50 protein-coding genes and 2 pseudogenes (2 of these 52 running past the window's edge) are annotated in these 57,671 nt (G+C 70.9%); 30 read left to right on the plus strand and 22 right to left on the minus strand.

The window, feature by feature from the left end; all coding sequences use genetic code 11:
- Both IG74_RS0121465 and IG74_RS0121470 read left to right on the plus strand, forming a co-directional pair.
- Positions 1-692 carry the 3' portion of a class I SAM-dependent methyltransferase gene (locus IG74_RS0121465; RefSeq protein ID WP_030679572.1) on the plus strand. The gene continues 1 nt to the left of window position 1, outside the view, so only the last 692 of its 693 coding nucleotides appear in the window; the start codon is cut by the window's left edge — 2 of its three bases fall inside, at positions 1-2; it ends in the stop codon at positions 690-692.
- Between the two features lie 77 nt (positions 693-769).
- A complete protein-coding gene (locus IG74_RS0121470) occupies positions 770-1,822 on the plus strand; it encodes a S1C family serine protease (RefSeq protein WP_030679575.1) in 1,053 nt (350 codons plus the stop codon).
- 103 nt (positions 1,823-1,925) lie between these two features.
- On the opposite strand, the gene IG74_RS0121475 is transcribed toward IG74_RS0121470, so the two are convergent.
- Positions 1,926-2,147: a hypothetical protein gene (locus IG74_RS0121475; RefSeq protein WP_030679578.1), complete on the minus strand. Its 222-nt coding sequence runs from the start codon at positions 2,145-2,147 to the stop codon at positions 1,926-1,928.
- A gap of 89 nt (positions 2,148-2,236) precedes the next feature.
- On the opposite strand from IG74_RS0121475, the gene IG74_RS0121480 reads away from it, so the two are divergent.
- Positions 2,237-3,448, plus strand: coding sequence for a bifunctional adenosylcobinamide kinase/adenosylcobinamide-phosphate guanylyltransferase (locus IG74_RS0121480; protein WP_030679581.1), 1,212 nt, complete (start codon positions 2,237-2,239; stop codon positions 3,446-3,448).
- A gap of 17 nt (positions 3,449-3,465) precedes the next feature.
- Here the strand turns inward: IG74_RS0121480 and IG74_RS0121485 are convergent, their stop codons facing one another.
- Positions 3,466-4,257, minus strand: a complete 792-nt coding sequence (locus IG74_RS0121485) for a class I SAM-dependent methyltransferase (protein ID WP_051855105.1) — start codon at positions 4,255-4,257, stop codon at positions 3,466-3,468.
- A gap of 121 nt (positions 4,258-4,378) precedes the next feature.
- Here IG74_RS0121485 and cobT point away from each other — a divergent pair, with 121 nt between their 5' ends.
- From cobT to IG74_RS52175, 3 genes are all read left to right on the plus strand, one after another.
- Positions 4,379-5,425: a nicotinate-nucleotide--dimethylbenzimidazole phosphoribosyltransferase gene (gene cobT / locus IG74_RS0121490; RefSeq protein WP_030679587.1), complete on the plus strand. Its 1,047-nt coding sequence runs from the start codon at positions 4,379-4,381 to the stop codon at positions 5,423-5,425.
- 111 nt (positions 5,426-5,536) lie between these two features.
- On the plus strand, positions 5,537-7,303 hold the full coding sequence (locus tag IG74_RS0121495; protein ID WP_030679589.1) for a phosphatidylglycerol lysyltransferase domain-containing protein: 1,767 nt from the start codon (positions 5,537-5,539) through the stop codon (positions 7,301-7,303).
- Entirely contained in the window at positions 7,300-8,004 is a 705-nt protein-coding gene (locus IG74_RS52175) for a hypothetical protein (RefSeq protein WP_037825836.1), read from the plus strand. Before IG74_RS0121495 ends, IG74_RS52175 begins: the two co-directional genes overlap by 4 nt.
- Here IG74_RS52175 and IG74_RS0121505 read toward each other — a convergent pair.
- Positions 7,941-8,708 (minus strand): membrane protein, encoded by a 768-nt coding sequence (locus IG74_RS0121505; RefSeq protein ID WP_030679595.1) that lies wholly within the window; start codon positions 8,706-8,708, stop codon positions 7,941-7,943. The genes IG74_RS52175 and IG74_RS0121505 overlap by 64 nt on opposite strands.
- 99 nt (positions 8,709-8,807) lie before the next feature.
- Between IG74_RS0121505 and IG74_RS0121510 the strand changes: the two genes are divergently transcribed.
- From IG74_RS0121510 to IG74_RS0121540, 7 genes are all read left to right on the plus strand, one after another.
- A complete protein-coding gene (locus tag IG74_RS0121510; protein WP_030679598.1) occupies positions 8,808-9,611 on the plus strand; it encodes an adenosylcobinamide-GDP ribazoletransferase in 804 nt (267 codons plus the stop codon).
- 103 nt (positions 9,612-9,714) lie between these two features.
- A complete protein-coding gene (locus IG74_RS0121515) occupies positions 9,715-11,280 on the plus strand; it encodes a leucyl aminopeptidase (RefSeq protein WP_030679599.1) in 1,566 nt (521 codons plus the stop codon).
- A gap of 331 nt (positions 11,281-11,611) precedes the next feature.
- Positions 11,612-13,000, plus strand: a complete 1,389-nt coding sequence (lpdA, locus tag IG74_RS0121520; RefSeq protein ID WP_030679602.1) for a dihydrolipoyl dehydrogenase — start codon at positions 11,612-11,614, stop codon at positions 12,998-13,000.
- Positions 13,001-13,061: 61 nt separating this feature from the next.
- On the plus strand, positions 13,062-14,870 hold the full coding sequence (gene sucB, locus IG74_RS0121525; RefSeq protein ID WP_030679605.1) for a 2-oxoglutarate dehydrogenase, E2 component, dihydrolipoamide succinyltransferase: 1,809 nt from the start codon (positions 13,062-13,064) through the stop codon (positions 14,868-14,870).
- Positions 14,871-14,995: 125 nt separating this feature from the next.
- Entirely contained in the window at positions 14,996-15,640 is a 645-nt protein-coding gene (locus IG74_RS0121530; protein WP_030679608.1) for a GntR family transcriptional regulator, read from the plus strand.
- A gap of 277 nt (positions 15,641-15,917) precedes the next feature.
- Positions 15,918-18,614: a pyruvate dehydrogenase (acetyl-transferring), homodimeric type gene (gene aceE, locus IG74_RS0121535; RefSeq protein WP_030679611.1), complete on the plus strand. Its 2,697-nt coding sequence runs from the start codon at positions 15,918-15,920 to the stop codon at positions 18,612-18,614.
- An 87-nt stretch (positions 18,615-18,701) separates the two neighbouring features.
- A complete protein-coding gene (locus IG74_RS0121540) occupies positions 18,702-19,679 on the plus strand; it encodes a helix-turn-helix transcriptional regulator (protein WP_030679614.1) in 978 nt (325 codons plus the stop codon).
- A 31-nt stretch (positions 19,680-19,710) separates the two neighbouring features.
- Here IG74_RS0121540 and IG74_RS0121545 read toward each other — a convergent pair whose 3' ends face one another.
- The gene (locus IG74_RS0121545; RefSeq protein ID WP_030679617.1) at positions 19,711-20,646 is read right to left on the minus strand and encodes an SDR family oxidoreductase; all 936 of its coding nucleotides are present in this window, start codon (positions 20,644-20,646) and stop codon (positions 19,711-19,713) included.
- 133 nt (positions 20,647-20,779) lie between these two features.
- Here IG74_RS0121545 and IG74_RS0121550 point away from each other — a divergent pair, with 133 nt between their 5' ends.
- Positions 20,780-21,301 carry a DUF4240 domain-containing protein gene (locus IG74_RS0121550; RefSeq protein WP_030679619.1) on the plus strand — a complete coding sequence of 174 codons (522 nt, stop codon included), beginning with the start codon at positions 20,780-20,782 and terminating at the stop codon, positions 21,299-21,301.
- A gap of 93 nt (positions 21,302-21,394) precedes the next feature.
- On the opposite strand, the gene IG74_RS0121555 is transcribed toward IG74_RS0121550, so the two are convergent.
- Positions 21,395-22,513 carry a PP2C family protein-serine/threonine phosphatase gene (locus IG74_RS0121555; protein WP_030679620.1) on the minus strand — a complete coding sequence of 373 codons (1,119 nt, stop codon included), beginning with the start codon at positions 22,511-22,513 and terminating at the stop codon, positions 21,395-21,397.
- A gap of 116 nt (positions 22,514-22,629) precedes the next feature.
- On the minus strand, positions 22,630-23,118 hold the full coding sequence (locus IG74_RS0121560) for a GNAT family N-acetyltransferase (protein ID WP_030679623.1): 489 nt from the start codon (positions 23,116-23,118) through the stop codon (positions 22,630-22,632).
- 54 nt (positions 23,119-23,172) lie between these two features.
- On the opposite strand from IG74_RS0121560, the gene IG74_RS0121565 reads away from it, so the two are divergent.
- Together IG74_RS0121565 and IG74_RS0121570 are read left to right on the plus strand one after the other, a co-directional pair.
- Positions 23,173-24,120 (plus strand): TIGR01777 family oxidoreductase, encoded by a 948-nt coding sequence (locus IG74_RS0121565; protein WP_078868931.1) that lies wholly within the window; start codon positions 23,173-23,175, stop codon positions 24,118-24,120.
- A gap of 245 nt (positions 24,121-24,365) precedes the next feature.
- Positions 24,366-25,778: an NAD(P)/FAD-dependent oxidoreductase gene (locus tag IG74_RS0121570; protein WP_030679629.1), complete on the plus strand. Its 1,413-nt coding sequence runs from the start codon at positions 24,366-24,368 to the stop codon at positions 25,776-25,778.
- Between the two features lie 69 nt (positions 25,779-25,847).
- Here the strand turns inward: IG74_RS0121570 and IG74_RS0121575 are convergent, their stop codons facing one another.
- A complete protein-coding gene (locus IG74_RS0121575; protein ID WP_030679632.1) occupies positions 25,848-27,293 on the minus strand; it encodes a hypothetical protein in 1,446 nt (481 codons plus the stop codon).
- 252 nt (positions 27,294-27,545) lie between these two features.
- Here IG74_RS0121575 and IG74_RS46045 point away from each other — a divergent pair.
- From IG74_RS46045 to IG74_RS53460, 5 genes and pseudogenes are all read left to right on the plus strand, one after another.
- Positions 27,546-28,303, plus strand: a pseudogene (locus tag IG74_RS46045) (lipoyl protein ligase domain-containing protein).
- Positions 28,304-28,441: 138 nt separating this feature from the next.
- Entirely contained in the window at positions 28,442-29,407 is a 966-nt protein-coding gene (gene lipA / locus IG74_RS0121585; RefSeq protein ID WP_030679635.1) for a lipoyl synthase, read from the plus strand.
- A 494-nt stretch (positions 29,408-29,901) separates the two neighbouring features.
- Complete coding sequence (locus IG74_RS0121590; RefSeq protein WP_030679638.1) at positions 29,902-30,105, plus strand: hypothetical protein; 204 nt, start codon at positions 29,902-29,904, stop codon at positions 30,103-30,105.
- Between the two features lie 29 nt (positions 30,106-30,134).
- Entirely contained in the window at positions 30,135-30,845 is a 711-nt protein-coding gene (locus IG74_RS0121595; protein WP_030679641.1) for a DUF4191 domain-containing protein, read from the plus strand.
- 334 nt (positions 30,846-31,179) lie between these two features.
- Entirely contained in the window at positions 31,180-31,410 is a 231-nt protein-coding gene (locus tag IG74_RS53460) for a hypothetical protein (protein WP_234334398.1), read from the plus strand.
- Positions 31,411-32,331: 921 nt separating this feature from the next.
- Here IG74_RS53460 and IG74_RS54710 read toward each other — a convergent pair.
- From IG74_RS54710 to IG74_RS0121635, 7 genes and pseudogenes are all read right to left on the minus strand, one after another.
- Positions 32,332-32,832 (minus strand): annotated as a pseudogene (locus tag IG74_RS54710) (recombinase family protein); the annotation flags it as partial.
- A gap of 296 nt (positions 32,833-33,128) precedes the next feature.
- A complete protein-coding gene (locus IG74_RS0121610) occupies positions 33,129-34,529 on the minus strand; it encodes a replication initiator (protein WP_051855107.1) in 1,401 nt (466 codons plus the stop codon).
- A 109-nt stretch (positions 34,530-34,638) separates the two neighbouring features.
- Entirely contained in the window at positions 34,639-35,010 is a 372-nt protein-coding gene (locus tag IG74_RS0121615) for a hypothetical protein (protein WP_030679649.1), read from the minus strand.
- A gap of 100 nt (positions 35,011-35,110) precedes the next feature.
- Complete coding sequence (locus IG74_RS46050) at positions 35,111-35,281, minus strand: hypothetical protein (protein WP_158857715.1); 171 nt, start codon at positions 35,279-35,281, stop codon at positions 35,111-35,113.
- 17 nt (positions 35,282-35,298) lie between these two features.
- On the minus strand, positions 35,299-36,609 hold the full coding sequence (locus tag IG74_RS0121625; protein ID WP_420709928.1) for an FtsK/SpoIIIE domain-containing protein: 1,311 nt from the start codon (positions 36,607-36,609) through the stop codon (positions 35,299-35,301).
- Positions 36,610-36,629: 20 nt separating this feature from the next.
- Entirely contained in the window at positions 36,630-37,079 is a 450-nt protein-coding gene (locus tag IG74_RS0121630) for a hypothetical protein (protein WP_030679652.1), read from the minus strand.
- Positions 37,079-37,459, minus strand: a complete 381-nt coding sequence (locus IG74_RS0121635; protein WP_030679654.1) for a hypothetical protein — start codon at positions 37,457-37,459, stop codon at positions 37,079-37,081. The genes IG74_RS0121630 and IG74_RS0121635 overlap by 1 nt, the downstream gene beginning before the upstream one ends.
- Before the next feature lie 157 nt (positions 37,460-37,616).
- On the opposite strand from IG74_RS0121635, the gene IG74_RS0121640 reads away from it, so the two are divergent.
- Complete coding sequence (locus IG74_RS0121640) at positions 37,617-38,411, plus strand: GntR family transcriptional regulator (protein WP_030679656.1); 795 nt, start codon at positions 37,617-37,619, stop codon at positions 38,409-38,411.
- Positions 38,412-39,126: 715 nt separating this feature from the next.
- Here IG74_RS0121640 and IG74_RS46055 read toward each other — a convergent pair.
- From IG74_RS46055 to IG74_RS0121670, 4 genes are all read right to left on the minus strand, one after another.
- Positions 39,127-39,405 carry a hypothetical protein gene (locus IG74_RS46055; protein WP_063761278.1) on the minus strand — a complete coding sequence of 93 codons (279 nt, stop codon included), beginning with the start codon at positions 39,403-39,405 and terminating at the stop codon, positions 39,127-39,129.
- A 285-nt stretch (positions 39,406-39,690) separates the two neighbouring features.
- A complete protein-coding gene (locus IG74_RS48065; protein ID WP_051855111.1) occupies positions 39,691-40,122 on the minus strand; it encodes an SH3 domain-containing protein in 432 nt (143 codons plus the stop codon).
- 933 nt (positions 40,123-41,055) lie between these two features.
- Positions 41,056-41,907, minus strand: a complete 852-nt coding sequence (locus IG74_RS0121665) for a protein kinase domain-containing protein (RefSeq protein ID WP_078868936.1) — start codon at positions 41,905-41,907, stop codon at positions 41,056-41,058.
- 83 nt (positions 41,908-41,990) lie between these two features.
- A complete protein-coding gene (locus tag IG74_RS0121670; RefSeq protein ID WP_030679670.1) occupies positions 41,991-42,428 on the minus strand; it encodes a glycine-rich domain-containing protein in 438 nt (145 codons plus the stop codon).
- Positions 42,429-42,983: 555 nt separating this feature from the next.
- Here IG74_RS0121670 and IG74_RS49550 point away from each other — a divergent pair.
- Entirely contained in the window at positions 42,984-44,342 is a 1,359-nt protein-coding gene (locus IG74_RS49550; protein ID WP_078868937.1) for a transcriptional regulator, read from the plus strand.
- Positions 44,343-44,788: 446 nt separating this feature from the next.
- Here IG74_RS49550 and IG74_RS0121675 read toward each other — a convergent pair whose 3' ends face one another.
- Complete coding sequence (locus IG74_RS0121675) at positions 44,789-45,256, minus strand: RDD family protein (RefSeq protein WP_030679674.1); 468 nt, start codon at positions 45,254-45,256, stop codon at positions 44,789-44,791.
- Positions 45,257-45,513: 257 nt separating this feature from the next.
- On the opposite strand from IG74_RS0121675, the gene glnA reads away from it, so the two are divergent.
- Positions 45,514-46,923: a type I glutamate--ammonia ligase gene (gene glnA, locus IG74_RS0121680; protein ID WP_030679677.1), complete on the plus strand. Its 1,410-nt coding sequence runs from the start codon at positions 45,514-45,516 to the stop codon at positions 46,921-46,923.
- Here the strand turns inward: glnA and IG74_RS0121685 are convergent.
- Both IG74_RS0121685 and IG74_RS0121690 read right to left on the minus strand, forming a co-directional pair.
- Positions 46,826-50,809 (minus strand): SGNH/GDSL hydrolase family protein, encoded by a 3,984-nt coding sequence (locus tag IG74_RS0121685; protein WP_051855113.1) that lies wholly within the window; start codon positions 50,807-50,809, stop codon positions 46,826-46,828. The genes glnA and IG74_RS0121685 overlap by 98 nt on opposite strands.
- Before the next feature lie 402 nt (positions 50,810-51,211).
- A complete protein-coding gene (locus IG74_RS0121690; RefSeq protein ID WP_030679685.1) occupies positions 51,212-51,511 on the minus strand; it encodes a hypothetical protein in 300 nt (99 codons plus the stop codon).
- Between the two features lie 274 nt (positions 51,512-51,785).
- Between IG74_RS0121690 and IG74_RS0121695 the strand changes: the two genes are divergently transcribed.
- Positions 51,786-52,763, plus strand: coding sequence for a LysR family transcriptional regulator (locus IG74_RS0121695; RefSeq protein WP_063761279.1), 978 nt, complete (start codon positions 51,786-51,788; stop codon positions 52,761-52,763).
- Between the two features lie 188 nt (positions 52,764-52,951).
- Here IG74_RS0121695 and IG74_RS0121700 read toward each other — a convergent pair whose 3' ends face one another.
- A complete protein-coding gene (locus IG74_RS0121700; RefSeq protein WP_051855115.1) occupies positions 52,952-53,908 on the minus strand; it encodes a LysR family transcriptional regulator in 957 nt (318 codons plus the stop codon).
- 187 nt (positions 53,909-54,095) lie between these two features.
- Between IG74_RS0121700 and IG74_RS0121705 the strand changes: the two genes are divergently transcribed.
- The 5 genes from IG74_RS0121705 to IG74_RS0121725 all read left to right on the plus strand — a co-directional run.
- Positions 54,096-54,641: a dihydrofolate reductase family protein gene (locus IG74_RS0121705; RefSeq protein ID WP_030679692.1), complete on the plus strand. Its 546-nt coding sequence runs from the start codon at positions 54,096-54,098 to the stop codon at positions 54,639-54,641.
- A gap of 152 nt (positions 54,642-54,793) precedes the next feature.
- Complete coding sequence (locus IG74_RS52180) at positions 54,794-54,940, plus strand: hypothetical protein (RefSeq protein WP_158857717.1); 147 nt, start codon at positions 54,794-54,796, stop codon at positions 54,938-54,940.
- Positions 54,941-55,008: 68 nt separating this feature from the next.
- Positions 55,009-55,620 carry a dihydrofolate reductase family protein gene (locus IG74_RS0121715; RefSeq protein ID WP_030679693.1) on the plus strand — a complete coding sequence of 204 codons (612 nt, stop codon included), beginning with the start codon at positions 55,009-55,011 and terminating at the stop codon, positions 55,618-55,620.
- Positions 55,621-55,763: 143 nt separating this feature from the next.
- Positions 55,764-57,185, plus strand: coding sequence for a DUF6351 family protein (locus tag IG74_RS0121720; RefSeq protein ID WP_158857719.1), 1,422 nt, complete (start codon positions 55,764-55,766; stop codon positions 57,183-57,185).
- Between the two features lie 105 nt (positions 57,186-57,290).
- Positions 57,291-57,671: the start of a cation:proton antiporter gene (locus tag IG74_RS0121725; RefSeq protein WP_030679700.1), read on the plus strand. 831 nt of this gene lie beyond the right edge of the window; 381 of the gene's 1,212 nt are visible here — the first part of the coding sequence; the start codon lies at positions 57,291-57,293; the stop codon falls past the right edge of the window.

Raw genomic sequence — 57,671 nt, forward strand, 5'->3', positions numbered from 1 at the left:
TGGCGCGGCAGCTGGACGAGCAGATCGCGGCGCGGTTCCCGGTGGGACAGCGGCTGCGGGTGCTCGACGTCGGCATGGGGCACGGGGCGCAGGCGCTCCGGCTCGCCCGTGCCGGACACCAGGTGACGGGCGTCGAGCGCGAGGCCGACGGCCTCGCCGCCGCGCGGGCCGCGGCGGCGGCCGAGCCCGAGGGCATCCGGTCGCGGATGCGGATCGTCGAGGGCGACGGGCGGGACACGGGGGTGCACTTCCTGCCCGGGAGCTTCGACGTCGTGCTGTGCCACGGCGTACTGATGTACGTCGACGAGCCCGACGCGCTGCTCGCCGGGCTCGGCCGGGTCCTCGCCCCCGGAGGGCTGCTCTCCCTGGTCGTACGGAACGCGGACGCGCTGGCCATGGCGCCGGCGCTGCGGGGCGACTGGGGCGGGGCGCTCGCCGCCTTCGGTGCCGACACCTACGAGGACCCCTCCGGGGGGCGTGCGCGGGCGCATCGGCTCGACGCGGTCGCCGGGGCGCTCGCGGGGATCGCCGCGCCGTTGCGGGCCTGGTACGGGGTGCGGGTCTTCTCCGAAGCGGTGCCCGACGCCGGGGCGGCGCTCGACGGGCTGCTCGCCGCCGAGGAGCGGGCCGGGCGCACCGACCCCTACCGCACGGTGGCGGCCCTCCTCCACGTCTGCGGCACCCGCGACTGATACCCCTCGGGGAGGCGCCCCCTGTTCGGCCCCGTAGCGGAGGACGGTCGGGGCGGTGGCGGTGAGACTCGGGGGGTATGAGAGCTTCGCGTGGGTTCGTGGTGGTGGGGGTGTTGGTCTCGGCCGGGCTCGTGGCCGGGTGTGCCGGGGAGGGCGGGGGCTCCCGGGAGAAGGGGTCGACCACTCAGGCGGCCGCTCCCGCCGCGGCAAGTGACCTCCAGGACGACTACTTGAGGGTCATCAAGGACGTGCTCCCCTCCGTCGTGCAGATCGACGCCTCCGACAGCCTCGGCTCCGGCGTGGTCTACGACGACAAGGGGCACATCGTCACCAACGCCCATGTGGTGGGCCGGGAGAAGACGTTCAAGGTGACCACGGCCACCGGCGAGCAGCCCCTCGCGGCCACGCTCGTGTCGGCGTATCCGGAGCAGGACCTCGCCGTCATCAAGCTCGACGAGGTGCCGCGCGGCCTGAAGGCCGCGGACTTCGGCGACTCCGGGAAGGTCGAGGTCGGCCAGATCGTGCTCGCGATGGGCTCGCCGCTCGGCCTGTCGTCCAGCGTCACGCAGGGCATCGTCTCGGCGACCGGGCGCACGGTCAGCGAGGGCCGGTCCGGCGGCGGCACCGGCGCCACCATCGGGAACATGGTGCAGACGTCCGCCGCGATCAACCCGGGCAACAGCGGCGGCGCCCTGGTGAACCTCGACGGCGACGTCATCGGCATCCCGACGCTCGCCGCGACCGACCCGGACATGGGCGACAGCGCGGCGCCGGGCATCGGCTTCGCGATCCCCGCCTCGATGGTGCGCACGGTGGCCGGCCAGATCGTGAAGAGCGGCAAGGTCACCGACTCGGGCCGGGCCGCGCTCGGCATCAGCGGGCGCACGGTCCTCGGGGACGACTACCGGCCCGCGGGCGTCGCCGTGGCCGAGGTGAAGAGCGGCGGCGGCGCCGACGAGGCGGGCATCAGGCCCGGCGACATCATCACCGGGCTCGGGGACGACGAGGTCACCACGGTCACCTCCCTCTCGGAGGCGCTCGCCGCGGAGAAGCCGGGCGACAAGGCGCGGGTGACGTACGTACGGGACGGCGCCGAACGGACCGCGGAGGTCACCCTCGGCGAGATGTGAGGCGCAACGACACCGCGCGGCGCGCAGAGAGCACCGCGCGGCGCACAGAGAGGGGCGCGGCCAGTGGCCCCGCCCCTCCTCGTGCGCATGGGATCCGCGGGCGTCAGCCCTGGGCCGCGTCCTGCGCGTGCAGGCTCATCGGGCCGTAGATCTCCGAGGTGTCCTCGAAGAGCGTCACCTGGTCCGCGCCGCCCTCGGCGAGGTCCTTCCAGTGTTCGCCGATCCAGGTCTCCGCGTCTCCCTGAGTGGTGAACTCCTCCGGCTGCACGGCGGGCTGGACCTCCGTCCCGTCCGCCTTCTCGAACCGCCACGTCCATGCCGCCATGTCAGCCTCCCGAGGTCCAGTGGTGTCCCGAAGCCGCTTGAAGCCTAGCCGGGCGCGCGGCGCGCGGGGCGACGCGGGAGGATCTTCCTGTGGAACTGACTCTGCTCGGCACCGGAGCCCCCGAGGGGCTGCCCCGCCCCGGCTGTCCCTGCGCCGCGTGCGCGACCGCGCTCGGCGACCAGGCGCGGGCGGCGACGGCGCTGCTCGTGGACGGTGTGCTGCTGCTCGACCTGACGCCGGGTGCCGCGTTCGCCGCCGCCCGCGCCGGGCACTCGCTCGGCGGGGTGCGCCAGGTGCTGCTCTCGCATCCGCACGACGGGCCCGCCGTGGAGGTGCCGGCCGGGCTTCCGCAGCCGGGCCGGGTGCCGGACGGCCGGGAGCTGGCGCTGCTCACCGGGCACCGGGTGCGGGCCGTCGCGATGGACGCGCCGGGCACGGGCTACGAGGTGACGGGGACCGACGGCGAGCGGCTGCTGTACCTGCCGCCGGGCTGCGCGCCCGCGGGAGTGGGCCCGGAGAACGGCGGCGGGCAGGTCGTGTACGACATGGTCGTGGCCGACGTGGCGGCCCGCCCGGACGGGCTCGCGCGGCTGCGGGCGGCCGGGGCGGCGGGCCCGACCACGGACGTGATCGCGGTGCACATCGGCCACGAGGTGCCGCCGGGCCCCGAGCTGGCCCGGCGGCTCGCGGCGGCCGGTGCGCGCGCGGTGCCGGACGGCACGACCCTGGAGGTCGGCGCGTACGAGGACGTACCGGACGTGCCGCGGCGCACCCTGGTCCTCGGCGGCGCCCGCTCCGGCAAGTCGGTGGAGGCCGAGCGGCGCCTGGAGGCCTTCCCCGACGTGCTGTACGTGGCCACCGGCGGGCTGCGCGGCGGGGATCCGGAGTGGGCGGACCGGGTGCGGACGCACCGCGAGCGGCGGCCGGGCTCCTGGCGCACCACGGAGACCTGCGACCTCGTGCCGCTGCTCGCCGAGCCGGGGCCGCCGCTGCTCATCGACTGTCTTTCGCTGTGGCTGACGCAGGCGATGGACGAGGTGAACGCGTGGGACGACGCCGAGTGGGCGGGCGGCGGCGAGCGGGCGCTGCGCAAGCGGGTCGCGGAGCTCACGGACGCGGTGCGGGCCGCGCGGCGCACGGTGGTCACGGTGTCGAACGAGGTCGGCTCCGGCATCGTCCCCGCGACCGCGTCGGGGCGCCGCTACCGCGACGAACTGGGCCGGCTGAACGCCGCGTTCGCCGCCGAGTGCGAGCACGTGCTGCTCGTGGTGGCGGGGCAGGCGCTGCCGCTGCGCGGCTGAGGCGGGCCGGGGCGCGCTCAGCCGTCGCTGTCGCGGCGGGCGATGACGCGGTAGGTGTTGCCGAAGCCGGTGCGGGTGAGCAGGGGCGCGAGCAGCTGGTCGAGGGCGTAGGCGAGCACGACCAGGGGCGCTGTCGCCCAGCCGCACGCCCGGCGCGGCCCCGCGGCCTTCGGCAGCAAGCGGTCGGCGACGAGGACGGCCGCTCCGGTCAGGTCGAGCGGCAGGTGCGGGGCGCGGCGTTCGACGTCGACGAGGGTGAAGCCGAGCTCGTCCAGGGCGTGGCGGAGCCGGCCGATGGGCAGCAGGCGCTCCCGCGGTGTGCGCGCGTGGGCCGGCCACCACGGGCCGAGGAGCCAGGCGGAGCGGGACTCGGGGTCGGCCGCCTCGATCAGCAGGTGTCCGCCGGGGCGCAGGACGGTGCGGGCCGCGGCGAGCTCCGCGTCCGGGTCGGGGACGTGCTCCAGGTGGTGGACCATGCTCACCGCGTCGTACCGGTCCGCGAGGCGGTCCGCGAGGTCCGGCAGGAGCCCTTGGTGGGCCTCTTCGATGTGCCCGGCCTCGCGGGCGCTCTCGACGGCGTCGCCCGGGTCCGTCCCGTCGTACGCGGTGTACGGCAGGACGTCCTTGGCGGCGGCCGGGAGGCGGCCGTGGCCGGTGCCGACGTCGAGCCAGCTCTCGGGTTCGAGGTGCCGGGCGAGGGCGTGGGCGGTGGCGTGGTGGCGCCGGGTGGAGTGCCGGGCGCGGAGGACGCGCGCGACGGGGTCGTCGGTGGCCTGCTGACGGACGTACGAGACAGGGCGATTCGGCACAAACGGAACGTAAGGGATCAGTGGTGGCAGGGCAACGACGTCGCGGGGCCGGTGTCACCGGTGGCGGACCGGTGCGGGGCCGTTCGCGCGCCTGTCACCCCCCGCCGGTACTGTTCGCCGAATGAGCTCGCTGATTCTCGACGACTTCACCGACCTGATCGAGCGGCCCGACGGCGGGGTGCGCCGCGACGCCGAGGAGCGCAGAGAGCGGCAGAGCGTGCCGCCCGGCGCCCTCGGCCGCCTGGACGAGCTCGCCGAGTGGCTGTCGGCGGCCCAGGCGTCCGTGCCGGTCAAGCCGATCGAGCGGCCGCGGGCGCTGCTCTTCGCGGGCGACCACGGCGTCGCCGAGCTCGGCGTGTCGGCGCGGCCCGCGGGCGGCGCCGCGGACCTCGTGCGCGCCGTGCTCTCCGGCGAGGCGCCCGTGGCGGTGCTCGCGCGGCGGCTCGACGTGCCCGTGCGGGTGGTCGACCTGGCCCTGGACTGCGACCCGGACGAGCTGCCCGCCGAGGTCGCGGGCCACCGGGTGCGGCGCGGCTCGGGCCGCATCGACATCGAGGACGCGCTGACCGCGGACGAGGCCGAGCGCGCGGTGCGCGCGGGCATCGCGCTCGCCGACGAGGAGGCCGACTCCGGCACCGACCTGGTCGTGCTCGGCGACGTCAGCGTCGGCGGCACGACGCCCGCGGCGACGCTGATCGCGGCCCTGTGCGGCACCGACGCGTCCGTGGTGACAGGGCGTGGCGGCAAGCCGATCGACGACCTGGCGTGGATGCGCAAGTGCGCGGCGGTCCGGGACTCGCTGCGGCGCGCGCGGCCGGTGCTCGGCGACCAGCTGGAGCTGCTCGCGGCGGTGGGCGGGGCCGATGTCGCGGCCATGACCGGCTTCCTGCTCCAGTCCGCGGTGCGGCGCACGCCCGTGGTCCTGGACGGCGTGGTGGCCGCGGCGGCGGCCCTCGTGGCCCAGCGGGTCGCCTTCCGGGCGCCGGACTGGTGGCTGGCCGGGCACGACAGCGGGGAGCCCGCGCAGGCCAAGGCGCTCGACCGGATGGCCCTCGAACCGCTGCTCAGCCACGGGGTGAAGGTGGGCGAGGGCGTGGGGGCGCTGCTCGCGGTGCCGCTGGTGCGGTCGGCCGCGGCGCTCGGCGCGGAGCTGCCCGTGGTCGACTAGCCGCGGCCCGGCCGGCGCGGCGGGAACGCGACGGGAACAAGGCGGGAACGCGGCGGGAACCGGGACAGTAAGCCCCATATCACACCACAACACCCCATAAGATCTTGCTTTATGGGAGATGAACGGCCGAAGGAAGAGCAGCGCAAGACGTCCACCCCGGCCTCGCGGAGAGCCGCGGCGGCCGCCGTCTGGTATCTGCGGGCCGTCGCGTTCGTCAACTTCCTCAGTGCCGTCTGGGTCTCCCTGGGGCAGGACCTCAGACGGCACAACACGGAGAACTACTTCACCCCGTACATGCTCACCGCGGGGTTCGCCTCCGGCGTCTTCACCGCGTTCCTCGCGGTCACGATGCGCCGCCGCAAACGGGCCTCCTGGATCCTCAACACCGTGCTGAGCGGCCTGTTCCTGCTGCTCTTCGCGGTGGCCATGGTCTTCCCCGAGATCCGGCAGTACGCGCAGAACTGGATCTCGCTCGGCCTCACCGCGGGCTTCGTCGCCGCGCTGCTCGTCGGCCGCCGCGAGTTCTACGCCAAGGGCGACCGGTCGAACCCCAAGCTGGCGGCGGCCGTCGCCGTCGGCGGGCTGCTCGCGACCTCGCTGCTCGCCGCGCTCCTGGTGACCGTCACCAACCACGCGCACGACGACTACCGCTCGACGTTCCTCGACCGCTGGCGCTACGGCACGATGCGCCTGGTGTCGCTCGCCGCCGACGACTCCCGGTTCGCGGGCATCTCCACCCCCGGCTGGGTCAACGTCACCATCAACGTCCTGAGCACACTGCTGCTCATCGCCGTCCTGTACGCCGCCTTCCGCTCCCGCCGGGCCGTCGACCCGCTCAGCGAGGACGACGAGGCACGCCTGCGCGCGCTGCTCGCCAAGCACGGCGAGCGCGACTCGCTCGGCTACTTCGCGCTGCGCCGCGAGAAGAGCGCCGTCTGGTCGCCGACCGGCAAGGCCGCGGTCACCTACCGCGTGGTCGGCGGCGTCTCGCTGGCCTCCGGCGACCCGATCGGCGACCCCGAGGCCTGGCCCGGCGCCATCGAGCCGTGGCTCGCCGAGGCGCGCGAGCACGGCTGGACCCCGGCGGTGATGGGCGCGAGCGAGGAGGCGGGCACGATCTACGCCCGGCACGGCCTGGACGCCCTGGAGCTCGGCGACGAGGCCATCGTCGAGATCGCCGACTTCACCCTGGAGGGCCGGGCCATGCGCACGGTCCGCCAGGCCTACAACCGCGTCAAGCGCGCCGGGTACGAGGTGCGCGTCCGGCGCCACGCGGACATCCCCGAGGACGAGCTGGCCCGCCTCCTCGAACGCGCCGACGACTGGCGCGACGGCGCCACCGAGCGCGGCTTCTCCATGGCGCTCGGCCGCCTCGGCGACCCGGCCGACGGGCAGTGCGTGATGCTGGAGTGCACCGACGGCAAGGGCGAGCTGCGGGCAGTGCTCTCCTTCGTCCCCTGGGGGCCGCACGGGCTCTCGCTCGACCTGATGCGCCGCGACCGGGACTCCGACAACGGCCTGATGGAGTACATGGTCATCGAGCTGCTCCAGCGCGCGGCGGAGATCCAGATCACGCAGGTGTCGCTGAACTTCGCGATGTTCAGATCAGTCTTCGAGCGTGGCTCGCGGCTCGGTGCGGGCCCGGTGCTCCGGCTGTGGCGCTCGCTGCTCAGCTTCTTCTCCCGGTGGTGGCAGATCGAGTCGCTGTACCGCGCCAACGCCAAGTACCGGCCCATCTGGGAGCCGCGTTTCCTGCTCTTCGAGAAGAGCGCGGACCTGCCGCGCATCGGTGTCGCTTCCGCTCGCGCCGAAGGCTTTCTGGAAGCTCCGGGCCTGCCGAAATGGCTGCACCGCACACACTTGGAGTCCCGAAGATGAGCACCCTGTCCCGGCTGGCCCGTGCCGAGTGGGGCGACCTGTACTCCACCGTGCGCGGCGGGCTCGTCGCCCGGCGCTGGCGCGCGATCCCGATGACGCTCGCCGCCGTCTTTCTGACCGCGGCCTTCCAGTACGTGCAGAACCAGTCCTGGGGCTACCAGTTCGTGCAGAACATCGGCTCGGTGCGGGCCGAGGAGCCGCTGTGGCTGGCGCTGATCCGCACTCCGCTCTCGCTCTTCGTCCCCGCGCTCGACCTGCCGGTGTGGGGCGCGCTCGCGCAGATCCTGCTGGTGTTCGGCATCGCCGAGATCTGCATCGGCTGGTGGCGCACGCTGCTCGTCGGGTACGCGGCGACGCTCGCGGGCACCCTCTACGCGCGCGTGGGCATCGCCGTCGGCCCCGACAGCTGGATCGGCCTGCCCGCGTCCGACGCGCAGGTCATCGACACCGGCCCGTCGGCCGCGGTCGTCGGGCTCGCGGTGTTCGTGTGCTGGCGCCACCGGGCGTACGCGACCGGCGCCCTGGTCGTCGCCCTGATGGTCGTCGAGGTCCTGATCAAGAACAACCTCGCGGGCAAGGAGCACCTGGCGGCCATCGCGGGCGTCCTGCTCGTGTGCGCGCTGACCACGGCGGTGCGTCACGTGCGACGCCGCGTCGCCGACCGCGGCTCCGGGTCCGGCCTGCCGCCGATGGCGTCCTGAAGCCAGCGGCGCTTGGCCGTCCAGCGGCGGTCGTGGCGGAACGCGCGCAGGCCCGCCCGGGCCCGGACGCGCGGCCGGTTGCGGTAGAACCGCCGCGCCCAGGCCGAACCGGGCCGGGCGAGGCGGATCGCGCCGACGAGCGCCACGAACGGCACCACCATGCCGATCAGGGCCGTGCGCAGCTTGCCCTTGAGCAGCGCGATGAGCGCGAAGGCGCAGTTCACGGTGATGTTCAGGGCGAAGGCGAAGCGGTTGTGCCGCTCGGTCACGGAGATCTCGTTCACGCCGAACGGCGTGAAGCCGGTGAGGATCAGGACCACCAGGGCGGCGGTGAGGATCACCACCTCCACGCTCTTGCGGCCCTGCTCGCTCCAGTACACGTCGTCCAGGTGCAGGATCAGCGCGAACTCGTCGAGGACCAGGCCCGCGCCGACGCCGAAGATCACGGCCGCGCACATCGAGCCGAAGCTGTGCCGCCCGGCGGCCACCGCCCAGAAGCCGCCCACCAGCATCAGGAAGATGCCCGGTACGACGTGGTGGACGTGCACGCTCCCCGTCGTGATGTTCCGGAACGGCCCCTTCCCGGCGCGGATGAGACGGGTGATGGTGCGCGTGACGAGGAAGCAGCCCACGAACGAGACGAGCGCGAGCAGCAGGGGCAGCTTCCCCGGCTCCACGACGTTCCGGTACCACCAGCCGTCCATGGGCCCATCTTGCGGTTCGCCGCCGCCGCGCGCAGGCCGGGATGCCCGGCCGAGCGGGGCGGCGGCGGCCGGCCCCGCCCTCCCGGGTAACCTCGCCCAATGCCCAGACCCACCCCCGCCGACGGCCTCCGCTTCGCCTTCGGGACGCTCACCGCTCTGCCCGTGCGCGTGCGCCGGTGGGACCGCGAGGCCGCCCGTGCGGGCATGCTGTGCGCCCCGGTCGCGGGGCTCGTGCTCGGCCTGCTCGCGGGGGGCCTCGGGGCGGCCCTGCTCGCCCTCGGCGCGAGCCCGCTGCTCGCCGCGGTCGCCGCCGTCGCCGTGCCCGCCGCGGGCACCCGGGGGCTGCACCTGGACGGTCTCGCCGACACCGCCGACGGCCTCGGCAGCGGCAAACCCGCCGCCGACGCACTGCGGATCATGAAGCGGTCCGACATCGGCCCGTTCGGCGTGATCACGCTGGTCCTGGCCCTGTTCGCACAGGTCGCGGCCCTCGCCGAGCTGTACGACGACGGCTGGGCGCAGGGGGTCTGCGGCGCCGCCGTGGCCGCCACCGCCGCCCGGCTCGCGCTCACCCTCGCCGCCCGCGCCGAGGTGCCGCCGGCCCGGCCCGAAGGCCTCGGCGCGGCCGTCGCGGGCACGGTCCCCGCGGGCGCGGGGATCGCCGTGCTCATGGTCACCACCGCCGCGGCCGCCGCCGCGGGCGCGGCCACGGGCACGGGCACCGTCCTCTCCGCCGTCCGCGGCGCGGCCGCCGTGCTGCTCGCCTGCGCCGCCGCCGAGGGCCTGCTGCGGCACTGCGTGCGCCGGTTCGGCGGCGTCACCGGCGACGTCTTCGGAGGGCTCGCCGAGACCGCCGCCACGGCTGGCCTGCTTGTGCTCGCCCTCGGCCAGCACGCACAGTGATGCGCACCGCATTGCTTACGGGCGTAGGCTCGCGACGGGCTCACCACCCCAAAGCCCGCAAGAACCCAATGAAAACCTCCTATGAAAGAGGGACTTCAGCACCGTGACTGCTCTGACTCTCAGCACCGCCGCCGCGTCCGGCCTGCGTGCCGACGCGATCGTCGTCGGTGTCGCGAAGGGCGCCAAGGGGCCGGTCGTGGCCCCTGGCGCCGAGTCCGTGGACAAGGCGTACGACGGCAAGCTCGCGTCCGTCCTGGAGACCCTCGGCGCCTCCGGCTCCGAGGGCGAGGCGACGAAGCTGCCCGCGCCGTCCGGCTTCAAGGCGCCGGTGATCCTGGCAGTCGGCCTCGGCGCGGTCCCCGAGAAGGACCAGGCCTTCGACGCGGAGGTGCTGCGCCGGGCCGCCGGTGTCGCCGCGCGCGCTCTGGCCGGTTCGAAGAAGGCCGCGTTCGCGCTGCCCCTGGAGTCCGCGGGCGACGCGGGCGCGATCGCCGAGGGCGCGATCCTCGGCGCGTACTCCTTCGACGCCTACAAGGGCATCGCCGACAACGCCAAGGACGCCAAGGACGCCAAGGACGCCAAGGCCAAGAAGGGCGCCAAGGACACCAAGGGCCCGCTCGCCGAGGCCGCCCTGCTCGGCGGCAAGCCGCGCGACAAGGCCTACAAGGCCGCCGTCGAGCGCGCCCTGGCCGTCGCCGAGGAGCTCAACCGCGCCCGCGACCTGATCAACACCCCGCCGAACGACCTCTACCCGGAGGCGTTCGCCGCGGTGGCCCAGGCCGCCGGCAAGGAGCACGGCATCAAGGTGCAGGTGCTCGACGAGAAGGCGCTCACCAAGGGGGGCTACGGCGGCATCCTCGGCGTCGGCGCGGGCTCGGCTGCCCCGCCGCGCCTGGTGAAGCTGTCGTACACCTCGGCCAAGGCGAAGAAGCACCTGGCCTTCGTCGGCAAGGGCATCACGTACGACTCGGGCGGCATCTCGCTCAAGCCCGCGGGTCACAACGAGACCATGAAGTGCGACATGAGCGGCGCCGCCGCCGTGTTCGCGGCCGTGGTCGCCGCCGCGCGCCTCGGCCTCGAGGTCAACGTCACCGGCTGGCTGGCCCTCGCCGAGAACATGCCGTCCGGCTCGGCCACCCGGCCGGGCGACGTCCTGCGCATGTACAGCGGCAAGACGGTGGAGGTCCTGAACACCGACGCCGAGGGCCGTCTGGTCCTCGCCGACGCGCTCACCAAGGCCTCGGAGGACAAGCCCGACGCGATCGTCGACGTGGCGACGCTGACCGGCGCCATGGTCCTGGCCCTGGGCGACCGCACCTTCGGCATCATGGCCAACGACGACGCCTTCCGGACGTCGATCCACGAGATCGCCGACGAGGTCGGCGAGCCGTCCTGGCCGATGCCGATGCCCGAGCACCTGCGCAAGGGCATGGACTCCCCCACCGCCGACATCGCCAACATGGGCGAGCGCATGGGCGGCGGCCTGGTCGCGGGGCTGTTCCTGAAGGAGTTCGTGGGCGAGGGCATCACCTGGGCCCACCTGGACATCGCGGGCCCGGCCTTCCACGAGGGCGCCCCGTTCGGCTACACCCCCAAGGGCGGCACCGGCTCCGCCGTGCGCACCCTGGTGCGCCTCGCGGAGCGCACCGCCGCGGGCGACCTCGGCTGAGCGTGACCGACTGACGTACGGCCCCGGGGCGCCCTCGCCCACGGGGCCGTACTCATCCGTAACCCATCGGGACGCGTCCGCCCGGTCATCCCGTACGACGATTTCGCTGTCGATGAAATCCGTATGTTTGTACGTGGCTCTGACCTCTCGCTACGGGCGATCAGCCCGGCCCGGCGTCCCGCCTGCCGCCGACAAGTGCGAAGATGGGTTCTCGGCAGGACAGGGCCCCCACCAAAGGGCCGAAGAAGAGCGGCCGTATACCAGCCGACCGACCGGTCGTCCCCCGGCAAGAGGGGTCCGGCGCACGGCGCACATGCATGGAGGACGTGACGTGGCGAACGACGCCAGCACCGTTTTCGACCTAGTGATCCTCGGCGGTGGTAGCGGCGGTTACGCCGCGGCCCTGCGCGCCTCGCAGCTGGGTCTGGACGTCGCACTGATCGAGAAGAACAAGCTCGGCGGCACCTGCCTGCACAACGGCTGCATCCCGACCAAGGCCCTGCTGCACGCCGGCGAGGTCGCCGACTCGGCCCGCGAGGCCGAGCAGTTCGGTGTCAAGGCCACCTTCGATGGCATCGACATCAACGCCGTCCACAAGTACAAGGACGACGTCATCGCGGGCCTCTACAAGGGCCTGCAGGGCCTGGTCGCCTCCCGCAAGGTCACGTACATCGAGGGCGAGGGCCGCGTCTCGTCCCCGACCTCCGTGGACGTGAACGGCCAGCGGATCCAGGGTCGCCACCTCCTCCTGGCGACCGGTTCCGTGCCGAAGTCCCTGCCGGGCCTGGAGATCGACGGCAACCGCGTCATCTCCTCGGACCACGCGCTGACCCTGGACCGCGTGCCGCAGTCCGCGATCATCCTGGGCGGCGGCGTCATCGGCGTCGAGTTCGCCTCGGCGTGGAAGTCCTTCGGCACCGACGTCACGGTCATCGAGGGCCTCAAGCACCTCGTGCCGGTCGAGGACGAGAACAGCTCCAAGCTGCTCGAGCGCGCCTTCCGCAAGCGCGGCATCAAGTTCAACCTGGGCACCTTCTTCGAGAAGGCCGAGTACACCGAGACCGGCGTGCGGGTCACCCTCGCCGACGGCAAGACCTTCGAGGCCGAGGTGCTGCTCGTCGCCATCGGCCGCGGCCCGGTCTCCCAGGGCCTCGGGTACGAGGAGCAGGGCGTCGCCATGGACCGCGGCTACGTCCTGGTCGACGAGTACATGCGCACGAACGTCCCGACGATCTCGGCCGTCGGCGACCTCGTCCCGACCCTCCAGCTCGCGCACGTCGGCTTCGCCGAGGGCATCCTGGTGGCGGAGCGCCTGGCCGGTCTGAAGACCGTGCCGATCGACTACGACGGCGTGCCGCGCGTGACGTACTGCCACCCCGAGGTCGCGTCGGTCGGCATCACCGAGGCCAAGGCCAAGGAGATCTACGGCGCGGACAAGGTCGTCGCCCTCAAGTACAACCTGGCGGGCAACGGCAAGAGCAAGATCCTGAAGACCGCGGGCGAGATCAAGCTCGTCCAGGTCAAGGACGGTGCCGTGGTCGGCGTCCACATGGTCGGCGACCGCATGGGTGAGCAGGTGGGCGAGGCCCAGCTGGTCTACAACTGGGAAGCCCTGCCCGCCGAGGTGGCGCAGCTCATCCACGCCCACCCGACGCAGAACGAGGCGCTCGGCGAGGCCCACCTCGCCCTCGCCGGCAAGCCCCTGCACTCCCACGACTGACCTTCAGTCCACGGACGCGACGACCACAGACTTTCGTAATTCGTAAGGAGCAACCGAAACCATGGCGGTTTCCGTATCCCTTCCGGCGCTCGGCGAGAGCGTCACCGAGGGCACTGTCACCCGTTGGCTGAAGGCCGAAGGCGAGCGCGTCGAGGCCGACGAGCCGCTGCTCGAGGTGTCGACCGACAAGGTCGACACCGAGATCCCCTCGCCCGCCTCCGGCATCCTGGCCTCCATCAAGGTCGCCGAGGACGAGACCGTCGAGGTCGGCGCCGAGCTGGCCGTCATCGACGACGGCTCCGGCCCCCCCGCCGCGGCCCCGGCCCCCGCTGCCGAGCCCGCCCCCGCTGCCGAGCCCGCCCCGGCCGCCGAGCCCGCTCCGGCGCCCGCCGCCGAGGCCCCGGCCGCTCCGGCCGCCCCCGCCGAGGCGCCCGCCGCCCCGGCCGGCGGTGCCGCCGAGGGCACCGACGTCACGCTGCCCGCGCTCGGCGAGTCCGTCACCGAGGGCACCGTCACCCGCTGGCTGAAGGAGGTCGGCGAGGAGGTCTCCGCCGACGAGCCCCTCCTTGAGGTCTCCACCGACAAGGTCGACACCGAGATCCCCGCGCCGGTCTCCGGCGTGCTCCTGGAGATCACCGTCGCCGAGGACGAGACCGCCGAGGTCGGCGCCAAGCTCGCCGTCATCGGTGCCGCCGGTGCCGCCCCCGCGGCCGCTCCGGCCGCCGCCCCGGCCGCCCCGGCCGAGGCCCCGGCGCCCGCTCCGGCGCAGCCCGCCGCTCCGGCCGCCCCCGCGGCTCCGGCGCAGCCCGCTGCCGCCGCCCCGGCCCCGGCTCAGCCCGCGGCCCCCGCCGCTCCGGCTCCGGCCGCTCCGGCTCCGGCCAAGCCCGCCGCCCCCGCCCCGGCCGCCCCGGCTCCGGCCACCCCGGCCGACGACGGCGCGTACGTCACCCCGCTGGTGCGCAAGCTCGCCGCCGAGAACGGCGTGAACCTGGGCGCGGTCAAGGGCACCGGCGTCGGTGGCCGCATCCGCAAGCAGGACGTGCTCGCCGCCGCCGAGGCCGCGAAGTCCGCCCCGGCTCCGGCTGCCGCCCCGGCCGCCGCCGCTCCCGCGGCCGCGTCGAAGGCTCCGGCCGTCGAGGTGTCCCCGCTGCGCGGCCAGACGGTCAAGATGACCCGCATGCGCAAGGTCATCGGCGACAACATGATGAAGGCGCTGCACGGCCAGGCCCAGCTCTCCAGCGTGGTCGAGGTCGACATCACCAAGCTGATGAAGCTGCGCGCCCAGGCCAAGGACGGCTTCGCCGCCCGCGAGGGCGTCAAGCTGTCCCCGATGCCGTTCTTCGTGAAGGCCGCCGCGCAGGCGCTGAAGGCCCACCCGGTCGTCAACGCCCGCATCAACGAGGACGAGGGCACCATCACCTACTTCGACTCGGAGAACATCGGCATCGCCGTTGACTCCGAGAAGGGCCTGATGACCCCGGTCATCAAGGGTGCCGGTGACCTCAACCTGGCCGGCATCGCCAAGGCGACCGCCGACCTGGCCAACAAGGTCCGCGCCAGCAAGATCACCCCGGACGAGCTGTCCGGCGCGACCTTCACCATCTCCAACACCGGCTCGCGCGGCGCGCTGTTCGACACGATCATCGTGCCGCCGAACCAGGTCGCCATCCTGGGCATCGGTGCCACGGTCAAGCGCCCGGTGGTCATCAACCACCCGGACCTCGGCGAGACCATCGCCGTGCGCGACATGACCTACGTGACGCTGTCCTACGACCACCGTCTGGTGGACGGCGCGGACGCCGCCCGCTACCTGACCACGGTCAAGGCCATCCTGGAGGCCGGCGAGTTCGAGGTCGAGCTCGGCCTGTAAGGCTTCGGAGACGGACTGTAAGACTCGTCTCATCGGCGGCTGCGCCCCCGTCCGGAGGTTTCCGGACGGGGGCGCAGCCGTATTGTCTAGAGGTCGCCCGCCGCCTCTGCCCGTGGAGCCTCCCTATGACCGCGCCCGTCGTTCACTCGCTGCGCGAACAGATTCGCGAGCACATTGTGGAAGGCATCGTGAGCGGTCGCTGGAAGCCGGGCGAGCGGATCGTGGAGCGGCGCATCGCCGTCGAGCTGGAGGTCAGCCAGACGCCGGTGCGCGAGGCCCTGCGGGAGCTGGAGTCGCTGCGCCTGATCGAGTCCGCGCCCAACAAGGGCGTGCGCGTGCGCAACCTCTCCGCGGCCGACCTGGAGGAGAGCTACCCCGTCCGGGCGGGCCTCGAGGCCATCGCGGCCGAACTCGCCGCCGAGGGGCTCGCACGCGACTGCTCGGCCCTGGAACCGCACGTCACGGCCCTGTACGAGGCGGACCGCGCCAAGGACGGCACCGGGCAGGTGCGGCACACGGTCGCCTTCCACCGCGAGATGGTGCGCGCCGCGGGCAATTCGGTGCTCCTGCACACCTGGGAAGGCCTCGGCATCGAGGTCTTCACCGCGCTCTCCATCCGCTGGCTCGGCACCGTCCAGCAGTCGTACGCGGAGGAGCACGAGGCGCTCGTGCAGGCGTTCCAGCGCCGTGACCCCCGGATCGCGGAGCTCGTGAAGGCCCATGTCCTCGGCTGCGCGCCCCGGCCCGACCACGACGCTCATCCTGAGTGAGCCGCGCTCACACGTCGTCCCACCTGCGCAAATCCTGCGAATCAAAGGCACCCGGTGCCCTATGCCGTGGCACCCTGTGCCTACTTTTGCCCCGAGGGGGAAGTTTTCCGCTCAACGCTTTGATCGATCATCGATCGCTGGCTTACAGTCGACGACGGGCTCTCACCCGAGCCCCACGCCCTGTCCTGCCAAAGACCTAGGGCACCCCCGACCCTTTCCGTTAAGGGCCCCCGCCTGACCAGGCACGGGAACCCCTCCGACTCAGGAAGGCGGCGTAATGACCGACCCCTCCCGCATCCAGCCGAGCGAGCTCGACCAGCTCCCGGACCGCGACCCCGAGGAGACCGCCGAATGGCAGGCCTCTCTGGACGCCGTGACCAAGGCGGCCGGGCCGCACCGTGCCGCATATCTGATGCGCCGCACGCTGGAGCGCGCCGAGGGCGCGGGCCTGGCGCTGCCCAAGCTTCTTGAGACGGACTACGTCAACAGCATCCCGACCGCCGCCGAGCCCGTCATCGACGGCGACGAGGCGATGGAGTCCCGCATCACCGCGTGGAACCGGTGGAACGCGGCGGCGATGGTCACCCGCGGCTCGAAGTACGGCGTCGGCGGCCACATCGCCACCTTCGCCTCGGCCGCCTGGCTGTACGAGACCGGCTTCAACCACTTCTTCCACGGCAAGGAGGGGGACGGCTCCGGCGACCAGCTGTACATCCAGGGCCACGCCTCCCCCGGCATCTACGCCCGCGCCTTCCTCGACGGCCGCCTCGGCGAGGCGCAGCTCGACAACTTCCGCCAGGAGGCGGGCGGCGACGGCCTGCCGTCGTACCCGCACCCGCGCCGGCTGCCCTGGCTGTGGGAGTTCCCGACGGTCTCCATGGGCCTCGGCCCGCTGTCGGCCATCTACCAGGCCCGCTTCAACCGCTACCTGACGAACCGCGGCATCAAGGACGTCTCGTCCTCGCACGTGTGGGCGTTCCTCGGCGACGGCGAGATGGACGAGCCGGAGTCGACGGCGGCCCTCGCACTCGCCGCCCGTGAGGAACTGGACAACCTCACCTTCGTCATCAACTGCAACCTGCAGCGCCTCGACGGCCCGGTCCGCGCCAACTTCAAGATCGTGCAGGAGCTGGAGGCCCAGTTCCGCGGCGCGGGCTGGAACGTCGTCAAGTCCCTGTGGGGCGGCGCCTGGGACGAGCTGTTCGCGCTCGACACCACCGGTGCCCTCGTCCGCCGCCTGCGCGAGGTCCCGGACGCGCAGGTGCAGACGTACCAGACGCGTGACGCCGCGTACATCCGCGAGGACTTCTTCGGCAAGGACCCGGCGCTCGTCGAGATGGCGAAGCTGCTCTCCGACGACAAGATCCTGGAGTGCTTCCACCTGTCGCGCGGTGGCCACGAGCCGCGCAAGGTGTACGCCGCGTACAAGGCGGCCCTCGCGCACAAGGGCGCGCCGACCGTCATCCTGGCGCAGACCGTCAAGGGCTTCACCCTCGGTGAGGGCTTCGCGTCCAAGAACGCGAACCACCAGATGAAGAAGCTGACGACGGACGAGTTCAAGAACATGCGTGACCTTCTTGAGCTGCCCATCTCCGACAGCCAGTTCGTCGACGGACAGGTGCCCTACGGCCACCCCGGCGCCGAATCGCCCGAGGTCCGCTACCTCCAGGAGCGTCGCGCGGCCCTCGGCGGCCCGGCCCCGGCCCGTCGCACGCACGCGCTCGCCCCGCTGCCCGCGCCCGCCGACAAGGCCTTCGCGGCCTTCGACAAGGGCTCCGGCTCGCAGTCGGTCGCCACCACCATGGCGCTCGTCCGGCTGGTCAAGGACCTGGTCCGCGACAAGGAGACCGGCAAGCGCTGGGTGCCGATCGTCCCGGACGAGGCGCGCACCTTCGGCATGGAGTCGCTGTTCCCGTCGCTCGGCATCTACTCGCCCAAGGGCCAGACGTACGAGCCGGTCGACCGCGACCAGCTGATGTACTACAAGGAAGCCAAGAACGGCCAGATCCTCAACGAGGGCATCACCGAGGCCGGCTCGATGGCGGACTTCATCGCCGCGTCGTCCGCGTACTCCACGCACGGCGAAGCGATGATCCCGTTCTACATCTTCTACTCGATGTTCGGCTGGCAGCGCACCGCCGACCAGATGTGGCAGCTCGGCGACCAGCTCGGCCGCGGCTTCCTCATCGGCGCCACCGCCGGTCGTACGACGCTGACCGGTGAGGGCCTCCAGCACGCGGACGGCCACTCGCCGCTCATCGCCTCCACCAACCCGGCGGCGCTGACCTACGACCCGGCGTTCGCCTACGAGATCGGTGCCATCGTCAAGGAGGGCCTGCGCCGCATGTACGGCGAGGCCAAGCCGGGCGAGGACCAGGACGTCTTCTACTACCTGACGGTCTACAACGAGCCGATGCCGCAGCCCGCGAAGCCCGCGGGTGTGGACGAGGGCATCGTGAAGGGCCTGTACCGCTTCAACACGGCCGAGACCGCGGGCCTGTCCGCCGCGGCCAACGCCGCGCGGATCCAGCTCATCGGCTCGGGCACGGCCATCCACTGGACCCTGAAGGCCCAGCGGATGCTCGCCGAGGAGTGGGGCGTGGCCGCCGACGTGTGGTCCGCGACCTCCTGGACGGAGCTGCGCCGGGACGCCCTGGAGGCGGACGAGGCGCTGCTGCGCGGCGAGGAGCGGGTGCCGTACGTGCGCCAGGCCCTGGCCGGTGCGGAGGGCCCCGTGCTCGCGGTGTCCGACTACATGCGCCAGGTGCCCGACCAGATCGCCCAGTGGGTCGAGCAGGACTACTCCTCGCTCGGCGCGGACGGCTTCGGCCTCTCCGACACGCGTGACGCGGCCCGCCGCCACTTCGGCGTCGACGCCGAGTCGATCGTCGTCGCGGCGCTCGCGCAGCTGGCCCGGCGTGGCGCGGTGCCCGCTGCCGCGGTGAAGGAGGCCCGGGCCAAGTACGGCCTGTAAGCCTCCGGCTCGGTACGGGCTCGTGGGTGCGGGGGGGTGCTGCCCGGAGTGGGCGGCACCCCCCGCACCCCTTTCTATGATTGGGGTATGCGTGCTGCCCGGCTGATCAAGATGGTGTTGCTGTTGCAGGCCCGGGCCTCCATGACCGCCGGTGAGCTCGCGGCCGAGCTCGAAGTGTCGGAGCGGACCATCACGCGGGACGCGCAGGCGCTGTCGGAGGCGGGTGTCCCGGTGTACGCGGACCGCGGCCGTGCCGGTGGCTACCGGCTCATCGGGGGCTATCGGACCCGGCTCACCGGCCTGGCCCGCAGCGAGGCGGAAGCCCTGTTCCTGTCGGGCGTGCCGGGCGCGCTGCGCGAGATGGGCCTGGCGGACGCCGCGTCCGCGGCCCGCCTGAAGGTGTCCGCCGCGCTCCTGCCCTCCCTGAGCGACGCCTCGCAGAACGCGGCCCAGCGCTTCCACCTGGACGCCCCGGGCTGGTTCAGGGAGACCCCGGCGCCCGAGCTGCTGCCCGCGGTGGCCGACGCGGTGTGGGACGACCGCCGCGTCATCGCCCGCTACCGCCGCCAGGACGCCGAGGTGGAGCGGGAGTTGGAGCCGTACGGCCTGATCCTGAAGGCGGGCGTCTGGTACCTGTGCGCCCGCGTCCCGGACACCGGCTCGTTCCGGGTGTACCGCATCGACCGCTTCACCGCCGTCTCCTCGGCCGCCTCCGGCGACGACCGCTTCGTACGGGACGAGGAGTTCGACCTGCCCGGCTTCTGGGAGGAGCGGGCCGCGCAGTTCGCGCGGGCCATCCTGCGGGAGGAGGCCGTGCTCAGGCTGTCCCCGGACGGGGCCCGGCAGCTGCCGTACGTCACGGACCGCACCGCGGCGCGGGAGGCCCTGGACGGGGCCGAGCCCGACGAGCGGGGCCGGGTGACCGTCACCCTGCCCGTCGAGTCCCCCGTCGTCGCGTACACCCAACTGCTCGCCCTGGGGCCCGAGGTGGAGGTCCTGGAGCCGCCGGAGCTACGCGAGCGGCTCGCGGCCACGGCGGCCCGGATGGCCGAGCTCTACCGCTGACGGACCGCCGCTGACGGGCCGCCCTGCCGGACTACCGGTAGCCGGTCACGTCCGCGGTCGGGCTCTCCTGGTCGACCTCCGTGATGTACCGCCAGGCGTCCGGACGGGAGCCGTCCACGTCCGTGAAGCCGTACTCCGCGGCGAGGCCGCCGCTGGACAGGGACGCGCCGTTCCACCGCGCCACGTCGGGGTCGGCGGCGAGCGCGGCGAGGGCGCGGCCCACGTACGTGGGGGTCTCGGAGATGGCGAAGTGCGGGTTCTGCTTCGTGCCGTCGAGCCAGTTCTCCTCGGAGACCTTGAAGTAGGTGTCGAGCATGGCTTCCGAGCGCAGCCAGCCCGGTGTCAGACAGACCGCCGTGCAGCCGTACTCCTTGAGCTCGTCGGCGAGCGCGCGGGCCATCCGCAGCGGGGCCGCCTTGGCGAGGTCGTAGTAGTAGGGCTTGCGGTAGCGCTTGTTGTACTCGTCGGTGCCGTCGGTGACCTCGACGACCAGGCCGCCCTCGTTGCGGATGAGCAGCGGCAGCGCGAAGCGGCTGGTGACGATGTGGGTCTCGACGCCGAGGCGCAGGACGCGCAGGCCCTTGTCGAGGTCGTGCTCCCACATCTTCTTGTCCCACTCGACGTGGACGTCACCGCCCCAGATGTCGTTGACGAGGATGTCGAGGCGGTGCTGCTCCGCGTCGATCCGCTCGACGAGGGCGCGGACCTGCTCGGGGTCGAGGTGGTCGGTGGGGACCGCGATGCCGCGGCCGCCCGCCGCCGTCACGAGCTCCGCCGTCCCCTCGATGGTCTCGCTGCTCCGGCCGACCTCGCTGACGTGCTCGCGGGTCGTGCGTCCCGTCACGTACACGGTGGCTCCGGCCCGGCCGAGCTCCACGGCCATGGCCCGCCCGGCGCCGCGCGTGGCCCCGGCGACGAGGGCGATCCTTCCGGCCAGGGGGCCCGTGACTTCCTGTGGTTTCTCCATGGGGCGAGCCTTCCACCGAAAGCCGACATCTCCTGTCGGGCTTTCCACGGGCATGTGCACACATAACGACACAGCCGCATTCCGGCGCACTCCGCGTGCGCCCCCACCCGCCAGGGCAGATGCTTGTCCCGTGATGGACGAGACGGAGTTCTGGGAGATCGTGGACAGCACCCGGGAGGCCGCGGACGGCGACCCGGAGGACCACGCCGAGCTGCTGGTCGAGCGGTTGCTGCGGGCCGACCCGGACGCCGTGCTCGACTTCGCGCGGCACTTCGAGGCCCGCTACAACCGCGCCTACCGCTGGGACCTGTGGGGCGCCGCGTGGGTGCTGCTCGACGGCGTGAGCGACGACGCCTTCGACTACTTCCGGTGCTGGCTCATCGGGCAGGGCCGCGAGGTCTTCGAGGGCGCCCTGCACGACCCGGACTCCCTCGCCGACCTCCTCGACGGCTTCGACGAGGAGCTCGACGGCGACGGCGAGGAACTCGGCTACGCGGCCGACGAGGCCTACGAGCAGCTCACCGGGGTCGTGGCACCGGACCTGGGCATCGCCCCCGCCCCGCCGGAGCCGGAGGGCACCGCGATCGACTTCGAGGACGACGCGGTGCTCGCGCAGCGGTATCCGAAGCTGTGGGAGCGGTTCGCGGCCCGCTGAGCCGCGCGGCCCGGCCGCCGCTTCACCCCGGCCCTCCTCAGCGCCTCTCAGCGCCTCTCATGCCTCTCGCGCCTCTCGCGCCTCTCGCGCCTCTCAGTGCTCCCACGCGAACACCAGGAGCGCCACGTCGTCCCGTACGCCGCCGGAGAACCGCACCAGGTCGCGCCAGATCGCGTCCGTGAGGGCCGCCGGGTCGTCCTGCTCGGCCTCGAAGAGCGCGGGCAGGCGCGCCGCCAGCGGGTAGAAGGCCCCGGAGGCGTCCCGGGCCTCCGTCACGCCGTCCGTCACGGTCAGGAGCCAGTCGCCGGGACGCAGCCCCACGACGGTCTCCCGGGGCGGTGCGACCCCGGCGATGCCGAGGCCGAGCGGCGGTCCCGGGGACACCTGGAGCTCGGTGACGGCGGTGCCGCGCAGGAGCAGCGGCGGCGGGTGGCCGCAGGAGAGAAGGCGCAGCTCGTCGGCCTCGCCCCCGAACTCCAGGAGCACGGCGGTGGCGAAGAGCTCGCCGGGCTCGCCGCGCTCCGCGCCTTCGGCGTCCCGGGCGTCGGTGACCAGGCGCCGGTCCAGGCGGGCGGCGACGCCCTCCAGGTCGGGCTCGTCCAGGGCCGCCTCGCGGAAGGCGCCGATCAGCGCGGCCACGGTCCCGACGGCCGCGAGACCGTGCCCCTGGACGTCGCCGACCATGGCCCGCACGCCGCAGGGGCCCCTGCGGACGTCGAAGAGGTCGCCGCCGACCAGGGTGCCGCGCTGCGCCGCCCGGTACAGGCCCGCGCAGCGCACCGGGCCCACCCGCTCCGGCAGCGGCGGCAGCACCGCGAACTGCGCGGCCTCCGCGACCGTGCGGACGGTGATGAGCTGGGCGTCCCTGCGGCTGCGGACGGAGGCGAAGAGCACGCTGAGCACGGCCACGAAGGCCACGGTCGCGGTGTCGCTCTCGCCGGGGTGGCCGAGGTCGTAGCGCGGCAGGTTGAGCATCAGGAGCACGAGGCCGCCGAGGAGGGCGGTGGCGGCGGGCCCGTAGGCGAGGGCGGCGAGCGGCGGGACGGCCGCGAGCAGGAAGCTCAGGTCGAGGGTCTTGGGCGTGAGGACCTGGATGACCACGGTCAGGACCAGGAGCACGGGCGCGGGCCAGCGCATCCAGGGCGGGGTGGGGGCGCGGCGCGGCCAGTCGGGGTCGCGCGCGCTCCGCCGCCCTACCGCGGGCCTGGGCATGGGTGCTCCTTCCCGGCGACGGGGGTGGTCCTCACGCTCCTACGAGCACGGGACGCCCGCACGCCGGGCCGGTCAGGTCGGGTGTCGCTCCGCGCCCGGCGCGGCCGCCGGGGAGGTCACAGGGGGCGGCCCATCAGCACGTCGTCCACGTACTGCCCGTCCAGGAGGAACTCCCCGGGGAGGACGCCCTCGGTCACGAAGCCCTCGGACTCGTACAGCGTGCGGGCGGGCGCGTTGTGGCCGAGCACCCGCAGGGTGAGGCGGCGCGCGCCCTGGCGGCGGGCCTCGGCCACGACCGCCCTGATCAGCTCCCGGCCCACGCCCTTGCCGCGCGCCTGCCCGTCGACGACGAAGCCGAGGATCTGGCGCACGTGCGCGTTGACGACGAGCGGCGTGGGGAAGCCGAGCCGGATGTAGCCGACGATCCGCCCTTCCACCTCGGCGACCAAGTGGTCGCGGGGGCCGAAGCGGTCGGTGAAGAACGGCTCGTGCGGGGGTGCGGGGCGGGGCTGCACGGAGTGCACGGTGGACCAGTTCTCGCGGTCCAGGCGGGCCAGCACGTCGTCGTCGCCCGCGCGGGCCGCGCGTATGTACGTCTGCTGCATGAGCGTCACTGTACGGCGCGGGTACGACGCGCCACCCGTCCTTTTCGCGGCAGGATGGGGCCCATGGAGCCTACGCGTCCGCAGCCTTCGGACTCTTCGCAACAGCCGTCCCGCGTCGCCGTCGCCGGTGCCTCCGGGCTCATCGGAGCGGCCCTGACGCGCTCTCTGGCCGCCGAAGGCCACGAGGTGGTGCGGCTGGTGCGGCGCGCCCCGCGCACGGCGGCGGAAGTGCGCTGGGACCCCAAGGCGGGCCGGGTGGACACGGCGGGGCTCGCGGGCTGCACCGCCGTGGTCAATCTGGCGGGCGCCGGGGTCGGCGACCGGCGCTGGACCGACGCGTACAAGCGGGAGATGTACGACAGCAGGGTGCTCGGCACGAAGACCCTCGCCACCGCCGTGGCCTCGCTCGACGAGCCGCCCCGGGTCTTCGTGAACGGCAGCGCGATCGGCTACTACGGGACCACCGGTGACCGCGCGGTGGACGAGAGCGCCCCGGCGGGCGAGGGCTTCCTGCCGTCGATGTGCGTGGACTGGGAGGCGGCGGCCCGGCCCGCCCAGGACGCGGGCATCCGCACGGTCTTCGCGCGCAGCGGCCTGGTGGTGGCGCGCTCGGGCGGTGCGTGGGGGCGGATGTTCCCCCTGTTCAAGGCCGGCCTGGGCGGGCGGCTCGGGAACGGGCGGCAGTACTGGAGCTTCATCGCGCTGCGCGACGAGGTGGCCGCCCTGCGGCATCTGCTCGCCCGCGACGAGCTGTCCGGCCCCTTCAACCTCACCGCGCCGACGCCGGTGACCAACCGCGAGGTGACGGCCGCGATGGGCCGGGCGCTGCACCGGCCGACGCTGTTCCCGGCCCCCGCGCCGGCCCTGCGCCTGGTGCTCGGGGAGATGGCGGGGGACGTCCTGGGCAGCCAGCGGGTGCTGCCCGCGCGGCTGTTGGAGTCCGGGTTCGCCTTCGCGCACCCGACGGTCGACGACGCGGTGCGGGCGGCGCTGCGCCCCTAGGGCGCGGGGCCGTGCCCTTCGTGCGGCTCCGCCGCGTGGGGTCGGCCCCGGCGTTCACGGCGCCCCCGCGTGCCCACGCGCAATCGTTTCGCCGTCTGCGTGCGACCGTCGTGCGACCATGCCCGGTCCATGCGCGACTGGCACCGGCCGACGGGGCTCCTACCCTCAAGCGGAACTCGGGGATTCCGCCGCCCTGTGTAGGGCATAAGCGTCCCCAGCAGCCGCGCAACCTCCGGGAGGAGCACGTGCCAGAGCCTGCGCACCATGCGGATGTCGTCATCGTGGGAGCCGGGGTCTCGGGACTGTCGGCCGCACACCAGCTGATCAGGGCCGGAGTAACGACCGTCATCCTGGAGGCCGCCCCTTACGTCGGGGGCCGCATGTCGACCGAGAAAGTGGACGGATTCCGGCTCGACAGGATCGGGCAGCTGCTCAGCACGTCGTATCCGGAACTACGCCACACGCCGGGACTCGACGCGCTCGCCCTGCGCCCGTTCGCACCGGGGCTGCTCGTCCACAGCGAAGGGCAGCACCACCGGGCCGCCGAGTTCATCGGAGCACCGGGCCCCAGGCGCGCACGGGGCGCACTCCATGCGGCGCGCGCCCTGGCGAGCGCCCCCCTGGTCCCGCGCCCGGCCCGCACGGCGGCGCGGACACCGTCGGGGACCGCGCCCGGCCGCGCGCTCCGGACGTCACGGCCGCCCGCGCGCAGCACCCCGCTGGGGAGCGCACTCGACCAGGCCCGCCTCGGCGCCGCCCTGGCCCGGCTCGCCGCCACCCCGGTGCGGCGGCTGCTCGCGCGCCCCGAACTCCCGGCCGCGCGGGCCCTGTCCGCGCGCGGCCTGCCCACCCGCACCATCGAGGGCTTCCTGCGCCCGCTGCTTTCGGCGCTGCTCTGCGACCCCGACCTGACGACGTCCAGCCGGTGCGCCGACCTCGCCCTGCACGCCTTCGCGCGCGGCCGCCTGTGCCTGCCCGAGGGCGGCGCCGACGTCCTGCCCGAGCTGCTCGCGGCCGCGCTGCCGCCGGGGACGGTGCGCACCGGCGTCCGCGTCACCGCGGTGGCCGCCAACCGCGTCATGACCGCCGAGCACGGCGAACTGACCTGCCGCGGCGTCCTCCTGGCCACCGACGCGCGCGCCGCCGCCGAGTTGCTTCCCGGGCTGCGGGTGCCGTCCTTCCACCCGGTGACCGTCGTGCACCACGCGGTCCCCGAGCCGCCGCTCGCCGAGCCCGCGCTGCTCCTGGACGCCGACCGGCGGGGCCCGGTCGCGCACACGGCCGTCGTCAGCCACGTCGACCCCACGCGCGCGCCCGCGGGCCGTTTCCTCGTCTCGTCGACCGTCCTCGGGCCGCCGCCGGACGACCTCGACCGCACCGTCCTCGCCCACCTCGCCGCGCTGTACGGCACGCCGACGGACCGGTGGGAGCTGCTCGCCGCGCACCACACCCGCGAGGCGGTGCCCGCGATGCCGCCGCCGCACGACCTGCGCCGTCCGGTGCGGCTCCTGTCGGGCCTGTACGTGTGCGGCGACCACCGCGACACGAGCACGGTGCAGGGCGCCCTGCACTCGGGCCGGCGCGCGGCCCGGGCCGTCCTGGCCGACCTAGGCATCGAACCCACGCACACCGAGGACCAGCTCCCGACCGCCGCGTAGGGGGCGGCGCCCCGAAGGGGCGCGGGGAAGGGGGAAGGGGGGCGCCCCGCCGGAGGCGCCCCCGTGGTCTCAGCCGAGCGCCGCGACCTTGTCGCGGTACCCGCGTACGGGAGCCGCGTCCCGGTACGGCTCCAGGCGGCGCTCGAAGTCGCGCACGTACTCCACCGCCCGCACCGAGCGCATCTCGCCCGCCGCCTGGGCCGCCTCCGCGCCCAGCTGGCAGGCCTGCTCCAGCTCGCCGAGGCCGAGCCGCGAGGTGGCCAGGACGACGCGGCAGAAGAGCCGGGAGCGGGCGTACCCGGGAGCCCGCAGCTGGAGCGAGCGCTCGGCGTGCTGGGCGGCCGCGCGGTACTGCTGGAGGTCGCGGTTGCAGTGCGCGAACTCGTCGGCGAGCTGGGCCTCGTCGAAGAAGCGCGCCCAGTACGGGACCTCGTCACCCGGCCGGGCGGCTTCCAGGGCGCGCTCGGCGCGCACCATGGAGGCCGTGCACGCCCGCACCTCGCCGAGCACGCCGTGGCCGCGCGCCTCCACGGCGTGCAGCAGGGCCTGCACCACCGGCGGCGCGGAGGAGCCGACGCCCTGCTGCGCGACCCGGGCCAGCTGCACGGCCTCGCGGCCGTGGCCCAGATAGACGGCCTGGCGGCTCATCGTGACCAGGACGTAGGAGCCGTACGCGCGATCGCCCGCCGCCTGGGACAGGCGCAGGGCTTGCACGAAGTACCGCTGGGCGAGGCCGTGCGCCGCGATGTCGTACGACGTCCAGCCCGCGAGCCGGGTGAGGTCGGCGGCGGCCGCGAAGAGGCGGCGCCCGGCCTGCTCGTTGTAGGTGCCGCGGAGCATCGGCTCGGCCTCGTGCTCCAGGTAGCGCACCAGGGCCTGGCGGGCATGGCCGCCGCCGTAGGCGTGGTCGAGCGCGCGGAACAGCTCGCCGACGGAGCGCAGCGCGGCGATGTCGCCGCCGGACACCCGGTGGCCGGGTCCGCGGTCGGTGTCGCGGCGCTGGCGCGGCACCCCGGGACGGCCCTGCGGGGGCACGCGCGGGGGCTGCGGCGGCTCGCCGCCGCGGGCGACGCGCTCGTCGGCGCGGCCGATGAGCCAGTCCCGGCTCGGCACCACGAGCCCGGCCGGGGTGAAGGCGATCTTGCGCAGCTCGGCGTGGCTGCCGGAGTCCTTGCGCCACAGGCCGCCGACGATGTCGATGGCCTCCTCGGGCGACGCCGCGAATTCGAGGCCCGCGTAGACGGGCGCGCAGGCGTCGAGCCCGAGGTCCTGCGCGGACAGGCGGCGGCCGAGGCGGCGGGTGAAGACCTCGGCGATCAGCGCGGGCGTCGTACCGCGCGGCTGCTGGCCGCGGAGCCAGCGTGTCACCGATGTTTTGTCGTACCTGAGGTCGAGCCCGTGTTCGAGCCCTAGCTGATCGACGCGACGGGCCAGGCCCGCATTGGAGAATCCAGCTTCCGCGATGAGTGCGGCGAGCTGGCGGTTGGGGGTGCGCTGCGGGGGTCGTTCCGTCATCAGCTGTGCGGTCTCCTGCCCTTTGGGTCTGCCTTGAGCAGCCCATTTGGCCTCGTGAACGGCGTGAATGTAACGGCCTGTACCGCCCGCATCGCGACCTTCAAGCCGCATTCATCCGATCGTGTGAGGATTGGCCGGAGGGCTGACGGGAGAACGCCAGTCGTACAGTGGCTGGGGCGCGATCCGTGCACGGTGAAGGTTTCCGTGCGCGGTGAGGTTTCGGTGCACGGTGAGGTTAGGGAGGCACGCGCCGTGGGCGAGTTGCGATTCATCCGGCTGGGCTTCGGCCCGGAGTACGTCGAGTACCAGGACGCCTGGGACGAGCAGCGCCGCGTGCACGCGGCCCGGTTCGCGGACGAGGTGCCGGACACCTGCCTGCTCCTCGAGCACCCGCCGGTGTACACGGCGGGCGGGCGCCCCCCCCGCTAGCACATGTGCGGCGCCTGGAAGAGGCACTTATCCGAACGTGTGCCGAGTTCGGTCTGGTCACCACCCGGGTCGAGGGCCGCAGCGGCGTGTGGGTCCTCGGCGACCCGGTGGAGCAGCGCGCGGCCCTCGGCGGGCTCAGCCTGGACTTCGACCCGCGCCTCACGGACGACGAGTTCGACCCCCGCCTCAACGGCCCGGAGTACGCGCCCTCCAACGCGGGCCAGCGCCGCGAGGACCGCAAGATCGCCGCGATCGGCATCCGCGTCGCCAAGGGCGTCACGATGCACGGCTTCGCGCTGAACGTGAACCCGGACAACACCTGGTTCGACAAGATCGTCCCGTGCGGCATCCGCGACGCGGGTGTGACGTCGATCGCGAACGAGCTGGGGCGCGACATCACGATCGCCGACGTCCTGCCGGTGGTCGAGAAGCACCTCACGGACATCCTGGAGAACGCGGACCTCAAGCCGCGGGTCATCGAGCAGCAGCCCGCGGAGGTCGCCGGGCCCGCCGCTTCCGGACCGGCGCCCGCCGCCGCGGGACCGGCCGCCGGGCGGGTCCCCGAGACGGCCCTCTCCTAGTCACCGCGCGACTGCGGGGCGCATTCGGGAATGCACCCCCTTGGCCAGAGGTTGGCCGCAAGTAAGCCCCATGAGACAACGGGCGTACCCTGGGGTGCGCCGACGAATCGAAGTTACGCCAGCTAGCAGGGAGCCGATGTGTCCGCAGTCGCACCCGACGGACGCAAGATGCTGCGCCTGGAGGTCCGGAACGCCCAGACCCCCATCGAGCGCAAGCCCGAGTGGATCAAGACCCGGGCGAAAATGGGCCCCGAGTACACACAGATGCAGAAGCTCGTGAAGAGCGAGGGCCTGCACACGGTCTGCCAGGAGGCGGGCTGTCCCAACATCTACGAGTGCTGGGAGGACCGCGAGGCGACGTTCCTCATCGGCGGTGACCAGTGCACGCGGCGTTGCGACTTCTGCCAGATCGACACCGGCAAGCCGCAGGCCCTCGACCGCGACGAGCCCCGTCGCGTCGGTGAGTCCGTCGTCACGATGGACCTGAACTACGCCACCATCACCGGCGTCGCGCGCGACGACCTGGAGGACGGCGGCGCCTGGCTGTACGCGGAGACCGTGCGCCAGATCCACACGATGACCGCCGGGCGCGAGGGCGGCCACACCAAGGTCGAGCTGCTGATCCCCGACTTCAACGCGGAGCCGGACCAGCTGGCCGAGGTCTTCTCCTCCCGCCCCGAGGTGCTCGCCCACAACGTGGAGACGGTGCCGCGCATCTTCAAGCGCATCCGCCCCGGCTTCCGCTACGAGCGCTCCCTGAAGGTCATCACCGAGGCCCGCGAGGCGGGCCTGGTCACCAAGTCGAACCTGATCCTCGGCATGGGCGAGACCCGCGAGGAGGTCAGCGAGGCGCTCCAGCAGCTGCACGACGCGGGCTGCGAGCTCATCACGATCACCCAGTACCTGCGCCCGTCGGTGCGCCACCACCCGGTGGAGCGCTGGGTCAAGCCGCAGGAGTTCGTCGAGCTCAAGGAGGAGGCCGAGGAGATCGGCTTCTCCGGCGTCATGTCGGGCCCCCTCGTCCGCTCCTCGTACCGCGCGGGGCGGCTCTACCAGATGGCGATCGAGCGGCGCGGCGCGTACGTCGCCTCGCAGGCGGTCTGACGCGCGAGCGGGTGCCCCGGCACCCGGTCCGGGCCCGGTGTGCGGGGATCCGCACCCGGGCCCGACGCATGTGCGGACGGGCCCGGCGGATGCACGTACGCGGCGACGGGTGTGGGTACGGGACCGACGGGTGCGCGCCCGGCCCGGAGCTTGGGAATCCGCATCGGGACGGGCGTGTGTGAATCCGCGCACAAGCGGCTACCGACCGGTAGTGGCCGAGAAGTCGCGACCCGTACGGTCTCCGCAGGTAGGGGCGACCGTATGGGCCGCGTCAGCGTTCGGGCCCTTCGCGTCAAGGCTTCATCGGCGTTTGACCGCTCAGTCACGCCCTGGTAACACCAATCAGTGACGCTGGAACTACCGCACGTAGGGCCTTACCCAGAGGCCTGGCGGCGGCCCAGCCACTGGCCCCCACCGCACGACGCTGTGCCAGCGAGAGCCACTCGTAGCGTTCCCCCGTTCACCATCGCTTCTCGGATCTCGGAGGGCATCACATGCAGGCCGCGCCCGTACGCGCCACCGCCATTCCGTCCGTCACCGACGCGCTGCGCGCCGTCGAGTCGCTGCTCATGCGCGGCGGCCAGCGCACCGCCCGCCGCAACGCCTGGACCTCCGTGCTCGAGGACCGGCGCCGCGCGAAGGACCGGGTCGAGGCCCAGCGCGTACTGGAAGAGGCAGGAGCAACCCGCACGTCGTAGCAGCCCGCGGGGACACGTAGACTCAGGGCATGGCGAGGAAGGAAACCACCGCGGCGGACGCCGCGGCGAACCCGGGGCGACTCAAGCAGATCGCCCTCACGTACAAGATGACCCGGCGGACCGACTCCAAGATCGGTCTCGTCATCGCAGCTGTGGGAATCGTCACCTTCGGTGTCTTCCTCGCGATCGGCCTCTGGATCGACCACCCCGTTTATCTCGGCATCCTGGGCTTCGTGCTCGCCTTCCTCGCGATGGCGATCGTCTTCGGGCGCCGCGCCGAGCGGGCGGCCTTCGGTCAGATGGAGGGCCAGCCCGGCGCGGCCGCCGCGGTGCTCGACAAGATCGGCCGCGGCTGGACGACGACCCCCGCGGTCGCGATGAACCGCAGCCAGGACGTGGTGCACCGGACCGTCGGCAAGGCGGGCATCGTCCTCGTCGCCGAGGGCAACCCGAACCGCGTGAAGCCGCTGCTGGCCGCCGAGAAGAAGAAGATGGCCCGCATCGTCGCGGACGTCCCCGTGCACGACGTCATCGTCGGCACCGGCGAGGGCCAGGTCGAGCTGAAGAAGCTGCGCACGACGCTCCTGAAGCTCCCCCGCGTCCTCCAGGGCCCCCAGGTGACGGCGACCAACGACCGCCTGAAGGCGATGGGCGACCTCATGAGCAACATGCCCCTGCCGAAGGGGCCGATGCCGAAGGGTGTGAAGGGCGTACGCCCGCCCAAGGCGCCCCGACGATGAGTTCTGGCCTCACCTTCCCTGTCATCTCCATGGATGGCAGGGGGTGAGGCTCAGCTATTGGTTCCCCTTCGCACCCTTCCAGCGCCGCTAGAGCCGCCTCCCAGCGCCCGGACTTGAGCCACCTCCTCCAGTGGCCCCGGAGTCCCGTAGAGCCACACCTGGCGTCCAGTTCAGTCCACGTGGCGCCCGTGCGAGCCTTCTCCAAGAACGCTTCCAGCACGACACGCGGCGCGAGCCCTCCCTTCTGCCGAGGCCGCGTCCCGCCATCTGGGAACGCCTCCGCCACGCGAGACCACGCCTCCTCTTCCATGGTCGGCACAAGACGCTCCCTCTCGTGGAACCAGGTCGCCACCGGGCAAGCCAAACCCCTGTGCATCGGCGGGGGTGGACCAAGCAACCTGATCTTGATGTCGAGCAGGTCGTACAGCTCGGCGATCTCGTCCGCGCTCAGATTCCGCAGCCGACCTTGAGCCAAGCAAACCAGCTCGTCGAGGCTCGCCGATCGCACCTCAACATCTACGGCCTCTACTTGCGCAGCGGCAGCTTCCGCACGCTCACGCTCTAGGTATTCCAATTCCTCTTGGAGTGACGCCAGAGCCTTTTCGACTGCGGATTCCGCAGCATTTCCGGAAAGCCCTCTACGCACTACCTCTTTCGCGCTCAAGGAACGCGCAATGTCGATCGCCGCACATTGCTCTGCGATCTTTCGATCCAGCTCAAACAGCCGGGCAGTAGAATCCACCGCCTCTTCTTCGTCCTGCCCTGCCCAATCACTAGCTAGTTTCTTGAGTCTTCCTCTATCCCCTAAGAGCCCGAATAACTGACTCCAAGCCCAACGCTCGATTCCGTCTGCGTCGAGTTGCGAACAGTCGCACACCGACGCGCCCGGGAAAGCGGCACTCTTCCCCTTGCAGCGATAGTGCACGGTGGAAAGAGCGCTGGCGCTCGCCCCGACATAATGCTTTCCGCACAGACTACGAAGGCGACTGGACAGCGGGTAAGGACGCTGGGACACGGCAGGTTTCCGATGGGACTTTGTGGCAGCCCTCCGAAGTTCCGTCACTTCATCCGGCGTAAACATGGGCGGCAATGGGATAGTGACACTCTTTCCCCAAACTGGTTGACCGTCTGGCCCGAGTATCGCACGGCGTTCACTGCGAAATACGTAGCGTGCATTGAGGAAATCCTCATCCATAAGGCGGGATCGGATATTTGCTCCTGTCCACGGCACCCCGGAGCGCGTCATGAAACCTTCCGCATTGAGGTAGAGTGCGACCGTGTCCCATACCCCTTTCACCCGGACTGCAATCTCTCTCGCGAAACGGAGTACGGGTGCCTCATGAATTACGGAACATGGGTCAGTGCGGCTGCACGCCGAGCCACCATCACAGTCATCTAGGACGAGAGCCTGTTCGCCTTTACGCCCCTGGTTTTCGATGCGGTATCCGTATCGCGCGACCCCGCCGGGAAATTCTCCTAGCTCAGCCTTCCTCTGGATTCCTCCTTGCGTCCTCATCCGGATCTTCTTCAGTTCCCTGAAGTCTTCAGTGGCTCTTTCCTGCATACGCGCTTCACCGTCTTCGGTTGTATTGTCGATATCTTCATCGACAACCGCCACGAAGACGCCGAGGTCTTGCAGGGTCCAAACCCATTCCCAGAAGATTCGATTCCGCCGCCCAATAGCCCGCGTCTCGTACACCACAACCACATCAAAGGGGCGCGGCCTCTGGCAGGCCAGAGTCATGATCCGAGCGGCATCCTTACGTTGACGCCAAGGCAGCTTGCCGCTCTCGCCCTCATCCTTAAAGGTCTCTACGTGCGCCCATCGCTTGTCCGCTATGAAGGCGGCCGTCCGCGCACCCGTGTAGGCGATCCCGTACCCCTTCTTCTGCTGATCAGTAGAGACCCGCAAGTAGTCGACGGCTCGAAGCGGCGATTGCGTGGCTTGAGCTGCGATCTCGATGGCAGCTGTGACAGACTTCCCCATGTCACTCCTCCCAGAGTGGCCAGACCCCGGAGCGTTGCACCGCTGCCGGGGTCACCTATGCGGTCACTCGAATGTAGAGGATGATCGCCGGAATCCAAATAGGATTTCCAATATTCGGCGATGCGCCGCCTCCGATCCTGGCTCAGCCGTCTCCTCCCACACAACACGAAGATCAGGATCTCCGCGATTTCGATCTTGACTGTGCTTCAACTTCGCTCGCTCATCATCATCTGGCAACAGGTCTTCACTCGGCAATGAATCCAACGAATAGTGTTTACTCCTTTCGTATTCGATAGTCAAAATTCCCCCGAGTGATGCGCTACCCCGGCAGCCAATTCGGCTTCAGCTAAGGAATGGCCGACCCCGACGTACCGCCAGGCAGATTCTGTGACCGTTTCTTTGGCCTCCTCATCGAGATGGCTAGTGCCGGTTTGGTGGTCTGCGCGTGCTGCCCGCAGCTGCCCGTACGTGGTGGAGTAGCGGCGGGATTTGGTGAGTACGTGGCCCCGGTATCCGAGGGTGTGTGTCCAGGCGCGCAGGTTGAGGGATGCGAGTTCGGGCAGTGCTCCGAGGCGCCAGCAGGTAGCCATGAGGGCGCGTAGGTGAGCATTCACGGGCGCGTGGTGGATGCTCGCGTAATGCGTGATCCGGTAGTCGACTCCGCCCGCGTCACCGACGCTCTTGGAGACGTATTTGGCGATGTATGCCGCAACGGCGTCATCCGTGACGGCAGTTGTGGAATCCAGGGCCGTGGTGATGGGGTGCACGTCCAGTTGGGTGCCGAAGCGGATCAGCCGTTCGCCGGTGGCAGGTGAGTAGGGCGAGTGGACGTGGGCGGAGTCTGCAGCCTCCCGTACGGCCTGTTCCAGGAGTTCGGCAGTCGCCCATGCCGAGGGCGGTGTGCTGGGTCCGTTGGGGCCGTCCACGCGGATGACGGCATGGAAGTGAACGGCTCCGCGTCGCTGGAATTCCGCGACTTTGGCGAAGGAGAGCACCAGGTGTTCCCGCAGCCGGGTTTGGGCGATGCCCGCCAGGGTGGCCAGGCGCCGCCGGACAGCGTGGCAGAAGCGATTCCAGAGCCGTCCGGCGCAGGCGTGCCAGAGGACGTGTCCGGTGTGGTCGTAGCAGTCGGGGCACAGCGGCTGACCCACCAACGGTGCGCGGCTGTCGTGGCGTTGGTGGCAGGCGAGGGGGCGCCCGTGCTCGCAGCGCGCTGCCGGGTCTTGGGGCTTGCAGGGGCCCGTGTCGCTGGCGCGGTGCACGGCACCGAAGCCGGGGGGTGTGAGGGTGAGGAAGAGCCGGGGGTGGAGCTGTACCCGCTCGCTGACTCCCTTGCCGCCCTGGAGGCCGGAGCGGACCAGGTGGTAGGTGTCGCCCGCGTGCTGGCGGGAGCAGGGCTCGCAGCGGCTCTGGCGCCGGTTGCGGCAGCGGACGGGCATCCGGCCGCCGGGCTCGTCGGCGGTGGTGTAGTGGCGCAGCACGGCGCCGGTGGCCGCGTCGCGCACGGTGGTGTGCCCGGACAGGTAGACGGGGCGGGCGCAGCCGCCGGTGGCCTTGATCTGGTCGAGCCAGCGGGGGAAGCCGGGCTCGTGGGCGAGGCGGATCAAGTCGCGGTCGATGGAGGGCAGGCGGCGCAGTCGCTCGGCATCGTCCAGTGCCGAGCGCCGCGCCGCCGGGTCGGTGGGATAGGCGCGCATGCGGGGGACCTCTCTGTGTGGGAATGGGTGCGGTCGTCGTCATGTCAGCTCCTTTGAGGAATCGCTCTGTGGCGAGGAGGAGTGATGCGCCAGCGCGCGGTGTATCCGGTCAGCGGGTGGCCGGAAGCGGAAGTGCATTGCTGCCGTAGGGAGTTCCGCATTCATAGGGGATGTAGCCGGAGATGGTGACGCGGTCATGCCCGCGCACGATCTCTCCGCGCGTGTACCAGGCGCGTTCGCTGCGGTGGTAGGTGAATTGGGTGTAGGTGAACGCGTCACCGCGATAGGCGACGCCGCGCGCTAACGCGTTCGCTGCGGGTTGGGATCTGACTTTGACCGCCGAGCACCCGACTTCCGTGACGCCGCTTTCGGTCGGCGTGGCCGGGTGCGTCGAGGACGAGACCAGCCCGCCGAGGGCCGTGATCAGGCTCATCACGGCGTAGAGGAGGCTCCGGGCGAGGTACACCAGCAGGTGATCCATGATGGTCCTTCCAGCTGAGGGCCGCAGAGGCCGGATGTTGATCTTGGGTTGGGGCCGGCTGCCGGGCCGGTGATCTTGGTCGTGGGCGGGGTGCCCGCTCTCAGCCGAAGACCCCGTTGCCGACCGCGAGGACGAACAGCCAGATGGGATAGCCGAGCGGGGTCATAGCCAGCAGGAAACCGCCTAGTGCGATGAGCAGGACCTGATGGATTTTGAGTTCGCGGGAGCGCGCCAGCATGAACGCGTAGAACATCAGGAACGCGTCGACCACATACAGATTTGAGTGCGTCATTCCGTCCGTCCTCCTTCCGCAGGCTCGGGGTAGAGGCCGGAAAGGAACACCCGAAGGGGTGGGCCGGTGGCCGCGATTTCCGCCCGCTCCTCCGGTGAAATCAGATGGGAGCGGGCACGGGTCCAGCGCCCTTGCATCGCGACGACGCACACGCCTTGCTCGTTTTCCGTGATGCTCTGCGCGACCACGACCGCGTCTTTGTTGATATCGCCGAGCGTCATTTCGGCGGAGGCTTCATCGTGGGCCCGGTGGGCGACGCGTCCGCCGAGCTGCGCCCGCAGCGAGGTGACCCGGGTGCCGAGATCGGAGCCGACACGCTGCCCGGCGACCACCAGGTGTACGCCCAGGGCGGCACCGAGTTGGGCGATCCGCAGCAGCAGCGTCCCGCACCGCTCAGCGGCCTCCCGCTCCGAGCGGGAACCGTCGGTCAGGTACAGCTCGGCGATCTCGTCGACGAGGAGCACCAGCGGCACGGGGCGGCTCTTCTCCGGCAGGTCCCAGATCGAGCGCGCTCCCGCGTCCCGGCACACTCGCGTGCGTTCCTTGATCTCCCGCACCAGCCGTTCCAGCAGCGCGACCGCCTCACGCCGACTGGTGGCCAGCAGGGTCAGCCGCCGCCCGAAAGGGCCCAGCTCCATGCCGCCCTTGCAGTCGAGACCCAGCAGCGCGACCGGCTGTGGAGTCAGGGCACGCACCAGCGCCGCCAGCAGCGTTGACTTCCCGCTCTGCGTTGCCCCGGTGATCATCCAGTGCGGCGTACGCCGGAAGTCGATCACGAAGGCCACGCCGTCCTCGCACCAGCCGACATCCGCCGACAGCAGCTCCCCGGTGCACTCTGCGGCAGGCAGCTGACCCGTCAGCGGATCAACGGCCGTGATGGTGAGCAGCACATGCCCCCGCCGGGGCGAGGTCACGTGGACGTGGTGGACCCGCCATGCGTGCTCCATGGCCCGCGCCGCGGCGTAGTAGGGGGCGGGGGTCTGCCCGGGGTGCATCACCACCCGCACCGTGAGGCCGCGCCGCGTCGGCAGGGGCCAGCTCAGCCGGGGCACCGAGGGCCGCAGCGCCCGGCCCTCCACCACGGTCCCCTTGCCGATCACCCTCTGGTGGGAGGCGCGCAGGCTCACGGCCAGGCTGGTGACCTGGCACAGCCGCCGCCAGCTGAAGACGATCCGCACGGCCGTCTGCGGGTAGCCGACCAGCCACCACCGCACCGGCAGCTCGCGCACGTCCAGGCCCCGGGCCGCCAAGCGTGGCTGCCACCAGCGGCGCGTGAGCCAGCCGAGACCGGCCAGGCCGAGGAGCACCCACACGATCACAGGAGGCATCACGCCTCCCCGTCGCCGGGCTCGTTGCTGCGCATCCGGTCATAGATCACCCGGGAGCGCGCTGCGGCGAGCCCCGCGTGATGCTCCGTCAGTTCCAGCAGGAACAGCAGGGTGGGGATGTCCGTGATCGCAGCGAGCAGCGCTTCGTTGCCGACCAGGATGCGCATCTCCCGCAGCAGCGCGCCAAACTCGCCATCCTGGCCCAGCGAGGCATCCTGGCTGAGGGCATCTGTGCCAGTGATCGCGCGGAGTTCGGCCGCCATCCGCTCAGCCTCCGTGGCCACGCCGACCGCGCAGGGGTCCTTGCAGGCGTAGACCTGCGTTTCGGTCGCCGGGTCACGGCCCACCATCGCCATGGCCGCCCCCTCAGACATCAGGTCAGCGCCGCACACCACACACGCCATACCGGACGCCTGGGCGCTCGACAGATGCCAGAAGTACCGGTCCATCAGCTCTCACCGCCGCCCGACTTGCCACCGCGCACGGAGCCGCCGGAGCCGCCGCCGGACGGGCCGCCCGCCGACACGGGGGTGATCGCCTCAGCCCGCCACGTCGTCCCGGACCGGCCGTCCATGGCCCACTCGTTCGCCCACAGGTCCGTGATCTTGACCTCGGCGCCCTCCTTCACACCCTGCGGCTGCACGCTGGTCACCACAGTGATCACGTCCGCGCGGCGCGTCTCGCGCTGCCGGACAGAGATCCCGGTCGTCCACAGCGTCCGGCCCTCCCGGTCGCGGCGCACCGCCCCATCGGGAGTCATCCGGGCCTCGGGGGCGATCACACAGCGCATGACGCCGAGGCGGGCGGTATCAATCGGTTTGGTCTGCACAGGAGTTCCTCTCAACTTGACTCATCAGTTCACCACTCATCCGAATGAGTGGTGAATAGAGTCACCCCCTATGCGGTTCACGGTCAACCCCATATCCTGCCGGTGGGGAGCTTTACGCACTGACAAGATCATCAACCGACCGCCGAAGGGTAGCGGCATGGCCACCGAACGCCAGCACATCGCACGACCCGACCCGCTATACGTGCATGTTGCACGCAAACTGGCCGAAGAGATCAAGGAGGGGAAGTACCAGCCCGGCGACCTCCTGCCGTCCGAGAACGCCATGGTCCAGATGTACGGCATTGCCAAGGCCACGGTCCGCTCGGCCATCGCCGAGCTGCGCGGCATGGGACTCATCGAGGTCCGCCAAGGCAAGGGCGCCACCGTGCTGGACCGCAACCGCAGCCGGGCCACGTACCGCGTGGACCGGTCCGTCTACCGCAGCGGGAAGACCTGGCAGCTGCCGGATCTCACCGAGGCGGAGGCGCCCGCCGTGTCCCGCACCACGCTGACCGGCGACATGGGCGACCTGTTGCGGCAGCGGGACCAGGACGCGTTCAGCGTCGACCGCACGTTCCGGGACCCGCAGACCGCCGCCCGCGTCGCGCACCGCACCATCATCCCGCTCGCCACGGCCGCCGAGGTACCCGCTCTCGCCCAGGCGCCGGACGCCCCGCTCGCCGAGGTCTACGCGCACCTGGCCGAGGGGCGCACGCTCACCATCACCGAGCACATCACCGCCCGCCTGCCCTACCCGGACGAGCGCGCCTCCCTCGCCCTGACCGACCCCGGGCCGCTCATGGTCACCTACCGGATCATCAGCGACGCCGACACCGACTGTCCGTTGATCTGCGAGGAGCTGCGTGCCCCGGCCGCCAGCACCCGCGTGACCTTCCATCTGGCCCCGACCCGGCGCCCGGCAGCGAAGAAGACGCCCCCGAAGTCGGCGTAACTTTTCTCTACTTCCTCAAGGGCGCGCCCTGCGGGCGCGCCGGGCGGCTCCGGCCGCTCCGGACGGGCATGCGGCCTCCGGCCGGTCCCGCCCGGACGTCCGGGCCGCCCGACCCCCTTGCATCATGATCACGAAGAGGCCTCCGCGGGGGCCTCTTTTTGATCTTCAACGGCGCCGCGGCGACAGCTAGTTGATCTTGGGCGGGGGTCGGCTGGAGGTTGATGATCTTCGCCTACGGGTCGGGGCGTTCCTCACGCCTCCGGCGCTGCGGTACGACCGACGAGGGGTGCGCGCTCCATGGCGTCCGCCGACCGCAGGGGCCCAAGGCGCCGGTGGCGTGGCCGGGCCCGTCCGTGGTGCACGGGACCTCCCTGCGGCCGCCGTTCGTCCGCGCCGCCGTCGTGGCTGGCTTTCGGTGGCTCAGGTTCAGAACGGGCGATGATCAGAGGAAGGTTGGGAGTGTGACGCGCGTAGGCCAACAGCCGGATCCGGGCAACTCTCAGACTGCCAGGGAGGTTTGGCGCAACACGCGCGCCCTAGCGCGTGCAGGTGCGCGCGTGCTCCTCCGCAGCGGCGCGGGCGGGTCCGGCGCCCGTGATCCGGATGAGCCCGGGGCAGCCTTCGCAGCGAATGAACTCCCCATCCCGCTCCCTCTGGATCCGCACCCGCGAGCCCCGCCGGGTCTGCCACTCGTTGTGCCGCATGATCTCTCCTCTCAGCTCTCGCCTAAGCCGGTCTGCCCGCCGTGCGCCCACAGCGCCAGCACCTCGGCAACCCGGGCAGCCCCGTTCGGGCACATCCACACCACCGCCTCACCTCGGGCGTCCGCGTGCGGCGTGGCCCGCACGTCGCCTTCCAGCCCGCACAAAGCGGCCGCAGCGTTCACCGCATCCGCCGCCGCGCGCGCCTCCACCCACCCCGCCACGTAATCCACGTCGGGCACCCAGAGGCCGTCATCTGGACCGCCGTTGCCAATTCCCGAATTGTTCACCACTGCAAATCTCTCCCTGCACGAGCAAATCAACTCCCGGGTCAGAGTCCGACAACCCCCCGCGACCGTAAGGCGATTGGAAAGCGCCAATCGAGCGGCCGAGTCTCGCGCGATGTTCAGTAGTGCACTCCCGATGGTATCCACCGCGACTGTTCTGGATTGCCAAGACACGAAAATATTCAAAAATGCCGTGGGAATATCTAGCGCCACACTGGCCACAAACCCGTCAAAGCGGCCCCCTCTCCGCAAACCACGCGAAGAGGGGGCCCACTCAGACCGCGCCGGACCTCAGTACAGGTACGCCGCCGTCACCCAGCCGCGATACCCGGAGGGCAGCCCGTAGGCCGAGCCGCCCCGCAGGGTCACCCGGTGCCAGATCTGCCCCCGCGCATCCTGCTTCGCGCCGACCAGCTTGACCCGGTCCCCCTTCGCCAGCATGCCCAGGATCCGGTACTGGGTCCCCGGACCGGTGCGCAGCCGGAGGCCGTTCACCGTCGCCCGGGCGATCTCACCGCGCTGTAACCCGTCGGCGCCCGCCGCAGCCGCAGCCGCAGCAGTCCCCGCAGGCCCCGGCACCGGGACCGGTGTTCGCACCGCCGCCGAAGGTCCGTGCTGCGTGGACGGGACGTCCGGCATGGCCGACGCCGCCGACACACCCACCATGCCGACGCCGACCGCCACCGCCGCCGCCAGCGCCATCCCGCGAATCTTGCGTGCCATCTGAAAACTCCTTCAGGTCGAGGCGAGCAGCCAACCCATCGGTCAACCACTCATCCGAATGAGTTTCCAGACTTGCGCCCCATCTGGTCATGGGTCAACCACTTATCCGAATGAGTGGCATGCCAGGCCTCACCCTCACGACAGGAAGCCCCCGTTCCGCATTCGGAACAGGGGCTTCAAGGGTTAGCGACTTAACGTCGCATAAGGGGTATCTCATCCCATTGCGGGAGTTGAGCGAACAAGTGCGCGTGATCCGCGCATGAGGAGAGGGTGTCCCCCGCTCCTCCGCTCGCACTCTGCGTAGAGCCGATCGCCACGGGCGCGGTAGTCCAGTGCCCGCAGACAGTGAACACGCGCTCCGGCCCCGAGCGCTCACCGGCATCTGTGCTGCCGCTCATGCGATCACCGCCGAGGCGAGCCCGGATGGCACGTAGCCGCACCAGTCGTAGCCCAACTCAGAGAAGGCGAGGGCGACTTGTCGCAGCCTCACGCGCTCCCGCTCGTCTATGCCTATGCCGGATGGCTCCGCCTCCTGTTGGCGGGCACGCTCAGAACGCGGCGGCCGGATGTGCTCTCGTTGCCGACCGCGTCGCCTGAAGGCAAGCGGCATGGTCGCTTCGGCCCGGAAGAGAGCTTGCGCCTCCTCCTTGGTCGGGCACGTCCAGGGCCGGGACCATGGGGCCACGTAGACGGGACCGTGCACTAGCGGGTTGTGTGCGGCTAAGAACTCCTCCGAGTGACGGCCGGGCCCGTCGGGGCGTCGAGCCCCTGGTAGCCGGTCCAGCACCCATCCGAAGGCTTTGGCGATAGCATCGCGCATGGTCGATTCAGCTCCTAGTCAGCTGTGTCGGCAAGCCCCGGCGGATCGGGCCTAATCGATCCCTCGGGGCGCTTCATCCGCCAACGGAGATCACTCCGCTGACGACGGTGGATCTACGCGGGCGCCTCTTCCAGCGCCTTGCAGACCTCATGGACGGTCGGTCGGTCTTCCGACACGGGACGCAGCATGTCGACGATCAGCCGCCCCAGCGCACCCGCCACGTTCACCGGTCGGTGCGGCCCAAGCGCCACCGCCTGACGCTGTACAGCGCGCGGTGCGTCATCGGGGTACTCCACATGGCGCCACCCGGTGGCCGCCATGAACAGCGACGCTCCCAGCGCGTAGACGTCCGCAGACTGTGTCGGCTCCGCCTCCCCGTACTCCAGGACTTGCCGGGCGATCTCCGGGCTCTCGTAGTGCACGAGACAGCCCCGGTACGGGAAGTCGACCCGCTGCGGGATCTCAGCGCCTCGCGCCAGCGCGAGATCAATCAGCACGGCCTGTACGGGGTCCTGGCGCACGATGAAGTGAGCAGGCTGCACGTCACCGTGCACGTACCCCTTGTCGTGCAGTGTGGCGAGAACCCGCGCACAAGCCAGAGCATCACGAGCCGGAGGAGCCACGACGCGCTCACGGGACCGGAGGGACGTCCACAGGACTTGCAGGCTGACTCCGTCATGCCACGGCTGCACGTTCCAGGTTCCGCGCTCCCACTTGCCGTACACGGCCACGTCGCACCCCAGCTCCTGAAGCACCGCGCCCTCCCGTGCCGGAGCCAGAGCAGGCCACTCCGCAGCCTCCCACTCGTCGGTAGCCGTGATCGGGTATCCGAGCTTCACCGCGTACTCAGCCAGGCTCGTACGCACATGCCATACGGTCGAGCCGCGCCGATGGAGCACCAGCGTGCTGGACTCCGCTTGCAGCAGGTGAGCCACGGGCGCCGGGATGGGGTAAGGGTCGTTCACTGGAGATCCTTTCAACAGGGCAGAGCCGATCCGTTACAGCCCCGGATCGGCTCTGCCGCTAGCGCGCCACTAGCGCGGACAGATCACTTGCCGTAGGGGCGTCCGCAGTCCGCATCACACTGCGCAGCGTTCTCCCCGTTCACGGTCCACAGGTCATCCAAGACCACGAAGCCAGCCGCCTTGAGAGCGCGCGCCGACGCGGTGACGTCCTCCACCGTGCGGCAGCCCGCGCCGATCGCGGGGGTGTGGTGCAGGAAGTGACCCGCGTGACTCTGGCAGAACTTGGCGTACTCCCGCGTGTGCAGGATGAACGCATGTAGGCCCAAGTCCACGTCATCGCTCGGGACCATCCGCTGGGTCGTCGCAGCGGTGTAGACGAACGCGAACGCTTGATCAGCTATCCGCTGCGCACGCTCCATCGACTGCCCACTGTGGACGTGGACGAAGTGGGCGACGCTGCGGGCAAGTTCCTCGCTCACGAGCGAGGAGCCCGTGCGGAGTTCGGTCGCTGTTGCGGTCATTGCACGTTCCCTCCTAGGTGGAGTGGTGCACCTTGCGAACCGCCCCCGCCGCCCAGCCTCACCAGTCGGGGGAAGCAGGCCAGAGCCAAGACGACAGGGACGGAACCGATGGACGGTGAGCCCCCGACAAGCAGCACCCCTTGCAGCAGAGTCGGGGGCTAACCGCTGGCCCGGCAGCCCCGATGTCAGAGTCAGGGCCATAGGGCCGGGCCATACCGCGCCCATCCCTGATGCACGGGACGAAGACGGACGCGGGGGCCTTGCTGGCTCCGCCCTGCCGACCGTCCCCCGAAGCGGGGTCCGGGCAGAAAGGGCGCGGCGCGGAGGGCGGAGCCACCCGTTCGGTTGCGCCCCGCCGACAGGGCGCAAGCGAACGGAGTTTCGGTTACGGCGGATGCGCCGCGGCGATATCTGTGGGTGCCATGTGCTCTGCTCCGAATCGAGCGGCGGCGAGTTCGACACCAAGACAACTCCCGTGCGGGCAAAGGGAGTAGCGTCTGAGGGGGTGGTAAACCTTGGCACTTCTGACCGGAGCCAAAGGAGCAGCGTGCAGCGATGACGAACCCGAACGGAAGACTCCGCGACATGCTCACTCGCTCCGGGATGAGCCAAGCCGAGCTGGCTCGGCGAGTACAGGCCCGAGCCAAGGACATCGGACATGTTCAGGTCAGCCCGGATGCCAGCAGCGTCCGGCGCTGGATGGACGGCATGACCCCACGGGCCCCGCTACCCGTGATCATCGCGGATGTCCTCTCCGCTCGCCTCGGCCGCCGCATCACTACGTACGACGTTGGCCTAGGAGACCCGCCAGACCTTGACCGTTCGCTGACGTACCACGCATCGTGGGCAGAAACTGTCGAGGCCGTGACCGAACTCGGGAGAGCGGATATGGATCGCAGGAAATTCCTGGCAGCAACGCCGTTCGCAGTGGGAGCCGGTATCGGCCCATCGCGTGACTGGCTTTTGAGCACTCTCGACCAGGCCCCGGAACCCACGAGCAGTGAACGCCTCCGACTTGAAGACGTCACGAAGGTTCGCAACATGTTTGGCGCATTCCAAGAGATTGACGTCATGCAAGGCGGGGGTAGTGGGCGTGATCTGCTCAAGAAGTACATGAACGAGCACGTCTATCCGCTGTTGCGGCAGGCCTACTCCAAAAAGGTCTATCGCGCCCTCACTGCCGCCATCTGTGAGCAGACCTACTTGCTTGGATGGATGGCATTCGATAATGGAGAGCATTCGGCCGCGCATCGGTACTTGATTCAAAGCCTTCGGATGGCTGACGAGTCACACGATGCAGCACTAGGTGCCCACGTCTTGGCAGGCATGGCCGACCAAGCGACACTCACCGGGAACCCGGAAGAGGGGCGAAGGCTAGCGCAGACGGGGCGTCACGGCCTCGCCAAAGTCGATGCGCCGTCGTGTCGCGCAGACCTTTGGGTCCTGGAAGCACGCGCCCTGGCAGCCCTTGGAGACAAGGCGGGCACCGCGCGAGCAGTGCTGAATTCCGAGAAGGAATTTTCACGTGCGGAATCCGAAAAGGATAAGCCCGCGTGGGCGAAATTCATTGATGGAGCCTACCTCCATGGAGAAATCGCCAACGCCTTCCGCGACTTGGAGCAACCGGAGCGGGCAGCCGAGCATGCAACGCGCTCCATCGAATATGCCAAGAAGCAGAATCGAGCGCGGCGCGGAGCGATGTCACAGGCCGCGTTGGCCGTCACGCACCTACAGCGAAAGGATCTAGAGGCCGCTCACTCTGCGAGCGTGAAGACAATTGATCTCGCCCGACAGGTGAAGTCCTCCCGTGCCGTGGAAGCACTGCAAGATGTGCAGCGGCGGATGGTCCCCTTCGGCGCACACCCTCTCGTCGCAGATATCAACGAGCGGGCCCGCGCCCTCTTGGCTGTGTAGCGACGTATGCGGCATCTCTCGATGCGCCCGAAGGGACACCGTCCCCAGCTTCTGCCCGTAGGCTTCACGCGGGTCAACGACTGGCCCCACAATGATCAAGGGCGGTCCCCCGGCAGGTACCGCCCTTGATCCACGCATTACCCCAGGTGAGACCCTACGAGCGCAGAGTGAACGCAAATGCTACCTGCGTGAACAGTCCCGAAGGGGCCGATGCCGAAGAACGTGCGCATGCCGCGCGGTCCGAAGGCGCGCTAGCGCGTCGTACCCGTATACGTCGATGGGGCGGCCGGAACCCAGCAGGTTCCGGCCGCCCCATCGACGTATGTCCGAAGACCGCCGCGGCTGTGAGCCAACGCGTGTCTGTCTGAAGTCTCTGAAGGCGCTGAGGGCCGCGTCCCAGAAGCCCGGGGCGGCGGGTGGCGGGGAGCCGCCCGGGCAGCGGGGAGCTAGCCGCGCACCTGCACGGCGCGGGCCAGGCGGTCGTGGAGGCCGCGGCCGTCGCGGTCCCAGATGATGGCGGGGATGCCCAGGCAGAGCAGCACGCTGCGCACCACCACGCGGCCGATGCCGAGGCGGCCGCCGCCCTCGGCGATGACGCGCAGGCCGAAGAGCCGCTTGCCGGGCGTGCAGCCGACCGTGCCGACGGTCAGGACGCTCATCACGAAGAGCAGGCCGAGCGCCCAGTTGCCCGCCGCCTGCGCGTTGTCCCGCGCGAACAGGCCGTACGCGATGACCATGACCAGGGCCCAGTCGACGGCGATCGCCCCGATCCTGCGCCCCGGCCGCGCAATCGAACCCGGGCCCTCCTCGGGCAGGCCGAGCTGCTCTCCCCGGTATCCGAAGTCGACGCCCGCGTCCTCCGCTGCCGCGCGGGGGCCGGAGAGCCACGATCCGATTGCTTGCCTGTTGTCCACCCGTCCACGGTACTGCGCCCGATCGCGTACGGGTCCTGGCGGGGTCCCGGTGGGGTCCTGATGGGAGCCGGGCAGGAGGGCGTCGGCGGGGTCCGGGGCGGGCCGGGGCACCCCCGCCCGGTTAACTTCGGCGAAACAAACGGGTCACGCTTGAGAAATGCCCCCTCCCTATGGTCGGGTCCAGCGTGTGCCACCGCACTGGCCGCACGACCGAGCTGCAACCCCGCTCCTCCTTGGGCGGGAGTAGGAGGAGCTGGATGTTCCAGAACGCCGACGACGCCAAGAAGTTCCTCGCGGATGAGGACGTGAAGTTCGTAGACGTCCGCTTCTGCGACCTGCCGGGTGTGATGCAGCACTTCACGGTGCCGGCCGAGGCGTTCGACCCCACGGAGGAGCTGGCCTTCGACGGCTCCTCCATCCGCGGCTTCCAGGCCATCCACGAGTCCGACATGGCGCTGCGCGCCGACCTGTCGACGGCCCGCGTGGACCCCTTCCGCCGCGACAAGACGCTGAACGTCAACTTCTTCATCCACGACCCGATCACGGGCGAGCAGTACTCCCGCGACCCGCGCAACGTCGCCAAGAAGGCCGAGGCCTACCTCGCCTCCACCGGCATCGCGGACACCGCGTACTTCGGCCCCGAGGCCGAGTTCTACGTCTTCGACTCGGTGCGCTTCGAGACCTCCGCCAACCGCTCGATGTACGAGATCGACTCCGAGGCGGGCGCCTGGAACACCGGCGCGGTCGAGAACAACCGTGGCTACAAGGTCCGCTACAAGGGCGGCTACTTCCCGGCCCCGCCGGTCGACCACTTCGCCGACCTGCGCGCCGAGATCTCCCTGGAGCTGGACAAGCAGGGCCTGAAGGTCGAGCGCCAGCACCACGAGGTGGGCACGGCAGGCCAGGCCGAGATCAACTACAAGTTCAACACGCTGCTCGCCGCGGCCGACGACCTGATGCTCTTCAAGTACATCGTGAAGAACGTCGCCTGGCGCAACGGCAAGACCGCGACCTTCATGCCGAAGCCGATCTTCGGTGACAACGGCTCGGGCATGCACGTCCACCAGTCCCTGTGGACCGGCGGCGAGCCCCTCTTCTACGACGAGCAGGGCTACGCGGGCCTCTCGGACACCGCCCGCTACTACATCGGCGGCATCCTCAAGCACGCCCCGTCCCTCCTCGCCTTCACCAACCCGACGGTGAACTCGTACCACCGCCTGGTCCCCGGTTTCGAGGCCCCGGTCAACCTGGTCTACTCGCAGCGCAACCGCTCCGCCGCGATGCGCATCCCGATCACGGGCTCCAACCCGAAGGCCAAGCGCGTCGAGTTCCGCGCGCCCGACCCGTCCTCGAACCCGTACCTGGCGTTCTCCGCCCTCCTGCTCGCAGGCCTGGACGGCGTCAAGAACAAGATCGAGCCGGCCGAGCCGATCGACAAGGACCTCTACGAGCTCGCCCCCGAGGAGCACGCGGGCGTCCCCCAGGTCCCCACCTCCCTCCCCGCGGTCCTCGACGCCCTCGAGGCGGACAACGAGTACCTCCAGGCCGGCGGCGTCTTCACCTCCGACCTCATCGAGACCTGGATCGACTACAAGCGCACGAACGAGATCGCCCCGATCCAGCTGCGGCCGCACCCGCACGAGTTCGAGCTCTACTTCGACATCTAGGAGGCGAGGCTCCGCCCGCGGACGCGGACAGCGGCGAGCCAGCGTTCTCCCATGCGGAGAGGCGGGGGCCGGGGGGGGGGGGGCTCCGGGCCCCCCCCCCCCCCGGGGGGGGGTTTTTCTCTTTCTCCCGGTTTTTTTTGTGTGCGCTCGTGTCCGCGACGGTGTTCAGCCACGGGGCTTCCGCCGTGCCGATTCCCGGAATGCACTGTCCCAGCGCTGACAACAGGCGCGGGTAGCCCATGAGAACGATGCGCGCGTGAGGCGCTCGCTTGTGGATTTCGTTGAGCGTCTTGGCGATGCGTGGACGGATCTCGTCGTGGAGCCACTTCGGAGCCCAGTCCTTCAGCGGTCCGGTCTCTCCGTCGGTGCCGGCACCGGTGTCCGGGTTCTTGTTGCCCATCGACGAGTTCTGGCACAGGCCCAGGGACTTGAACACGCACTGCTTGAACACATCGGTGAACCGGGCGTCGTTACCGCCGATCGACAAGGTGACCAGGGTGGTGTTGTTGTCGAGGTAGCCGGTGTCGATCTGTTTGCCCTCGCCCATCTGGTCCTTGCTCAGGATGTGGTAGTGACGCGCGCCCGAGCAGGCGACGAGATGGTAGTCCAGCTGTGGGTCTAGGTCGTCGGCCAGCTCGCCGATGGACCTCGTCTGGCCCGGGAGGGCCGCCTGCCGCGACCACGCGTACCTGGAACGGTGGCAGCTGTCGGTGGCCTTCTCGTTGAGCTTGTCGTAGTGGTCGCTCTCCGGGTAGAAGTCCTTGCCTCCCGCCTCGGAGGCGCCTTCGCCCGAGGAGTAGGAGTCGCCCATGGCGACGACGGCGTTCTTCGGCTTGCCGGGGAGGGGTTGGAAGGCGATCGAGCCCCAGGCGATGTCCTCGTCGGCGGTCCCGTCCTGCGTGGTGTTGGACAGTTCGACCTGCGGTGTTCCCGTGAACTGGAACACGCCGAGGCTGACCCACCGGTCCGCGCGCTGTGTCACGAGCCGCTTGGGGCTGGTGGTGTCCGCGTTGTGCACGACGTAGGCGGCCTGCCGGGTCTGTGCACCGGTGTCGGGCAGGTGCACCAGGACCCGCGCCCAGTCGAGCTTGTGTCCGAGCGTCCACTTGCCCTTGATCGTCATCCGGTTGTCGTCGCCGCCGAGGTTGTCCTCGTTACGCGTGTGGGAGTACCAGAAGTGGCCGCCGTGGCCGCCGCCGATCGAGTGCAGGTCGGCCTTGGCCTCGTACCGCTGGTCCGAGTCGGGAAGGAAGGTGAACTCGAACGAGCCCTTCGACGAGGCCCTCCCGCAACTGGACCACGTGTCCGTGTCGTTGGGGATGGAAGTGACGACCTCGGCGCCCTTCGGGGCGGCGGCGCACACCGGCTCACCGTTCTTCAGCCGGTAACCACGTCCGGGCTCGGAGCGCAGCGTGTCGTACTTGATGTTCTCGCGCCCGCACTGCTGGTCACAGTTGGCCTTCCACGTCGCGTTGTCCTCCGCCCACCAGAACTGCCGGTAGCAGGCTTCGTCCGGGCAGTCCTTGGGGTTGGCCGAGTCGCAGTTGTTCTTCTTGTTGCAGAAGGTGTCCAGTGGCGGGCTGACACGGGAGCGGTCAGCGGCGTTGAGCCACCAGGCGGGCCGGAAGCCGGCGGAAGAGAACCCGGATTCGTCCTTCCAGTCCTGACGGCCGTCCGTGCCGTAGGAGAAGCCGGTGTCGATGGACCAGGCGGACCAGCCCATCACCTTCTCCTCGTAGGGCCAGTACTGCGGGTGCGCCGCGTCGCGGATGTTGTCCTGGCTGAGGCTGACGTCCATGAAGGGGTGGTCCCACGCGCCCTTCTTGTACATGGGGTTGGCGGGGTTGTTGTACCAGCCCAGGCCCCAGTGACCGCCGTTCTTCGAGGCATCGGACTTCGGGTTGAAGCCGAGGTTGTAGTTCCAGGCGGCGGTGAACCAGTTCTCCACGCGGGAGGGGTCGTCGTTGTTGACCGTGATCTTCTGACCGTCGGCGTGCACCTCGTTCCACTTGTCGGCGAGGATCTTCATGGAGGCCGCGATGTTGGTCGCGTAGTCGACGGCGACGGCCTTCTGCAGCTTCGGGTCGAGGCTCGTCTCGCCCTCCTTCTCGCGCCCCTTCAGGCGCATGCCGTCGGTGACCTGCCCGACGCCGTAGCCGCAGTCGGACTTCTCCCAGTTGATGCGCCAGTAGCCGAGCAGGGTGTCCTTCTTGTTGTGGCCGTAGTAGCCGTCCACCGCGGCCAGCGGGTTGCCCATCTGGCCGGGGATCGCGCCGGACTCCGCCTGCCACAGGTTGGACTCCTGCGCCATGATGCCGAGCAGGACGTTGGCGGGGATGCGGCCTCCTCCGATCAGCTTCGGCAGGGGGAACAGTCCCTGCGGGTCGATCGAGCCGAGTCCTGCCTGGCCGCGGTAGCCGTCCTGACGGATCCACTTGTCGCGCAGCTCGCCGCGGACGGCCATGTCCACCGCCCATTCGACCTGGTTCGGCGTCGGCTGCAGTGCCTGAGCGCTCATGTCGTTGCGGGAGACCGAGCACCAGCGGTCGGTGTCACGGGGATCGTGGGAGTCGGGCGCGGACGCTGCGGCCAGCGCCCGCGGCCGGGTGGCACCGGTCAACGCGGGCGAGAGACCGTTTCCGCCGTGCGACCGCTCCGAGGTGACCTGCTGCTCGACCGTGCGTCCCGTCACCGTGGCGGTCGAGGTGACGGTGATCGGCGCGTTCCCGTCGGCCGTGCCGGGAGCCCGCCCGGAGCGGGCGCGCACCCCCGCCGCGGGTTCGTCCGCCTTGTCGAAACCCTTTCCGGCCGACTGGATACGGGTCAGTCCGGCCCGGACGCCGGGGGTGAGGACGGGGTTGACGGCGAGGTGGCCGTGGGAGGAGACGTCGGTGTCGGCAGGCGCGTCGAGCTTGGTGATGCCGCTCCCTTCCGTCTTCGTGTCCTCGGGGTCGCCCGTGAGGAAGGCGCGCCCTTGCGCACCGGAGGTGAGCTCGAGGTCGCCGAGGCGCCCGGTGGCGACCGTGCGCGGCTCGCCGTGGCCGTCATAGACCTTCGCCCGCGCCGTCTTCGTGCCCTTGCGGTCCACGAAGCCGATACGTCCGCCCGTCATGGGTCGGATGTCGAAGGGGATGCTGGCGCCCTGGGCGAGACGGCGGACCCCGCCCTTGTCGTTGATGTGAACGAGTCCGCGGCCGAGGCCCGCGACCACGCCGTCCTTCACCGGGACGGCCGAGGACACCTGCCCTCGCAGCTCGCCCGTCGTGGTCACCGTCCTGCCGCCCGTGTCCACCGTGACGACGCGCGTCTTCACCTTCGACGCGTCGTTCATGTCGCGGTACTGGGTGAAGGCGGCGGTGTGCGTGGTGGTGTTACAGGAGGGGTCGAAGTAGGCGAGGGTGGCGGTGAACGGCAGTTTCGTCACCTCGCCGCTCCTGGTGTTAACGATCGCCGTGAACGCGCCGCCCTGCATCAGGTCGGGCTTGTTCGTGAACGCCCGGGGAGCGTAGACGGCCGCGACGTGGGAGTCATCCATGACGCACTGGTTGCCGATCCACGAGTCGGCGGGCATCCCGGGCTCCGAGAGGGTCGCGACGGCCTTCCAGGCGTACGCCTTGGACTCGTCGGCGACGAGGATCCTGAAGCCCTCGGCGTCGGCCGCGCCGGTCACGGCCCGATCCTCGCTGTTCTTCCAGCCCTTGCCGAGATCGGTGTCCGGGCTCGGCATCGAGCGGGGTGCCTCGGGCCGCTTGGGTCCGGCGGCCGCGTCGCGGATCGCGGACGGTGGGGGGTGGGACTCGCTGGCGAGTGCCTGGGACACCAGGGGCGCGCTCACCATCAGCGTGGCCGTGGTGAGGAGCAGCGGTGTCCGCAGGCGCTTCGACACACTGTGACGGCGTATCAAAACAGACCTTACCTAGTTGTTGCGTGAGACGACGCCGATCAACTCGCCCGATGTGAGCGGTCGGTTCGCGAGCCGTGCGCGTCGAGGAGCACGGCCGGGACGACCTCTCGCCCCGAAGAACCGGAGCGGGTGGCGGGCGGAGCCGCGCGGGAGGTCAGCCGACCGCGGCGGCGAGGACGGCGCCGGAGGACGGCTTTCGCGACCGGGCCGGAGACAGCGCCGGAGCGCCGCGCCTCGGGACGCGCGCGGCACCCGTGCCGTGATCGGGGGCGGCGGGGGCATCCGCGTGAACCGTGTCCGGTGGGTCGTGGACGACTCACCGGACGTGTCCAGCGGAAGTGCCTCATGCGCGCCCGCGGTGCCGACGGCGGCCGGAGGAGCGCGTCATCCGTTCGTCTGGGCGTAGTTGCACGCCGTGACCGCGTCGGCGTACCTGACGCCCGTGCCCTCGAGCCCGAACCGGCACGACTGGTAGTTGATGGCCTTTTCCAGATCGCTGTTGAAGTGCCCGCCCGTGGCGCAGAAGTCACTTCTCTCACTGGTGGGCGCATAGTTCTTGCTCTGCAAGTACCTGACGCAGGAAGCCGACACCGCCGAAGCGGATTCGGCCGCCATGAGAGAGGCCGTGGAGGCCGCTACGAGAATGCCGACGGAAGTCACCGCGCTCGCAATCTTTGCGTTCATTTTGTTCCTCTCAACGATCTTGGGTTGTGTCATCACATACGGGGGCCGCGAGCCCTCAACAGGCTTCCGACCAGGGGAAGCGCGACAGGCATGCCGTCGCGCGGGAAAGCGGTGAGCGCTATTCCCGCGAGGCACTCACCCGTGCCGTGTCGTCGCGGCCCGCATCCACTCTCCGCGTATCCGAAACCGTGATCAAGACCAAGATCATCTACGATCGGTGCGCCAAACTCACCAACCAACGACGACAGGGGGACAGACGGTGGAACGGCATGAGATGGAGGCTTTCTTGGCACTGGCCGAGGAACTCCACTTCCGCCGCACCTCGGAACGGCTCGGCCTGGCCCAGGGCCGGGTCAGCCAGACCATCCAGAAGCTGGAACGCCGCATCGGTGCACCACTGTTCGAGCGCACCAGCCGCAAGGTGGCCCTGACCCCGGTGGGTGAGAAGCTCCGTGACGACCTGCTCCCCGCCTACCAGCAGGTACGACGGGCCCTCGCGGACGCCGCGGCCGCCGCGCGGTGCACGCGCGGTGTGCTGAGGGTGGGCTACTCCAGCCCCATGGCGGCCGAACTCGTCCTCAAGGCCTCCGACAAGCTCTCCGCCCGCTGTCCAGGCTCGGAGGTCCAGATCCAGGAGATCCAGCTCTCCGACCCCTTGGGTCCGATCCGCAGCGGGCAGGTGCACGTGCAGATCACCGAACTCCCCATCGACGAGCCCGACATGACCGTCGGTCCCGTCCTCATCTCCGAGGAACGCAGGCTCCTGGTCCACCACGAGCACCCGTTCACCCGCGCAGCCGAGGTGACCTTGGAAGAGCTGGCCGCCACCACGCTCATCACCTTCGCCGAGACCATCCCCCGGTACTGGCGGGATTACCACTGGCCCCGCCGAACCCCCTCCGGCCTGCCCATCCCCCAACGCACGGCCGGTTACTGGCAGGAGGCGCTGGCCATGGTCGGCGCAGGCAGGGGCGTCACCTTCGCGTCCGCGCAAGCCGAGCGGTACTACGCTCGCCCCGACATCGCCTGGCTGCCCTTCCCCCAGCTCCCCCGCATCGAGTACGCCCCCATCCGACCCCGCGACGGCGACGGTCCGCTCGTACGGGAATTCCTCCAGGCCGTCGCCGAGGTGGCCCTGGACGGTAGCGGCCGGGGCTCACCGGGCAGAGGGCAGGGTGCTGGCCAAGCACGGAGCAGCTCTCAGAGCGGGCGCCCCCCGATGCAGCCACCGATGGCCTTGTACAGGCTGTGAACGTGTTGCGTGAGGCCAGCGATCAGGCTGCCCTCTCCCGTACCCTCGCGGCTTCGTTCTTCCTTGAGATGGGGGACTCAGCCGGGAAGCGCTCGGCAGCCGCGCATCTCCGATCGGCCCTCAGGGGGCAACCGGCTGGTGGGCGCGAGTGACTGCTCACTGAGCATCGGCCAAGTGGCCTTCGGCTGTCAGCCGAGGGCGTCGGCGGGCGGGGCCGTTTCCGTCGGCGCGGCCGGGGTGTGGCGTGGCGGGCCGGTGATTTCGTTCACGATCTCCAGGAAGGGGGCCACCAGGGGGTTCTTGCCCGCGGTCGGCCACATGAGGCCGTACTCGATGGGCGGGGCGTCGTGGAACGGTACGAAGACCATGCCGGGGCGCCGGTGGAACGCCTCGGCCCGGCGGGAGACCGTGCTGACGCCGACGCCGTTGGCGATGTGCACGAGGGCTTCGGGCCAGAAGGTGACCGCCGGGCCCTGCGGGATCTTCCGGCCTGACGGGGTCGTGCGGGGGAAGTAGCGGTCCATCCAATAGCGGGGTATCTGCGCGTCGTTGAGGGTGACCAGCGTGGTGTCGGCCAGGTCCTCCATCGACACCGAGTCCCGCCGGGCGAAGGGGTGGCCGGACGGGACCATGAGTGCCCGCGGCTCCGAGAAGACGAGTGCGCCGGTGGTGATGTCCGGTTCGCGGACGGGGAACTCGGTGAGCTGGAGGTCGATGGTGCCCGCGCGCATCCCGCCGAGCGGATCGCACAGCTGCACCTCCGTGAGCTCGACGTCGCAGTCCGGATGGCGCACGCGGAACCGGTCCGCCGCCTGGACCATGAGGTTCCCGCACCACGCCGCCGACCAGCCGACCCGCACGACTCCCTTGACGCGCACGCCGCGGCCCACCGCGATGGCCTGGGCGAGTCCTGCGCTGATCTGCTCGTAGGCGGGCAGCAGGTCGTCACGCAGCTGGCGGCCGACGTCGGTGAGGGCCACCTTGCGGCTGTTGCGTTCGAACAGCGGCGCACCGATGCGGCGTTCCAGCTTCTGGATGGTCTGGCTGATCCGGCCGGTCGTCACGTGCAGGCGCTCGGCCGTACGGCCGAAATGCAGCTCCTCGGCCAGCGTCAGGAACGCTTCCAGCTCCAGTCGCTCCAGCATGTCCGCCGCCCCCGTCCTCAGCGCCGCCTCCGGCGTTTAGCGCTGCTCAACGGAGCATGCCACGCTCCGATCTTGATGGCTCAGCCATTGATCACGGACCCTGATGGGGCCGCGTTCGACGGGCTTCGCGCCGGGTCGAGGCCGTGTCGGACGTCGGTTTCCCGCCAGATCGATCGGAGCCCCACGCGTGAGCGAAGTCGTCGTCCTGATGCACGTCTCCCTTGACGGCGCGGTCACGGATCCACCCTGGGCACGGCCGTCGCGGTACGGCGGGCACGAGAAGTACCAGCTGGGCCAAGTGGCCGCGAGCCGGGCGCTGTTGCTGGGCCGGGTGACGTTCCAGGAGATGGCCGCGGCCTGGCCGTGGCGCGACGCGAAGGAGGAGTACACCAGGCTGGTGGACGCCATGCCGAAGTACGTGGTGTCCACGAGCCTCGAACACGTCCCGTGGAGCGGCGTACTGATCCCCGGTCAGATGGCCGAGCACATCGCGAAGCTGCGCGCCGAGCCGGGCCAGGACCTGCTGGTGCTCGGCGGGGCCGAGCTCGTCGGGCACCTGCTCCGCCTCGGCCTGGTCGACGTGCTCAAGCTGTGCGTCCACCCGGAGACCGTGGGCGCCGGGCGACGCCTGTTCCCGGAGTCCGGCGTTCCGGGCACATGGACACTCACCGGAACCTCGGTGTTCGCGTCCGGGGCCGTCGTCCTGGAGTACCGGGCGCCGGCACGCCCCTGACCGGCCCGACCGCGCCCGCCCTCACGGGGTCGGGGCATCGCCGCACCACCCCACAGGCCCATCACCGCACCATCCCACCGGCCCGTCACCGCACCATCCACCACGGGCCCGCCACCGCGCCCATTCACCGCACCCATGAAAGGGGCACTCCCGTGCGCACGTTGAAGCTCCAGGTACAGGTATCCGTCGACGGCTACACGGCAGGGCCGGACGACGCGATGGACTGGCTGACGTTCCCGTGGCCCGAGGGCCTCTCCGCCCATGTCGCCGCGCTGCGCTACGAACCCCGGCGCGCCTGACCCGCGGACCCGGCACCCGCCACTTCCGCAACCGATCCCCATCCCGTCAGCAGGAAAGCGAGTCACCCATGCGCATCACGATCGGCGAGTTCATCAGCCTCGACGGCGTCGTACAGGCTCCGGGCCACCCGGACGAGGACGGCGACGGCGGCTTCGCCCACGGCGGCTGGTCGCACCCGTTCTTCGACCCGGAGGTGATGGGCCCGGCCCTGGCCGACTGGTCCAAGGACACCGGGGCCATGCTCTACGGCCGCCGCACCTGGCAGGTCATGGCGGCGGCCTGGCCCGGCCAGGCGGGCGACCCGTTCGCCGACCACATGAACAGCGTCGCCAAGTACGTCGTGTCCAGCACCCTCGGCACGGACGACGTGGCGGCCTGGAACAACTCCACGCTCATACCGGGCGACCAGGCGGTCGACCGGATCAAGCAGCTGCGTGCGGCCGAAGGCGGCGACCTGACCGTCCTGGGCAGCGCGTCGCTGTCCCGGACCCTCCTGGCCGAGGGCCTGGTCGACGAACTCCGGCTCATGATCATGCCGGTGCTCCTCGGCGGCGGTAAGTCGATCTACCCGACGGACGGCGTCCTGCGCTCCTTCGAGCTGGTCTCCACGGTCACCAGCGGCACCGGCGTGCACGTGTGCACCTACCGGGCCAAGGACCCGGCGACCGCCGCCGCGTAACCGGCACGCAGCACCTTCGCCCTCTCCCGTGGGCCGGCCGGCGCCGGTGCGCCGACCGGCCCGCCCCGTCCGATGAGTTCCCCGTCGGCCGAGGGTCTTTCCCCGCATACGCCGAACGTTGAAGGACGAAAGGAGTGCTCCTGATGAGCAGACGAGGAAGAAGCGCCGCCGTGGCCGCCGTGCTGGTGGCGGGCTCGGTCGTCGGGACCGGCACCACGGTGGCCGCGGAGGCGGCGGACAGCGCGGGCGAGCGCCGGTCGTACACCGGGGAGATCGACGGGGCGAAGTACCGCGTGGAGGTCCCGGAGCGCTGGAACGGGACCCTGCTGCTGTACAGCCACGGCTACTACCCCGCGGGCTGGGCACCGGAGAAGACGGCCCTGACCAACAGCGAAGAAGCCGAAGAGGCCCTGCTCGGCAAGGGCTTCGCCCTGGCGGCATCCGACTACAAGGGCACGCACGGGTACGCGGTCGCGGACGCGCTGACCGACCAGATCGCGCTGCGGGACTGGTTCGCCGAGCACGTCGGACGGCCGCAGCGCACCTTCAGCACCGGCCAGTCGATGGGCGGAACCGTCGCCACCCTGCTGGGCGAGCGGTACCCGGACCGGTTCGACGGCGTGCTTTCGATGTGCGCGGAGTACGACGGCAACGGGACCTGGAACACCACCCTGGACATGACCTACGCCCTCAAGGCACTCCTGGTGCCCGAAGCCGACCAGGACATCGACCTGGTGCGGCCGCGCGACCCCGAGCGCGGCGTCAGCGTCCTCGTGGCGGCGATCGACCGCGCCCTGGAGACCGAGCGCGGCAGGGCTCGCCTCGCCCTCGCCGGCGCGCTGGGCAACATCCCCGGGTGGTACTCCGCGCACGAGGCCCAGCCGGTGACGACCGCGGACCGCGTGCGGGCGCAGGCGCAGTGGCTGCGCAACGCGTACGTCGCGGGCACCGGCCCGCTCGGCCGGGTCGACCTGGAGCGCCGGGCGGGCGGGAACCCGACCGCCAACACCGGCGTCGACTACCGGCAGCAGCTGGCCGGTTCGGCACGGAAGGACCTGGTCCGCAAGGCGTACCGGGCCGCCGGCTCTGCCGACGCCGGTCTGGCCGCCGATCTGGCGAAGCTGAACGCCGGCACCCGGATCACGGCGGACCCGAGGGCCGTCGACTACATGAAGCGGTACACGATCACGCGCGGGACGACCCCCCGGCCCGTGGTCACGCTGCACAACACCCAGGACGGCGGCGCGGTCTCCGACCAGGCCGGGTGGTACGCCGACCAGGTCCGCCGCAACGGCGAGCCGGACAACCTCCGCCAGCTGTACGTGAACCGCGGCTCGCACTGTGCCTTCAGTGCCGCCGACGAGATCACCGCACTGGAGGCGCTGGTGGCCAAGGCCGCGACGGACCGCTGGCCCCGCACCGGTCCGCGGGCACTGAACCGGTCCGCCGGGCGCCACGAGCCGAGGCTCCAGCAGGTGCTGGACCTCGCGACGTTCGAGAAGAAGACCGTGCCCCCGGCCTTCGTCCGGTTCACCCCCGCCCGCTTCCCCCGGCCGTCCCGCTGATGAACACCGCACCACCGTCGGGGAGGCCCGGCCCATGACACCTCTTTGGCTCCTCGGACCCGCTCACCTTGATAGATTTGCCCGGATTCATGCTAGTCAGTACGCATGTCGCATCCCGGGACGCTGATCCTGATCATGGCCATGGCGGTGCTCGCCCCGCTCCTCGCGTACGCGGTCGGGCGCCGGCTCACCGTCCCCGTGGCCGTCTTCGAGATCGTCCTGGGAATCGTGATCGGTCCGGACGTGCTCGGCTGGGCCAGGCCCGACGCCGTCATCGACACGCTGTCCAGCCTGGGCCTGTCGATGCTGATCTTCCTGGCCGGGTACGAGATCGAGTTCGCGGCCGTCCGCGGTGACACGCTGCGCCGCGCCGTCGGGGCCTGGGCGGCGTCGCTCGCGGTGGCCCTCGCGATCGCGTTCGCCCTGACCGGCGCGCAGGCCACCAAGAGCTTCGTCATCGGCACCGCCCTGACCAGCACCGCGCTC

Source organism: Streptomyces sp. NRRL B-1347 (genome assembly GCF_000720325.1).
Taxonomy (GTDB): Bacteria; Actinomycetota; Actinomycetes; order Streptomycetales; family Streptomycetaceae; genus Streptomyces.

Coding starts and splice junctions, on each gene's coding strand:
- IG74_RS0121470 (WP_030679575.1), top strand. CDS start 770: ATGAGAGCTTCGCGTGGGTTCGTGGTGGTGGGGGTGTTGGTCTCGGCC.
- IG74_RS0121475 (WP_030679578.1), bottom strand. CDS start 2,147: ATGGCGGCATGGACGTGGCGGTTCGAGAAGGCGGACGGGACGGAGGTC.
- cobT (WP_030679587.1), top strand. CDS start 4,379: ATGAGCTCGCTGATTCTCGACGACTTCACCGACCTGATCGAGCGGCCC.
- IG74_RS0121495 (WP_030679589.1), top strand. CDS start 5,537: ATGGGAGATGAACGGCCGAAGGAAGAGCAGCGCAAGACGTCCACCCCG.
- IG74_RS52175 (WP_037825836.1), top strand. CDS start 7,300: ATGAGCACCCTGTCCCGGCTGGCCCGTGCCGAGTGGGGCGACCTGTAC.
- IG74_RS0121505 (WP_030679595.1), bottom strand. CDS start 8,708: ATGGACGGCTGGTGGTACCGGAACGTCGTGGAGCCGGGGAAGCTGCCC.
- IG74_RS0121510 (WP_030679598.1), top strand. CDS start 8,808: ATGCCCAGACCCACCCCCGCCGACGGCCTCCGCTTCGCCTTCGGGACG.
- sucB (WP_030679605.1), top strand. CDS start 13,062: ATGGCGGTTTCCGTATCCCTTCCGGCGCTCGGCGAGAGCGTCACCGAG.
- IG74_RS0121530 (WP_030679608.1), top strand. CDS start 14,996: ATGACCGCGCCCGTCGTTCACTCGCTGCGCGAACAGATTCGCGAGCAC.
- aceE (WP_030679611.1), top strand. CDS start 15,918: ATGACCGACCCCTCCCGCATCCAGCCGAGCGAGCTCGACCAGCTCCCG.
- IG74_RS0121540 (WP_030679614.1), top strand. CDS start 18,702: ATGCGTGCTGCCCGGCTGATCAAGATGGTGTTGCTGTTGCAGGCCCGG.
- IG74_RS0121545 (WP_030679617.1), bottom strand. CDS start 20,646: ATGGAGAAACCACAGGAAGTCACGGGCCCCCTGGCCGGAAGGATCGCC.
- IG74_RS0121550 (WP_030679619.1), top strand. CDS start 20,780: ATGGACGAGACGGAGTTCTGGGAGATCGTGGACAGCACCCGGGAGGCC.
- IG74_RS0121555 (WP_030679620.1), bottom strand. CDS start 22,513: ATGCCCAGGCCCGCGGTAGGGCGGCGGAGCGCGCGCGACCCCGACTGG.
- IG74_RS0121560 (WP_030679623.1), bottom strand. CDS start 23,118: ATGCAGCAGACGTACATACGCGCGGCCCGCGCGGGCGACGACGACGTG.
- IG74_RS0121565 (WP_078868931.1), top strand. CDS start 23,173: ATGGGGCCCATGGAGCCTACGCGTCCGCAGCCTTCGGACTCTTCGCAA.
- IG74_RS0121575 (WP_030679632.1), bottom strand. CDS start 27,293: ATGACGGAACGACCCCCGCAGCGCACCCCCAACCGCCAGCTCGCCGCA.
- IG74_RS0121590 (WP_030679638.1), top strand. CDS start 29,902: ATGCAGGCCGCGCCCGTACGCGCCACCGCCATTCCGTCCGTCACCGAC.
- IG74_RS0121595 (WP_030679641.1), top strand. CDS start 30,135: ATGGCGAGGAAGGAAACCACCGCGGCGGACGCCGCGGCGAACCCGGGG.
- IG74_RS0121610 (WP_051855107.1), bottom strand. CDS start 34,529: ATGCGCGCCTATCCCACCGACCCGGCGGCGCGGCGCTCGGCACTGGAC.
- IG74_RS0121615 (WP_030679649.1), bottom strand. CDS start 35,010: ATGGATCACCTGCTGGTGTACCTCGCCCGGAGCCTCCTCTACGCCGTG.
- IG74_RS0121630 (WP_030679652.1), bottom strand. CDS start 37,079: ATGGACCGGTACTTCTGGCATCTGTCGAGCGCCCAGGCGTCCGGTATG.
- IG74_RS0121640 (WP_030679656.1), top strand. CDS start 37,617: ATGGCCACCGAACGCCAGCACATCGCACGACCCGACCCGCTATACGTG.
- IG74_RS48065 (WP_051855111.1), bottom strand. CDS start 40,122: ATGGCACGCAAGATTCGCGGGATGGCGCTGGCGGCGGCGGTGGCGGTC.
- IG74_RS0121670 (WP_030679670.1), bottom strand. CDS start 42,428: ATGACCGCAACAGCGACCGAACTCCGCACGGGCTCCTCGCTCGTGAGC.
- IG74_RS49550 (WP_078868937.1), top strand. CDS start 42,984: ATGACGAACCCGAACGGAAGACTCCGCGACATGCTCACTCGCTCCGGG.
- glnA (WP_030679677.1), top strand. CDS start 45,514: ATGTTCCAGAACGCCGACGACGCCAAGAAGTTCCTCGCGGATGAGGAC.
- IG74_RS0121690 (WP_030679685.1), bottom strand. CDS start 51,511: ATGAACGCAAAGATTGCGAGCGCGGTGACTTCCGTCGGCATTCTCGTA.
- IG74_RS0121695 (WP_063761279.1), top strand. CDS start 51,786: ATGGAGGCTTTCTTGGCACTGGCCGAGGAACTCCACTTCCGCCGCACC.
- IG74_RS0121700 (WP_051855115.1), bottom strand. CDS start 53,908: ATGCTGGAGCGACTGGAGCTGGAAGCGTTCCTGACGCTGGCCGAGGAG.
- IG74_RS0121715 (WP_030679693.1), top strand. CDS start 55,009: ATGCGCATCACGATCGGCGAGTTCATCAGCCTCGACGGCGTCGTACAG.
- IG74_RS0121720 (WP_158857719.1), top strand. CDS start 55,764: ATGAGCAGACGAGGAAGAAGCGCCGCCGTGGCCGCCGTGCTGGTGGCG.